Annotated in this window: 54 protein-coding genes and 1 tRNA gene (1 of these 55 only partly in view); 40 read left to right on the forward strand and 15 right to left on the reverse strand. The window is 66.9% G+C overall.

Annotation, left to right across the window (positions count from 1 at the left end):
• Positions 1-126: 126 nt before the first annotated feature.
• Entirely contained in the window at positions 127-378 is a 252-nt protein-coding gene (locus C5F75_RS06420; RefSeq protein WP_146075171.1) for a Rap1a/Tai family immunity protein, read from the reverse strand.
• A gap of 604 nt (positions 379-982) precedes the next feature.
• On the opposite strand from C5F75_RS06420, the gene C5F75_RS06425 reads away from it, so the two are divergent.
• The 14 genes from C5F75_RS06425 (at position 983) to C5F75_RS06490 (ending at position 16,820) form a co-directional block, all read left to right on the forward strand.
• The gene (locus C5F75_RS06425; protein ID WP_104011996.1) at positions 983-1,957 is read left to right on the forward strand and encodes a quinone oxidoreductase family protein; all 975 of its coding nucleotides are present in this window, start codon (positions 983-985) and stop codon (positions 1,955-1,957) included.
• A gap of 306 nt (positions 1,958-2,263) precedes the next feature.
• On the forward strand, positions 2,264-2,356 hold the full coding sequence (gene kdpF, locus C5F75_RS06430) for a K(+)-transporting ATPase subunit F (RefSeq protein WP_006752209.1): 93 nt from the start codon (positions 2,264-2,266) through the stop codon (positions 2,354-2,356).
• Entirely contained in the window at positions 2,353-4,158 is a 1,806-nt protein-coding gene (gene kdpA / locus C5F75_RS06435) for a potassium-transporting ATPase subunit KdpA (RefSeq protein WP_059646545.1), read from the forward strand. Before kdpF ends, kdpA begins: the two co-directional genes overlap by 4 nt.
• A gap of 61 nt (positions 4,159-4,219) precedes the next feature.
• Positions 4,220-6,304, forward strand: coding sequence for a potassium-transporting ATPase subunit KdpB (gene kdpB / locus C5F75_RS06440; RefSeq protein ID WP_060312065.1), 2,085 nt, complete (start codon positions 4,220-4,222; stop codon positions 6,302-6,304).
• Between the two features lie 25 nt (positions 6,305-6,329).
• The gene (gene kdpC, locus C5F75_RS06445) at positions 6,330-6,911 is read left to right on the forward strand and encodes a potassium-transporting ATPase subunit KdpC (protein WP_104011997.1); all 582 of its coding nucleotides are present in this window, start codon (positions 6,330-6,332) and stop codon (positions 6,909-6,911) included.
• Between the two features lie 152 nt (positions 6,912-7,063).
• Positions 7,064-9,907 (forward strand): DUF4118 domain-containing protein, encoded by a 2,844-nt coding sequence (locus C5F75_RS06450; RefSeq protein WP_089465013.1) that lies wholly within the window; start codon positions 7,064-7,066, stop codon positions 9,905-9,907.
• Positions 9,900-10,598 (forward strand): two-component system response regulator KdpE, encoded by a 699-nt coding sequence (kdpE, locus tag C5F75_RS06455; protein ID WP_059583654.1) that lies wholly within the window; start codon positions 9,900-9,902, stop codon positions 10,596-10,598. Before C5F75_RS06450 ends, kdpE begins: the two co-directional genes overlap by 8 nt.
• A 132-nt stretch (positions 10,599-10,730) precedes the next feature.
• A complete protein-coding gene (locus tag C5F75_RS06460; RefSeq protein WP_059583653.1) occupies positions 10,731-11,012 on the forward strand; it encodes a putative hemolysin in 282 nt (93 codons plus the stop codon).
• A gap of 136 nt (positions 11,013-11,148) precedes the next feature.
• Positions 11,149-11,469, forward strand: a complete 321-nt coding sequence (gene sugE, locus C5F75_RS06465) for a quaternary ammonium compound efflux SMR transporter SugE (protein ID WP_034190777.1) — start codon at positions 11,149-11,151, stop codon at positions 11,467-11,469.
• A gap of 217 nt (positions 11,470-11,686) precedes the next feature.
• Positions 11,687-12,304: a DUF4126 domain-containing protein gene (locus C5F75_RS06470; RefSeq protein ID WP_059583651.1), complete on the forward strand. Its 618-nt coding sequence runs from the start codon at positions 11,687-11,689 to the stop codon at positions 12,302-12,304.
• Positions 12,301-14,916: an ABC transporter permease gene (locus C5F75_RS06475; RefSeq protein WP_059583650.1), complete on the forward strand. Its 2,616-nt coding sequence runs from the start codon at positions 12,301-12,303 to the stop codon at positions 14,914-14,916. The genes C5F75_RS06470 and C5F75_RS06475 overlap by 4 nt, the downstream gene beginning before the upstream one ends.
• Positions 14,917-14,959: 43 nt before the next feature.
• Positions 14,960-15,370 carry a group II truncated hemoglobin gene (locus tag C5F75_RS06480; RefSeq protein WP_059583648.1) on the forward strand — a complete coding sequence of 137 codons (411 nt, stop codon included), beginning with the start codon at positions 14,960-14,962 and terminating at the stop codon, positions 15,368-15,370.
• A 104-nt stretch (positions 15,371-15,474) separates the two neighbouring features.
• Positions 15,475-16,206, forward strand: a complete 732-nt coding sequence (locus C5F75_RS06485) for an alanyl-tRNA editing protein (RefSeq protein ID WP_059583647.1) — start codon at positions 15,475-15,477, stop codon at positions 16,204-16,206.
• A complete protein-coding gene (locus C5F75_RS06490) occupies positions 16,203-16,820 on the forward strand; it encodes a DUF924 family protein (RefSeq protein ID WP_059583645.1) in 618 nt (205 codons plus the stop codon). The genes C5F75_RS06485 and C5F75_RS06490 overlap by 4 nt, the downstream gene beginning before the upstream one ends.
• 171 nt (positions 16,821-16,991) lie before the next feature.
• Here C5F75_RS06490 and C5F75_RS06495 read toward each other — a convergent pair whose 3' ends face one another.
• The 11 genes from C5F75_RS06495 to C5F75_RS06545 form a co-directional block, all read right to left on the reverse strand.
• A complete protein-coding gene (locus tag C5F75_RS06495) occupies positions 16,992-18,884 on the reverse strand; it encodes an ArnT family glycosyltransferase (protein ID WP_059583643.1) in 1,893 nt (630 codons plus the stop codon).
• A 227-nt stretch (positions 18,885-19,111) separates the two neighbouring features.
• Positions 19,112-19,873 carry an SDR family oxidoreductase gene (locus C5F75_RS06500; protein ID WP_059583641.1) on the reverse strand — a complete coding sequence of 254 codons (762 nt, stop codon included), beginning with the start codon at positions 19,871-19,873 and terminating at the stop codon, positions 19,112-19,114.
• Between the two features lie 22 nt (positions 19,874-19,895).
• Positions 19,896-20,477, reverse strand: a complete 582-nt coding sequence (locus tag C5F75_RS06505; RefSeq protein ID WP_059583640.1) for an LOG family protein — start codon at positions 20,475-20,477, stop codon at positions 19,896-19,898.
• Positions 20,474-21,232 carry a TetR/AcrR family transcriptional regulator gene (locus C5F75_RS06510; protein ID WP_059583638.1) on the reverse strand — a complete coding sequence of 253 codons (759 nt, stop codon included), beginning with the start codon at positions 21,230-21,232 and terminating at the stop codon, positions 20,474-20,476. Before C5F75_RS06510 ends, C5F75_RS06505 begins: the two co-directional genes overlap by 4 nt.
• Before the next feature lie 486 nt (positions 21,233-21,718).
• Positions 21,719-22,255, reverse strand: coding sequence for a diacylglycerol kinase (locus C5F75_RS06515; protein WP_059583636.1), 537 nt, complete (start codon positions 22,253-22,255; stop codon positions 21,719-21,721).
• A complete protein-coding gene (locus C5F75_RS06520; protein WP_059583634.1) occupies positions 22,252-23,286 on the reverse strand; it encodes a glycosyltransferase family 4 protein in 1,035 nt (344 codons plus the stop codon). The genes C5F75_RS06515 and C5F75_RS06520 overlap by 4 nt, the downstream gene beginning before the upstream one ends.
• Positions 23,287-23,314: 28 nt before the next feature.
• Entirely contained in the window at positions 23,315-24,253 is a 939-nt protein-coding gene (locus C5F75_RS06525) for a UDP-2,3-diacylglucosamine diphosphatase (protein WP_059583633.1), read from the reverse strand.
• A 226-nt stretch (positions 24,254-24,479) separates the two neighbouring features.
• Positions 24,480-24,986: an RDD family protein gene (locus C5F75_RS06530; RefSeq protein ID WP_059583631.1), complete on the reverse strand. Its 507-nt coding sequence runs from the start codon at positions 24,984-24,986 to the stop codon at positions 24,480-24,482.
• 6 nt (positions 24,987-24,992) lie between these two features.
• Entirely contained in the window at positions 24,993-25,754 is a 762-nt protein-coding gene (locus tag C5F75_RS06535) for a DUF3106 domain-containing protein (protein ID WP_059583629.1), read from the reverse strand.
• A 26-nt stretch (positions 25,755-25,780) separates the two neighbouring features.
• Entirely contained in the window at positions 25,781-26,215 is a 435-nt protein-coding gene (locus C5F75_RS06540; RefSeq protein WP_059583627.1) for a DUF3619 family protein, read from the reverse strand.
• Positions 26,212-26,775, reverse strand: a complete 564-nt coding sequence (locus C5F75_RS06545) for an RNA polymerase sigma factor (protein WP_059583625.1) — start codon at positions 26,773-26,775, stop codon at positions 26,212-26,214. Before C5F75_RS06545 ends, C5F75_RS06540 begins: the two co-directional genes overlap by 4 nt.
• A gap of 355 nt (positions 26,776-27,130) precedes the next feature.
• On the opposite strand from C5F75_RS06545, the gene C5F75_RS06550 reads away from it, so the two are divergent.
• The 6 genes from C5F75_RS06550 (at position 27,131) to C5F75_RS06580 (ending at position 34,127) form a co-directional block, all read left to right on the forward strand.
• Entirely contained in the window at positions 27,131-28,894 is a 1,764-nt protein-coding gene (locus C5F75_RS06550) for an acetolactate synthase 3 catalytic subunit (protein ID WP_059583623.1), read from the forward strand.
• A 111-nt stretch (positions 28,895-29,005) separates the two neighbouring features.
• The gene (gene ilvN / locus C5F75_RS06555; protein WP_006398781.1) at positions 29,006-29,497 is read left to right on the forward strand and encodes an acetolactate synthase small subunit; all 492 of its coding nucleotides are present in this window, start codon (positions 29,006-29,008) and stop codon (positions 29,495-29,497) included.
• An 88-nt stretch (positions 29,498-29,585) separates the two neighbouring features.
• Positions 29,586-30,602 (forward strand): ketol-acid reductoisomerase, encoded by a 1,017-nt coding sequence (ilvC, locus tag C5F75_RS06560; protein WP_006478252.1) that lies wholly within the window; start codon positions 29,586-29,588, stop codon positions 30,600-30,602.
• A 127-nt stretch (positions 30,603-30,729) separates the two neighbouring features.
• A complete protein-coding gene (locus C5F75_RS06565) occupies positions 30,730-31,374 on the forward strand; it encodes a phosphatidylserine decarboxylase (protein ID WP_006491035.1) in 645 nt (214 codons plus the stop codon).
• Between the two features lie 15 nt (positions 31,375-31,389).
• The gene (gene pssA / locus C5F75_RS06570) at positions 31,390-32,262 is read left to right on the forward strand and encodes a CDP-diacylglycerol--serine O-phosphatidyltransferase (RefSeq protein ID WP_059583621.1); all 873 of its coding nucleotides are present in this window, start codon (positions 31,390-31,392) and stop codon (positions 32,260-32,262) included.
• Positions 32,263-32,582: 320 nt separating this feature from the next.
• Positions 32,583-34,127, forward strand: coding sequence for a 2-isopropylmalate synthase (locus tag C5F75_RS06580; protein WP_059583619.1), 1,545 nt, complete (start codon positions 32,583-32,585; stop codon positions 34,125-34,127).
• A 74-nt stretch (positions 34,128-34,201) separates the two neighbouring features.
• On the opposite strand, the gene C5F75_RS06585 is transcribed toward C5F75_RS06580, so the two are convergent.
• The 3 genes from C5F75_RS06585 to C5F75_RS06595 all read right to left on the reverse strand — a co-directional run bounded on the left by C5F75_RS06585 (position 34,202) and on the right by C5F75_RS06595 (position 37,335).
• Entirely contained in the window at positions 34,202-35,752 is a 1,551-nt protein-coding gene (locus tag C5F75_RS06585; protein WP_059583618.1) for a SulP family inorganic anion transporter, read from the reverse strand.
• 40 nt (positions 35,753-35,792) lie between these two features.
• Entirely contained in the window at positions 35,793-36,440 is a 648-nt protein-coding gene (locus C5F75_RS06590; RefSeq protein ID WP_059583616.1) for a carbonic anhydrase, read from the reverse strand.
• Positions 36,441-36,822: 382 nt separating this feature from the next.
• Positions 36,823-37,335 carry a hypothetical protein gene (locus C5F75_RS06595; RefSeq protein ID WP_059583614.1) on the reverse strand — a complete coding sequence of 171 codons (513 nt, stop codon included), beginning with the start codon at positions 37,333-37,335 and terminating at the stop codon, positions 36,823-36,825.
• A gap of 164 nt (positions 37,336-37,499) precedes the next feature.
• On the opposite strand from C5F75_RS06595, the gene C5F75_RS06600 reads away from it, so the two are divergent.
• The 20 genes from C5F75_RS06600 to C5F75_RS06700 form a co-directional block, all read left to right on the forward strand.
• Positions 37,500-38,759, forward strand: coding sequence for a branched-chain amino acid ABC transporter substrate-binding protein (locus C5F75_RS06600; protein ID WP_059583613.1), 1,260 nt, complete (start codon positions 37,500-37,502; stop codon positions 38,757-38,759).
• A 107-nt stretch (positions 38,760-38,866) separates the two neighbouring features.
• On the forward strand, positions 38,867-39,136 hold the full coding sequence (gene rpsO / locus C5F75_RS06605) for a 30S ribosomal protein S15 (protein WP_006398792.1): 270 nt from the start codon (positions 38,867-38,869) through the stop codon (positions 39,134-39,136).
• A gap of 291 nt (positions 39,137-39,427) precedes the next feature.
• Positions 39,428-41,575 carry a polyribonucleotide nucleotidyltransferase gene (gene pnp / locus C5F75_RS06615; protein ID WP_059583611.1) on the forward strand — a complete coding sequence of 716 codons (2,148 nt, stop codon included), beginning with the start codon at positions 39,428-39,430 and terminating at the stop codon, positions 41,573-41,575.
• 146 nt (positions 41,576-41,721) lie between these two features.
• A complete protein-coding gene (locus C5F75_RS06620; RefSeq protein ID WP_059583610.1) occupies positions 41,722-42,741 on the forward strand; it encodes an NAD(P)H-quinone oxidoreductase in 1,020 nt (339 codons plus the stop codon).
• Between the two features lie 140 nt (positions 42,742-42,881).
• Positions 42,882-43,637 carry a triose-phosphate isomerase gene (tpiA, locus tag C5F75_RS06625; protein WP_059583608.1) on the forward strand — a complete coding sequence of 252 codons (756 nt, stop codon included), beginning with the start codon at positions 42,882-42,884 and terminating at the stop codon, positions 43,635-43,637.
• A gap of 72 nt (positions 43,638-43,709) precedes the next feature.
• A complete protein-coding gene (secG, locus tag C5F75_RS06630) occupies positions 43,710-44,087 on the forward strand; it encodes a preprotein translocase subunit SecG (protein WP_059533209.1) in 378 nt (125 codons plus the stop codon).
• A 110-nt stretch (positions 44,088-44,197) separates the two neighbouring features.
• Positions 44,198-44,282: transfer RNA gene (locus C5F75_RS06635), tRNA-Leu, on the forward strand.
• A gap of 153 nt (positions 44,283-44,435) precedes the next feature.
• Positions 44,436-44,795 carry an NADH-quinone oxidoreductase subunit A gene (locus C5F75_RS06640; protein ID WP_006398798.1) on the forward strand — a complete coding sequence of 120 codons (360 nt, stop codon included), beginning with the start codon at positions 44,436-44,438 and terminating at the stop codon, positions 44,793-44,795.
• Between the two features lie 62 nt (positions 44,796-44,857).
• The gene (locus tag C5F75_RS06645; RefSeq protein ID WP_006398799.1) at positions 44,858-45,337 is read left to right on the forward strand and encodes a NuoB/complex I 20 kDa subunit family protein; all 480 of its coding nucleotides are present in this window, start codon (positions 44,858-44,860) and stop codon (positions 45,335-45,337) included.
• 21 nt (positions 45,338-45,358) lie between these two features.
• A complete protein-coding gene (locus C5F75_RS06650) occupies positions 45,359-45,961 on the forward strand; it encodes an NADH-quinone oxidoreductase subunit C (RefSeq protein WP_059583606.1) in 603 nt (200 codons plus the stop codon).
• Positions 45,962-45,970: 9 nt separating this feature from the next.
• A complete protein-coding gene (locus tag C5F75_RS06655; RefSeq protein ID WP_059646605.1) occupies positions 45,971-47,224 on the forward strand; it encodes an NADH-quinone oxidoreductase subunit D in 1,254 nt (417 codons plus the stop codon).
• 184 nt (positions 47,225-47,408) lie between these two features.
• Positions 47,409-47,894, forward strand: coding sequence for an NADH-quinone oxidoreductase subunit NuoE (nuoE, locus tag C5F75_RS06660; RefSeq protein WP_006478266.1), 486 nt, complete (start codon positions 47,409-47,411; stop codon positions 47,892-47,894).
• On the forward strand, positions 47,891-49,201 hold the full coding sequence (gene nuoF / locus C5F75_RS06665) for an NADH-quinone oxidoreductase subunit NuoF (RefSeq protein WP_006478267.1): 1,311 nt from the start codon (positions 47,891-47,893) through the stop codon (positions 49,199-49,201). Before nuoE ends, nuoF begins: the two co-directional genes overlap by 4 nt.
• 81 nt (positions 49,202-49,282) lie before the next feature.
• Entirely contained in the window at positions 49,283-51,613 is a 2,331-nt protein-coding gene (nuoG, locus tag C5F75_RS06670; RefSeq protein ID WP_104011998.1) for an NADH-quinone oxidoreductase subunit NuoG, read from the forward strand.
• Complete coding sequence (nuoH, locus tag C5F75_RS06675) at positions 51,614-52,681, forward strand: NADH-quinone oxidoreductase subunit NuoH (protein WP_034207963.1); 1,068 nt, start codon at positions 51,614-51,616, stop codon at positions 52,679-52,681.
• A 15-nt stretch (positions 52,682-52,696) separates the two neighbouring features.
• Complete coding sequence (gene nuoI / locus C5F75_RS06680) at positions 52,697-53,185, forward strand: NADH-quinone oxidoreductase subunit NuoI (protein WP_006478270.1); 489 nt, start codon at positions 52,697-52,699, stop codon at positions 53,183-53,185.
• 112 nt (positions 53,186-53,297) lie between these two features.
• Positions 53,298-53,948, forward strand: coding sequence for an NADH-quinone oxidoreductase subunit J (locus C5F75_RS06685; RefSeq protein ID WP_011545812.1), 651 nt, complete (start codon positions 53,298-53,300; stop codon positions 53,946-53,948).
• Between the two features lie 18 nt (positions 53,949-53,966).
• A complete protein-coding gene (gene nuoK / locus C5F75_RS06690) occupies positions 53,967-54,272 on the forward strand; it encodes an NADH-quinone oxidoreductase subunit NuoK (protein ID WP_006478272.1) in 306 nt (101 codons plus the stop codon).
• 17 nt (positions 54,273-54,289) lie between these two features.
• Entirely contained in the window at positions 54,290-56,344 is a 2,055-nt protein-coding gene (nuoL, locus tag C5F75_RS06695) for an NADH-quinone oxidoreductase subunit L (protein WP_059583601.1), read from the forward strand.
• 18 nt (positions 56,345-56,362) lie between these two features.
• Positions 56,363-56,922, forward strand: partial view of an NADH-quinone oxidoreductase subunit M gene (locus C5F75_RS06700; protein ID WP_104011999.1) — the 5' end (the start) only. It continues 931 nt past the right edge of the window; 560 of the gene's 1,491 nt are visible here — the first part of the coding sequence; its start codon is at positions 56,363-56,365; its stop codon lies off the right edge, out of view.

The following is a 56,922-nucleotide window of genomic DNA, read 5'->3' on the forward strand; positions in this document are numbered from 1 at the left end:
TCTGGACCGCGTCAGCCGATTCCATCCTCGAAAAGCTGCATCGACTTTGCTCGCGAATCAGCGGAACAGGACACTAGCCGTTCGTTTCGTTCCGGTGAGAGGCAATGTTTGGTATTTCAGGCGCTGCTAACGGCACGGGTATTTTTGTCGCAAGACGTATGTGACCAGGACTGCCGCATTCGCCTTCAGCGCATCTCTTGGCCGTTTCCCGAGATCGTGGAGCACTTCCGAATCGATTTCCCCCGGTTTGACACGCCCGTTGTCGCACCAGTCCTTGCCTTCGGTCGCATCGGCGACGCCCGCCAGATACCCGGCCATCGCGTGGCGCTCGGCGCCGCCATACGGCGTGTTGTCGAAACGGCTCAGGCCGTCGAGCAAACGGACGCCGTCCGCACGCGGTACCGGGGCCGCGGTTGCGCTGCCGATACTTGCGGACAACGACGCGAAAACAAACACGTTCCGGGCAAGAGCGAGCTTCATGGCGTGGACTGGGCGAATTGGGCAGCAGGCAAATTAGCACGGTCGTCATCTCGTAAACGACCTTGGCGACAACCGGTTTCCCGCCCGATCGACGTCGGCATTCGCCGGTGCGGGAAAAGCGCGTCGACGCCGCGCGGCAGATCCTTTGCGCGCGGGGCGCGAGGCGAGAAATGGCCGACCGGCCGGGTCCGGCCATCGCGGCGCGAGCGACGTGACGTCAACGTTACGAAGTGTGCCGAACATCATTGACTGCGCAAGCAGGGGAAACGAACGGCAGCGACCGGTCTCATACCGCGCCGTTTTCCGCACGCGCGGCTCGTGCGATCCGTTTTCCGCGAAAACCCTACCGATATGAAGGATTTGCGACGACGCACTGCACGACCGCGCACGACGCGCGAGAATCGTCCGCCATGACCCGCGTTCACACGCATCGCCGTTGGGACGACGTCGATGCATTCGCCGAACCGGATTTCCAGATCCCAGACAAACGAGGAGCGAAACGATGCCGAAAGCAATCCGATACGACCAGCCGGGCGGCCCGGACGTGATGAAGTGGGTCGACGTCGAGGTCGGCGCGCCGAAGGCGGGCGAAGTCCGCATCCGGCAGCACGCGGTCGGGCTCAACTACATCGACGTGTATTTCCGCACGGGCCTGTATCCGCAGCCGCTGCCCGGCGGCCTCGGGATGGAGGCGGCGGGCGAGGTGACGGCCGTCGGCGATGGCGTGACCGCGTTCAAGACCGGCGACCGCGTCGCCTATGTCGGGCAGCCGCCCGGCGCATACGCGCAAGAGCGCGTGATGCCGGCCGAGCGGCTCGTGAAGCTGCCCGACGGGATCAGCTACGACGACGCGGCGTCGGTGATGCTGCAGGGGCTGACCGCCCACTACCTGCTGCGCCGCACGTACCCGGTGAAGGCCGGCGACACGATCCTGATCCACGCGGCGGCCGGCGGCGTCGGCCTGCTCGTGTGCCAGTGGGCGAAGGCGCTCGGCGCGACCGTGATCGGCACGGTCGGCTCCGACGAGAAGGCCGAACTCGCGAAGGCGCACGGTTGCGATCATCCGATCGTCTATACGCGCGAGAACTTCACGCAGCGCGTGAAGGAGATCACGAGCGGCGCGGGCGTTCCGGTCGTCTACGATTCGATCGGCAAGGACACCTACGTCGGCTCGCTCGACTGCCTCGCGCCGCTCGGCTACTTCGTCAGCTTCGGCAATGCATCGGGCCCGCTGCCGGCGATCGACTCGAAGGAGTTTTCGTCGCGCGGCTCGCTGTTCTTCACGCGGCCGACGCTGTTCTCGTACATCGCGAAGCGCGCCGATCTCGAAGCCGCGGCCGCCGAGCTGTTCGACGTGATCCTGTCGGGCAAGGTGAAGACGAGCATCAACCAGCGCTATCCGCTCGCCGAAGTCGGTCGCGCGCATGCCGATCTGGAAGCACGCAAGACCACCGGTTCGACGATCCTCGTTCCCTGATCCGCTCCCGCGTGCCGGCGCCGCGCCGGTACGCGCCTGTCGCGGGCGGCGCCGCCGCGCCGTCCGTCCCGCCTCGATTCGCTCCGGTCCCGCCCCGCGCGTTTACGCGTTTTTTACACCCGCCCCGATAGCTTTGACCCGCCCTTTACGCGCGTTCCCATAAGGTTCTAGTCGTCCGATTTCGACGACGGAGAACATAAAAATGGATGGGGTTTTCATCGGCGCACTGGTGCTCTTCACCGCGCTGATCCTCGGTTTGCTTGCCGGTTGCGACAAGCTCGTGCAATACGGTCGCGGGGGGCGCGCATGACCTGGATGCTTTGGCTGGCGGGCGCCTCGACGGCCCTGCTGTTCGCGTATCTCGTCTTTGCGCTGCTGCGCGCGGAGGACATCGAATGAACGCGAACAACCTGTTGCAGACGCTGCTGTTCATCGTCGTGCTGCTGGCGGCGGCCGTGCCGGTCGCGCGCTACCTGAGCGCCGTGATGGACGGCAGTTCGCGGGTCGTGCGTGTGTTCGCGCCGCTCGAACGCGTGCTGTACCGCATCGCCGGCGTCGATGCGGGCACCGAAATGAACTGGAAGCAGTACACGATCGCGACGATCGCGTTCAACGCGCTCGGCGTGCTGTTCCTTTACGCGCTGCTGCGCCTGCAGGGCTTCCTGCCCGGCAACCCGCAGCAGTTCGGCGCGATGACGCCCGACGGCGCGTTCAACACGGCCGTCAGCTTCGTCGCCAACACGAACTGGCAGGACTACGCGCCCGAGCAGACCGTCAGCTATCTGTCGCAGATGCTCGGCCTGACCGTGCAGAACTTCCTGTCGGCGGCGACCGGCATCGTCGTCGTGATCGCGCTGATCCGCGGCTTCGCGCGCCACACCGCGCAGACGATCGGCAACTTCTGGGTTGACCTCACGCGCGTGACGCTGTACGTGCTCGTGCCGATGGCGGCGCTCGTCGCCGCGCTGCTGATGAGCCAGGGTGTGCTGCAGAACATGAAGGCGTACCAGGACGTGCCGGTGTTGCAGGCGAGCACCTACGCGGCGCCGAAGCTCGACGCGCAGGGCAACCCGGTGAAGGACGACAAGGGCAACCCGGTCACGGTGACGACGCCGCTCACGAAGCAGACGCTCGCGATGGGCCCGGTTGCCTCGCAGGAAGCGATCAAGATGCTCGGCACCAACGGCGGCGGCTTCTTCAACGCGAACTCCGCGCACCCGTTCGAGAACCCGACGCCGTTCGCGAACTTTCTGCAGATCTTCTCGATCCTGATCATCCCGGCCGCGCTGTGTCTCGTGTTCGGCCGCATGATCGGCGACCGCCGGCAGGGCGTCGCGGTGCTCGCGGCGATGACGGTCGCGTTCGTCATCGCGATCGGCGTCGAGGTGAGCGCCGAGCAGGCCGGCAACCCGACGCTCGCCGCGCTGCGCGTCGACCAGTCGGCCGGCGCGCTGCAGCCGGGCGGCAACATGGAAGGCAAGGAAACGCGCTTCGGGATCGCGCAGACCGGCATCTTCACGGTCGCGACCACGGCCGCGTCGTGCGGCGCGGTCGACGCGATGCACGATTCACTGACCCCGCTCGGCGGCCTCGTGCCGATGCTGCTGATGCAACTCGGCGAGGTGGTCTACGGCGGGGTCGGCTCGGGCCTCTACGGGATGCTCGTGTTCGCGCTGCTCGCGGTGTTCGTCGCCGGCCTGATGATCGGCCGCACGCCGGAATACGTCGGCAAGAAGATCGAGTCGTACGAGATGAAGATGGTGTCGATCGTCGTGCTGCTCACGCCGCTGCTCGTGCTGGTCGGCACGTCGATCGCCGTGCTCGCCGACGCGGGCAAGGCCGGCATCGCGAACCCCGGCCCGCACGGCTTCTCGGAAATCCTCTATGCGTTCAGCTCCGCCGCGAACAACAACGGCAGCGCGTTCGCGGGCCTGACGGTCGGCACGCCGTTCTACAACTGGATGACCGCGATCGCGATGTGGTTCGGCCGTTTCGGCACGATCGTGCCGGTGCTGGCGATCGCAGGTTCCCTCGCCGCGAAGAAGCGCATCGCGGTGACGAGCGGCACGCTGCCGACCCACGGCCCGTTGTTCGTCGTGCTGCTGCTCGGCACGGTGATGCTGGTGGGCGCGCTGACCTACGTGCCGGCGCTCGCGCTGGGCCCGGGCGTCGAGCACCTGATGATGTGGCTGGGCGCGTGATCCACCCGTGACGCGCCCGCATGGCGACACATAAAAGACTGAAGAGCTTGAAGAGATCGCAATGACTCAACATTCCGCAACACGGTCCATGTTCGATCCGGCGCTGCTGCGCCCAGCGATCGTGGATTCGTTCAAGAAACTCACGCCGCGCACGCAGTTCCGCAACCCGGTGATGTTCTGCGTGTACGTCGGCAGCATCCTCACCACGATCCTGTGGATCGCGGCGCTCGCCGGCCAGGCCGAGGCGCCCGCGGGCTTCATCCTCGCGATCGCGCTGTGGCTGTGGTTCACGGTGCTGTTCGCGAACTTCGCCGAAGCGCTCGCCGAAGGGCGCTCGAAGGCGCAGGCCGCGTCGCTGCGCAGCGCGAAGAAGGACGTGATGGCGAAGAAGCTGAACGAGCCGCATCCGAAGTCGCCGATCCGCATCACGACCGCGTCCGATCTGCGCAAAGGCGACGTCGTGCTGGTCGAGACCGGCGACGTGATCCCGGCCGACGGCGAGGTCGTCGACGGCGTCGCGTCGGTCGACGAGTCGGCGATCACCGGCGAATCCGCGCCGGTGATCCGCGAATCGGGCGGCGACTTTTCGTCGGTGACGGGCGGCACGCGCGTGCTGTCCGACTGGATCGTCGTCAAGGTCACCGCGAACCCCGGCGAGGCGTTCCTCGACCGGATGATCGCGATGGTCGAAGGCGCGAAGCGCAAGAAAACGCCGAACGAGGTCGCGCTGACGATCCTGCTCGTCGCATTGACGATCGTGATGCTGCTCGCGACCGCGACGCTGCTGCCGTTCTCGATGTTCTCGGTCGAAGCGATGAAGGCCGGCCACGTGGTGACGATCACCGCGCTCGTCGCGCTGCTCGTGTGCCTGATCCCGACGACGATCGGCGGCTTGCTGTCCGCGATCGGCGTGGCCGGGATGAGCCGGATGATGCAGGCGAACGTGATCGCGACGTCGGGCCGCGCGGTGGAAGCGGCCGGCGACGTCGACGTGCTGCTGCTCGACAAGACCGGCACGATCACGCTCGGCAACCGCCAGGCGTCCGCGTTCGTGCCGGCGCCGGGCGTGACCGAGGAAGCGCTGGCCGATGCCGCGCAATTGTCGTCGCTCGCCGACGAAACGCCGGAAGGCCGCAGCATCGTCGTGCTCGCGAAGGAGCGCTTCAACATTCGCCAGCGCGACATGGCGCAACTGCACGCGACGTTCCTCGGCTTTTCCGCGCAGACGCGGATGAGCGGCGTCGACCTGCCGGGCCGCGAGATCCGCAAGGGCGCGGCCGACGCGATCCGCCGCTACGTCGAGACGCACGGCAGCCGCTTTCCGGACGAAGTGCGCCGCGCGGTGGACGACGTCGCGCGCCGCGGCAGCACGCCGCTCGTCGTGGCCGACCTGCAGGACGGGGTGGCGCGCGTGCTCGGCGTGATCGAGCTGAAGGACATCGTGAAGGGCGGCATCAAGGAGCGCTTCGCGGAGCTGCGCAAGATGGGCATCAAGACCGTGATGGTGACGGGCGACAACCGGCTGACGGCCGCGGCGATCGCGGCGGAAGCGGGCGTCGACGATTTCCTCGCGGAAGCGACGCCGGAAACCAAGCTCGCGACGATTCGCGAGCATCAGGCGGCCGGGCGTCTCGTCGCGATGACGGGCGACGGCACCAACGACGCGCCGGCGCTCGCGCAGGCCGACGTCGCAGTGGCGATGAACACCGGCACGCAGGCGGCGAAGGAAGCCGGCAACATGGTCGACCTCGACTCGAACCCGACGAAGCTGATCGAGATCGTCGAGATCGGCAAGCAGATGCTGATGACGCGCGGCTCGCTGACGACGTTCTCGATCGCGAACGACATCGCGAAGTACTTCGCGATCATCCCGGCCGCGTTCGTGACGACCTACCCGCAACTGCGCGTGCTCGACATCATGCACCTGACGTCGCCGGCGTCCGCGATCCTGTCCGCGGTGATCTTCAACGCACTGATCATCGTCGCGCTGATTCCGCTCGCGCTGAAGGGCGTGACCTACCGGCCGCTCGGCGCCGCGTCGCTCTTGCGGCGCAACCTGCTGGTCTATGGCCTCGGCGGCGTGCTGCTGCCGTTCCCGTTCATCAAGCTGATCGACATGACGCTCGCCGCGCTCGGCTGGGCCTGAGCCCGCCGCACTTGAAGGAACCATCATGAAATCGTTGATTCGCCCGCTCGTCGTGCTGTTCGTGGTCCTGACCGCCGTGACGGGGCTCGCTTACCCGGCCGTGATGACCGTGTTCGGTCAGGCCGTGTTTCCGTCGCAGGCCAACGGCAGCCTGATCGAGCAGAACGGCAAGGTCGTCGGCTCCGCGCTGATCGGCCAGCCGTTCGACGCGCCGAAGTATTTCTGGGGCCGGCTGTCGGCCACCGCGCCGATGCCGTACAACGCAGCCGGCTCCGGCGGCTCGAACCTCGGCCCGCTGAACCCGTCGCTCGCCGATCAGGTGAAGGCGCGCATCGCCGCGCTGCGCGATGCGGGCACCGACCTGTCGAAGCCGGTGCCGGTGGACCTCGTGACGGCGTCCGCCAGCGGCCTCGATCCGGAGATCACGCCGGCCGCCGCCGCGTACCAGGTCGAGCGCGTCGCGAAGGCGCGCGGCCTGGCGCCGGACGCGGTCGCGCAACTCGTCGCCGCGAACACGACGGGCCGCCAGTTCGGCGTGCTCGGCGAGCCGCGCGTGAACGTGCTGAAGCTGAACCTCGCGCTCGACGCGGCGCAGGCCGCGCACTGATCGGTCGCGCGGGCTGACCGGCATCCGGCGCGGCCTGAACCGTGCCGGATGCGCTTTTCCCGACGGCGCGCGCGCCGTCTTTGCCTTTTGCGGCGATTTGGAACCACAATGCTCGTACCCGCGCGCATCCGGGCGCTCCGCTTTCCTCACGCATGAATCGTCCCGATCCCGACCAACTCCTCGACAAGCTGCAGCGAGACGAAGAAAAGCAGCGGCGCGGCCAGCTCAAGATCTTCTTCGGCGCGTCCGCCGGCGTCGGCAAGACCTACGCGATGCTGCAGGCCGCGCGTCAGCGCGTGCAGGAAGGCGTCGACGTCGTCGTCGGCATCGTCGAGACCCACGGCCGCGCCGAGACGGCCGCGCTGCTCGACGGCCTCGACGTGCTGCCGTCCGCCCGCATCGACTATCGCGGCCGCACGCTCGCCGAATTCGATCTCGACGGCGCGCTCGCGCGGGCGCCGCAACTGATCCTCGTCGACGAGCTCGCGCATTCGAACGTGCAGGGCGCGCGGCACCTGAAGCGCTGGCAGGACGTCTACGAGCTGCTCGACGCGGGCATCGACGTATATACGACCGTCAACGTCCAGCACCTCGAAAGCCTGAACGACGTGGTCGGCGCGATCACCGGCATCCGCGTGTGGGAGACCGTGCCCGATCGCGTGTTCGACGCGGCCGACGAAGTCACGCTCGTCGACCTGCCGGCCGAGGAACTGCTCGAGCGGATGCGCGACGGCAAGGTCTATCTCGCGCAGCAGGCCGAGCGCGCGGTGCGCAACTTCTTCCGCAAGGGCAACCTGATCGCGCTGCGCGAGCTGGCGCTGCGGCGCACGGCCGATCGCGTCGACGCGCAGATGCGCGAGTACCGCGCCGACCGTTCGATCCAGCGCATCTGGCAGGCGCGCGAGCGGCTGCTCGTGTGCGTCGGCCCGGGCGCCGAGGCGCCGACGCTCGTGCGTGCGGCCGCGCGCCTCGCCGCGAGCCTGAAGGCCGACTGGATCGCCGTGTACGTCGAGACGCCGCGCCTGCAGCGGCTGCCCGACGCGCGGCGGCAGCGCACGCTCGACGCGCTGAAGCTCGCGGCCGAGCTCGGCGCGGAGACGGCCACGCTCGCCGGCGCCGACGCGGTCGCCGCGCTGATCGGCTATGCGAAGGTCCGCAACGTGTCGAAGCTCGTCGCGGGCGGCTCGCCGAAGGTCGGGCTCGCGCGCCGCTTCGCGCGGCCGTTCGGCGAGCAACTGGCGGAACGCGCGGGCGACGTCGACCTGATGCTGATTCGCGCGTCCGCGAGCGACGAGGCGCGCGCCGCGCCGCTCGACGCGCGGGCGCGCGACTGGCGCGATGCGTTCGCGCAGTTCGGCACGCACCGCTCGCCGCCGCGCCACTACGCGTATGCGGCCGCGATCTGCGCGGCGATCACCGTCGTCGCGAGCGTCGTGTCCGCGCGGCTCGACCTCACGAACCTCGTGATGCTGTACCTGCTCGGCGTGGTGTTCTCGGCCGTCCGGCTCGGGCGCGGCCCGGGCGTGCTGCAGTCGTTCCTGTCGGTGGCCGCGTTCGATTTCTTCTTCGTGCCGCCGCGCATGTCGTTCTCGGTCAGCGACACGCAATACCTGCTGACCTTCTTCGGGATGCTGCTGACGTCGCTCGTGATCAGCCACCTGACGTCGACGCTCACGCGCCAGGCGAGCGTCGCGCAGCGCCGCGAGCGCCGCACCGGCGCGATCTACGCGATGGCGCGCGAGCTCGGCGCGGCGCTGACGACCGAGCAGATCGTCGAAATCGGCAGCCGCCACGTCGGCGAGGTGTTCCGCGCGCGCGTCGCGATCCTGCTGCCCGACAGTGCCGACCAGGTGCGCCAGAAGATCGAGGAGCCCGATGCGGCCGTCACGCTGACGGGCGCGGAGCTCGACAGCGACGTCGGCCAGTGGGTGTACGACCAACAGAAGCCGGCCGGGCGCGGCACCGATACCTTGCCGGCGACGGCCGCGCTGTACCTGCCGCTGAAGGCGCCGATGCGCACGCGCGGCGTGCTTGCGGTCGCATCGCGCGAGCCGCGCGAACTCGAGGTGCCCGAGCAGCAGCGGATGCTCGACGCATTCGCCGCGCAGATCGCGCTCGCGCTGGAGCGCGTGCACTACGTCGAGATCGCGCGCGACGCGCTCGTCAACATGGAATCCGAGCGGCTTCGCAACTCGCTGCTGTCGGCGATCTCGCACGACCTGCGCACGCCGCTCACGACGATCGTCGGCTTCTCGTCGATGCTCGCGAACGGGCGCGCGGCCGCGCAGGCCGGCGACGGCGCGGCGGCCGCGCGCCTCGCGCAGCGCGAGGGCGAGCTCGTCGACGCGATTCACGACGAGGCGCTGCGCATGACGGGCATCGTCACGAACCTGCTCGACATGGCGCGGCTGCAGGCCGGCAGCCTGCAGCTCAAGCGCCAGTGGTCGCTGCTCGAGGAAACCGTCGGCGCCGCGCTTGCCGCCTGCCGGCGCGTGCTCGCGCGCCATCCCGTGCGCGTCGCGTTGCCGGCCGACCTGCCGTTGCTGCAGATGGACGCGGTGCTGATGGAGCGGCTGTTCACCAACCTGTTCGAGAACGCGGCGAAGTACACGCCGCCCGATACGTCGCTCGACATCGGCGCGGAGCGCGTGACCGACGACGGGAGCCCGTTCGTGCGCGTGCACGTCGACGATCACGGCCCGGGCCTTCCGGCCGGCATGGAGGCGCGGATCTTCGACAAGTTCACGCGCGGCGAGAAGGAATCGGCGACGCCGGGCATCGGGCTCGGCCTCGCGATCTGCCGTGCGATCGTCGAGGCGCACGGCGGTAAAATCGGCGCACTCAACCGCACCGCGCCCGACGGCCGCGTGACGGGCGCGCGCTTCTGGTTCACGCTGCCGGTCGACACGCCGCCGGCCGCACCGGCCGTGCCCGACGACGAATCCGACCTGCCGGACGCATCGCCCCCATCCGAGTCATTGCCCGACCATGAGTGAACCCACCCTGACCGTCGTCCTGATCGAGGACGAAAAGCAGATCCGCCGCTTCGTGCGCGCCGCGCTCGAAGAGGAGGACATCGCGGTGTTCGAAGCCGAGACGGGCAAGCAGGGGTTGATCGACGCGGCGACGCGCAAGCCCGACCTCGTGATCGTCGACCTCGGGCTACCGGACACCGACGGCCTCGACGTGATCCGCGAGCTGCGCGGCTGGTCCGAGGTGCCGGTGATCGTGCTGTCGGCCCGCACGCAGGAAGAGGAGAAGGTCGCGGCGCTCGATGCGGGCGCCGACGATTACCTGACCAAGCCGTTCGGCGTGTCCGAACTGCGCGCGCGGATTCGCGCGCAACTGCGCCGGCGCAACCAGGGCGGCGCGAACGAGTCGCCGAAGGTGACCTTCGGCGCCGTGAGCGTCGATCTCGCGCTGCGCCAGGTGTGGCGCGACGACGCGATCGTGCACCTGACGCCGCTCGAATACCGGCTGCTCGCGACGCTCGTGCGCCACGCGGGGCGCGTGCTCACGCATCGCCAGCTGCTGCGCGACGTGTGGGGGCCGTCGCACGTCGAGAGCCATCACTACCTGCGCATCTACATGGCGCACCTGCGCCAGAAGCTCGAGGCCGATCCCGCGCAGCCCGAGCACATCGTCACCGAGACGGGCGTCGGCTACCGGCTCGTCGGCGCCGTGTGACGGGCGGTGCGGGGCCGCGCGCCGGCAGGGTTGCGCCGGCGCGACAGTTTCGCGACCGCGGCCGGCCTTGCACACCGGCCGCGCAATCCCCGCTATCCTGACCGTTCCCCGAACGAAAACGAGGAGCGTGCAATGTCCGTCCGTCTGGTCGTCATCTGTGCGCTGGCGCTGGCTGCGCCCGGCGCGTTCGCCCAGCCGCTGCCGCCCGGGCAGCAGCCGCCCGCGCGGGCGGCGCTGGCCAATCCCGCGTCGGTCAACTGCGAGAAGCTCGGCGGTCGCCATGTGATCCGTAACCTGTCGAGCGGGCAGGTCGGCATGTGCGTGTTCAAGGACGGCCGCGTGTGCGAGGAGTGGGCGCTGTACCGCGACGACCGCTGCGTCGGCGGGGGCGCGCCCAAGCGCGTGGCGAACTGACCGCGCGGCCCGCTGCGCCCCCGCACCGGCCGCCGGCAGGCCTGTAAGCCGCTTGTTATACTCGGCGCCGCCCGGGGACGACCCCGGGTCATTCGCTTTAACGGGGACGGCCCCATCCGATACGGAGTACGTCGAGATGGCGTGGGTATGGTTGTTGATCGCCGGTTTGCTGGAAGTGGCCTGGGCGGCCGGCTTGAAATCGTCGGACGGCTTCACGAAGCTCGGTCCGTCGGTGTTCACGATCGTGACGGCGCTGGCCAGCTTCGGGCTGCTCGCGGTCGCGATGCGCCAGTTGCCGCTCGGCACCGCGTACGCGGTGTGGACGGGCATCGGCGCGGTCGGCGCGTTCGTGTTCGGCATCGTGATGATGGGCGAGGCGCTGACCGCCGCGCGCGTCGCGAGCGCGGCGCTGATCGTCGCGGGGCTGGTCGGCCTGAAGCTGTCGTCGGCCGCCTGACGACGGTATCCCGGGCGCGCGTGCGCCCGGGCGCCGCGCCGCCTCGCGCAATTGCGCCGGTTGCCCGGCCAGCCTGTCTATAATGGAACGTATTCGGGCCTGAATACCGTCGTGCCTGTCGCGGCACGCGGTGCCGGTCGCCACGCGCCGCGCGGCCAGTCTGTCCGACCCGATGCGGTCAATCGGCAAAACGCACGGAAAGTGCAAGGAGAGGGCCATGATCGAAGCCATTTCCCTCGGCGCGGGGCTCGCGTGGGCGAGCGGCCTGCGCCTGTACCTGACGGTGCTGATCGCCGGCGTGCTGGCGCGGTTCGGCTGGCTCCATCTGCCCGACACGCTGGCCGTGCTGATGTCGCCGTGGGTCATCGGCGCCGCTGCCGTGCTCGCCGTGACCGAATTCCTTGCCGACAAGATCCCCGCGTTCGACTCGCTGTGGGATGCCGTGCATACCTTCATTCGCATTCCGGCCGGCGCCGTGCTCGCGGCCGGCGCGCTCGGCCATGCCGATCCGACCATGCTGGCGGTCGCGGGGCTGGCCGGCGGCTCGCTCGCCGGCGCCGCGCACGTGGCGAAGGCCGGCACGCGTGCGCTGATCAACCTGTCTCCCGAACCGATTTCGAACTGGTTCGCGTCGTCGACCGAGGACGGTCTCGTGGTCGGCGGGCTCGCGCTCGCCTTCTTCGTTCCACTCGCGTTCCTCGTGCTGCTTGCCGCGTTCATCGCGGCGTCGGCGTGGGCGCTGCCGCGCCTGTGGCGCGGCGTGTCCGGCGGCTTCCGCGGAATGGCGAACCACATGGTGTCGCGGCTCAATTCGATCGGAGGGAAACGCGATTGAAGGGGCCGCAACACGCGGCGCAGCCGCCGGCCGGGCCCTCCGGCCATGACGGGCGCGTGCATGGCGGCCGTTTCGGCCTGCGCGACCTGATCCACCAGGCTGCCCGGATGACCGCGCGCGACTGGCGCGCGGGCGAACTGACGCTGCTGGTCCTCGCGCTGGTGCTCGCGGTCGCGGCACTGACGAGCGTCGGCTTTCTCGCCGACCGCCTGCGCCAGGGGCTCGAGCGCGACGCGCGCCAGATGCTCGGCGCCGATTTCGTCGTGCGCGCCGATCGTCCCGTCGATCCGTCGTTCGACCGGCAGGCCCGCGCGCTCGGCCTGCGTACCGCGACGACCGCCATCTTCCCGAGCATGATCGCGTCCGCCGCGGGCGGGCAGGCCGCCGATGCGGCGCCGTCGCGCCTTGCGGCCGTGAAGGCCGTGTCGCCCGGCTATCCGCTGCGCGGCGCGGTCGAGATCCTGCCGGCCGGCGCGGCCGTCGCGCACAAGGCGGCCGCGATTCCCGCGCCCGGCACCGTATGGGCCGATCCGGCGCTGCTCGACGCGCTGCACCTGAAGGCGGGCGATACGGTGCGCGTCGGGCTGCGCACGTTCACGGTCGCCGCGGCGATCACCCGCGAGCTCGATCGCGGCTTTTCGTTCGTCAATTTTTCGCCGCGGCTGATGATGCGCGCGGACGAGCTCGCCGCGACGGGGCTCACGGGCTACGGCAGCCGCGTCACGTACCGGCTGCTGGTCGCCGGCGACGCACCGGCCGTCGCGCGCTTCGAGTCGTATGCGCATGCGCGCGTCGACGGCGGGAAGCTGCGCGGCGTCGGGCTCGAATCGTTGCGGGAAGGGCAGCCGCAGGTGCGGCAGACGCTGGATCGCGCGCGTCATTTCCTGACGCTCGTCGCGTTGCTGACCGCGCTGCTCGCGGCGGTCGCGATCGCGATGGCCGCGCAGCGCTACATGCGGCGCCATCTCGACGGATGCGCGACGATGCGCTGCCTCGGCGTGAGCCGCCGCACGCTCGGCGCGCTGTTCGCGCTCGAATTCGCGGGCGTCGGCATCGTGTCGGGCGCCGCGGGCGCGGTGCTCGGCTATGGCGGGCACTGGGCGTTGCTGGCCGCGCTCGGCAGCCTGATCGACGTCGTGCTGCCGCCGCCGACCTTGTGGCCGGCGCTGATCGGCATGGGTGCGGCGCTCGTGCTGTTGCTCGGTTTCGCGCTGCCGCCGCTCGTGCCGCTCACGCGCGTGCCGCCGGTGCGCGTGCTGCGGCGCGAGTGGGGCGACGCGTCGCGCGCCGCGTGGGCCGCGTATGCGGTCGGCGTCGTGCTGTTCGCGGCGCTGCTGATCGTGGCCGCCGGCAACCTGAAGCTCGGCCTGATCGTCGCGGGCGGCTTTGCCGGCGCGCTGGTCGGGTTCGCGCTGATCGCCCGGCTCGTGCTGTTCGCCGCCGCGCGCGCGGTGCGTAACGCGCGGGTGGCCGCGGGCGTTGGCTGGCGTTACGCGCTGGCGTCGCTGCACCGGCGCGGCACGGCCAGCGCGCTGCAGATCACCGCGCTCGCGCTCGGCCTGATGTGCCTGCTGCTGATCGCGATCACGCGCAACGACCTCGTGGCGGGCTGGCGGCAGTCGACGCCGCCCGATGCGCCGAACCAGTTCCTGATCGACATCCAGCCCGACCAGCGCGCCGATGTCGCCGCCTATCTGGCCGCGCACGGCGTGCGCGACGCCGTGCCCGCGCCGATGGTGCGCGGCCGCCTCGTCGCGATCAACGGCAAGCCGGTGAATCCGGACGCGTACCCGTCCGAAGAGGCGCGCCGGCTCGTCGATCGCGAATTCAACCTGTCGTACACGACCGAGTTGCCGTCCGACAACCGGATCGTCGAAGGCGACTGGTTCGGCACCGCGGCCACGCCGCAGATCTCGATCGAAGCCGGCCTCGCGAAGACGCTGAACGTGAAACCGGGCGACACGCTGCGCTTCGACGTGACGGGGCTGACGGTCGACGCACCGATCACGAGCGTGCGCAAGCTCGACTGGGGCTCGTTCCGCGTCAACTTCTTCGTGCTGATGCCGCCGCCGGTGCTGAAGGATTTCCCGGCCGTCTACCTGACGAGCTTCCATCTGCCCGCATCGAATGCCGCGCTGCTCGATCCGTTGATCGCGCGCTACCCGAACCTGACCGCGATCGACGTCGCGCCAATCCTCGCGCAGTTGCAGCGCATGATGCTGCAGGTGGTCGGCGCGGTGCAGTTCCTGTTCGCGTTCACGCTCGCGGCCGGCGTACTGGTGCTGTACACGGCGCTTGCCGGCTCGCGCGACGAGCGCGTGCGCGAGGCCGCGCTGCTGCGCGCGCTCGGCGCGTCGCGCGCGCAGGTCAATGCGGTGCAGCGCGCCGAATTCGTCGTGGTCGGCACGCTGGCCGGCGCACTCGCGTCGGCGGGCGCGATCGCGGTCGGCTGGGTGCTCGCGTCGCGCGTGTTCGACTTCCAGCTCGCCGTCGATCCATGGCTCGTGCCGGCCGGCGTCGCGGCCGGTGTCGTCTGCGCGGCTGCGGCCGGCTGGCTGAGCCTGCATAATGTGTTGCGGCGCCCCGCGCTGCAGTCGCTGCGCGACGCCTGAGCGTCGTCCGCGGCCCCGAAGATTCCGTTTCCCGACTATCCGTATGACCGATGTGAATGACGACGCGCCGTCGCAGCCGACGGCGTTCGAGCTCGTGGGCGGCGAAGCCCGCGTGCGCGAAATGGTGGACCGCTTCTACGACCTGATGGACCTCGAGCCCGAGTTCGCGCAGATTCGCGCGCTGCACCCGCCGTCGCTCGATGGGTCGCGCGACAAGCTGTTCTGGTTCCTGTGCGGCTGGCTCGGCGGCCCCGACCACTACATCGGCCGGTTCGGCCATCCGCGGCTGCGCGCGCGGCACCTGCCGTTCCCGATCGCATCGGTCGAGCGCGACCAGTGGCTGCGCTGCATGGCGTGGGCGATGGAGGACGTCGGGCTGGCGGAGCCGCTGCGCGAGCGGCTCATGCACTCGTTCTACGACACGGCGGACTGGATGCGCAACCGGCCCGGTTGATCGACCGGTACGCCGCTGCCCGCGCGCGGGACGATCTGCGTCTGGGCGCCCGTGCGGCCCGGCGCGACACTGGCCGTTTCCCCCATCGATTCGAGGCTCGCCCGATGACGACACAAGCGCTGTTTCGCGAAGACGCGTACCTCACGCAATGCGAGGCGATCGTCCAGGCCGTCGGCGACGACGGCATCCGGCTCGACCGCACGGTGTTCTATCCGCTCGGCGGCGGCCAGGCCGGCGACGCCGGTACGCTCACGCTGCCCGACGGCAGCACGATCGCGATCGCCGACACGCGCAAGGCGAAGTTCGACGGCGCGACGCCCGACGACGCCGTCCATGTGCCGGCGCCGGGCCAGGCGGCGAGCGTCGCGACGCTCGCTCCCGGCACGCGCGTGGTCGCGCAGATCGACTGGCTGCGCCGCTATCGGCACATGCGCCTGCATACGGCCGCGCATCTGATGTGCGCGGTGCTGCCGTACGCGGTCGACGGCTGCAGCGTGACGGCCGACTACGTGCGGCTCGATTTCGCGACGTCCGAGTCGATCGACCGCGACGACGTCGAGCGGCGCCTCGCGGGCTTCGTCGCCGGTGCGCATCCGGTCACGACCGAATGGATCACCGACGACGAGATGGCCCAACGGCCCGAACTCGTGCGCACGATGAGCGTGAAGCCGCCGATGGGCCTCGGCCGCGTGCGGCTGCTGCGCATCGAAAACGTCGACTTGCAGCCGTGCGGCGGCACGCACGTGCGCAACACGTCCGAAATCGGCGGCCTGCGGGTCGCGAAACTGGAAAAGAAGAGCGCGCGCACACGGCGCCTCGTACTGGAGTTTGCATGACGATCGATACCGGGAAAGCGGGCGCGGCAGCGCTCGATCCGCAGGCACGGGAGATTCTCGATTTCTGGTTCGGCGAGCCGGGCTCGGCCGAATTCGGGCAGAACCGCAAGATCTGGTTCAACGGCGGCGCGGCGTTCGACGACGTGCTGCGCACGCGTTACGGCGCGCTGCTCGACGCCGCGTGCGACGGCGCCTGCGATCACTGGGCCGATTCGCCGTCGGGCGCGCTGGCGTTGATCGTCGTGCTCGACCAGTTCTCGCGCAACATCCATCGCGGCACGCCGCGCGCGTTTGCCGCCGATCCGAAGGCGCTCGCGCTCGCCCGCCGCGTCGTCGCGGCCGGCTGGGACGCGCGGTTGCCGAGCGGGCATCACCGTGCGTTCGCATATCTGCCGTTCGAGCACGACGAGTCGCTCGAGAGCCAGCGCGAGGCCGTGCGCCTGTGCGCGGGCATCCGCGACGAGGCCGGGTGCGAGAGCTATCACCGCTTCGCGTTGCTGCATGCGGCCGTCGTCGAGCGCTTCGGCCGCTTTCCGCACCGGAACGCGATTCTCGGTCGCGCGTCGACCGACGAGGAAACGGCGTTTCTGCGGGAGCCCGGCTCGTCGTTTTGATGATTCGGAGGTTGGCGGGATGAGGAGAGGGCGCGGCGAACCCTGGGACGCATGCGGGTTCGTGCCGGCGCCGGTGTCGCAAAAGGCTGCGCACCGGCCGGACGGCTGAGCGCGGCGCGCGCCGAAGAGGAAAGTGAAGGCGGGCAGGACGGCGCATCGCGCCGCCCTGTGTCACTGCGGATGCTGTTCGGGCGTGCGCACGTAGACGCGCAGCAGCTCCTCGTTGTCGCCCGGGCGGGCGCCGGCCCAGAACAGCTTCCATTCATTGCCGGGCGCCGGATCGACGGCCCGCACGCCCTGCACGATCATCCACGTGCAGCGCGTCGTCTTCGCGTCGTCGATCGGCGTGTGCTGGATGCCGGAGAAGTAGTACAGCATCGGCGCTTCCGATTCGCCGAGCCCGTGCAGGCTCGCCATGCAGTCGCCGTCGTTCCATTCGAGCGCGAGATGCGCGTTCAGGTCGTCGAACACCGAGCGGTAGCTCTTCGCGACGTCGAGCCACGGCAGCAGCAGCGTATAGACGAGCCCCCACGCGACGAGCGCGCCGGCGCCCCACGACAGCGCGCCGCGCCACAGGCCCGTCGTGCGCAGCTTCGGCAGCAGCGTCAGCCAGCCGACCGTCAGCGCGAGCGCGCCGGTCACGAGCGCGGGCTGGATCGGCATCGTCCAGTCGAGCGGCAGCCAGCGGCCGAGCAGCGCGAGATCGGCGCGCGACGCGGCCGGATCGGCCATCACCGCCCAGATCGCCCATGCCAGCGCGACGACCGTGCCGAACAGGATGCGGCTCAGGTAGTCCCACGCGAAATGCACGCGGCGCGGCAGGCGGTCGATCGCCTGCGCGGCGACCAGCGCGAGCGGCGCGAAGAACGGCAGGATGTAAAGCTGGCGCGACGTCGCGGACACTTGCAGCACGACGAGCCCGATGCCGGCGAACAGCACGGGCAGCGCGATGCGCGGCGCACGCCAGTCGCGCCATGCGCCGCGCGCGAGCGCGACGATCGCGAGCGGTGCGACCGGGAAGCCGACCAGCAGGAACGCGCGCAGGATGAACAACGGCTTGTCGTTTTCCGCGCCGAGTTCGGGGACGGAGAAACCGAAGAAGCGCCCGACGTTGTTGTCCCAGAACCACGTCATGAACAGCGTTTCCGAGCGCAGGAACAGCGCGGTCGGCCAGATCAGCGCGAACGGCGCGAACACGAGCGCGGCGACGCCGAGCGCGCGCGCGAACGCGCGGGTGCGACAGGCCGGGTAGAGCGCCAGCGTGCAGACGAGCGTGGCCGCGAACACGAGCGGGACGAACAGCCCTTTCGCCATCAGCGCGATGCCGACGCCCGCGCCGAAGAGCGGCGCGGCCCAGCGGCCGGCCGGATGCGGCGGCAGCCCGTGCCGCATCTGCTGCGCGCGCGCGACGTGCTGCATCACGAGTTCGAGCAGCCCGCAGAATCCCATCGCCGTGCCGGCAAACAGCGCGACGTCCGTCATCATGTCGTGCACGTGCTTGATGACGACGAGCGTGCTCGCGCTCAGCACGACCGGGCCGAGCACGCGCAGGTCGAACCACGTGTCCGACCGGCTGGCCACGCGCGCCGCGCGCGCGATGAAGCCGAACGCGAGCGCGGCGAACAGGGCGCTCGCCAGGCGTGCCGCGTCGTGCAGCGGCATCACGCGCTGCAGCAGCCACGCGAGGCTGGTCGCGACCCATGCGTAGAGCGGCGGCTTTTCCATGAACGGCAGGCCGGCATTGGTCGGCACGACGAAGTCGCCGGTCTCGAGCATGTGCTGGATGATGCCGAACGTGTAGGTTTCATCCTGTTTCCACGGATCGTGCCCGAGCACGCCGGGCAGCGTGTACGCGCACACCAGGGCGGCGACGAACAGCCACGCGCGCCAGCCGAGCGGCAGCGAACGCTCGCGTGGGGGGCTGATCGCGGCGGTCGAGGCGGCGACGGGCGTGCCGGCGGCGTCCAGCGTCGCGATGGCGTCGGTATCGGCGGTCGAGCGGGTGTGCGCGGCCGAGGCGGGCACGGGCGTGCGTCGCCGGCCGGGCGCTGCGGTTCCAGGCATGGAAAAGATCTCGGGTCGAGTCGAGCCGGTCCGGCGACATGGGCTGGACCGATTAGCGGCTACATTCGGGTAACGGACAGCGTGTTCGGGACACCTGTCTGGATGTCCGCTAGTAGAGCACGGAATTGTTACGAATGTTTACTGAAACTGTCACGGAATTGTGGAGATTTGTGGCGCCGTGACGAAGGGGCGTTTGTGACCGCCGTATTGTTGCGCCGCGCGTCAGCTCAGCGGCCGCCGCCGACGTCGAGCAGCGCGCCCGTCGTGTAGGACGCCGCATCGCCGAGCAGCCAGACGATCGCCTCGGCGATCTCCTGCGCTTCGCCGGCGCGGCCGAGCGGCGTCTGCGCGCCGAGGCGGGCCGCACGGCCCGGCTGGCCGCCGCTGGCGTGAATGTCGGTCTCGATCAGGCCGGGGCGCACCGCGTTGACGCGTACGCCGTGCGGGCCCAGTTCCTTGGCCAGGCCGATCGTCAGCGAATCGACCGCGCCTTTCGAGCCCGCGTAGTCGACGTACTCGTTCGGCGAGCCGAGCCGCGACGCGATCGACGACACGTTGACGATCGCGCCGCCGCGCCCGCCGCGGTCGGTGGACAGCCGGCGCGCGGCTTCGCGGGCGCACAGGTACGCGCCGAGCACGTTGGTATCGAACATCCGCCGCAGCCGGTCGACCGGCATGTCGGCGAGCGGCATCGACGGCGCGACGATGCCCGCATTGTTGACGAGCGCGTCGAGCCGCCCGAACGCCTCCGCGACGGTATCGAACATCGCGACGACGTCCGCCTCGTTCGCGACATCGCCCGCGACGATGCACGCGCGGCCGCCCGCGTCGCGCACGGCCTGCGCGGTCAGTTCGGCGGCCGCCGCGTCGCGCGCGTAGTTGATGCCGACGTCCCAGCCGCGCTCGGCGGCGAGCACGGCGGTCGCGCGGCCGATGCCGCGGCTCGCGCCGGTGATGAGGACGGCCTTGCGGTCGGACGGTGCGGTCATCGCGTGCGGTTTCCGGTGAAGGTTACTTCGCTGTGTCAGGCGCCCACTTGTCGCGGGCGGGCGGCTGGTAGCGGCGCAGCCGCTCGATCAGCGCGACGGGCTCCGATTCGACGCACAGTGCGTCGAAATAGGCCGGCCGCATGAAGCCTTCGTCGACCGTATGGCGCAGCAGCGCGATCAGCGGATCGTAGAACGAATCGATGTTGTAGAGCGCGACGGGCTTGCGGTGATAGCCGAGCTGCGCCCACGTGTAGACCTCGAAGAGCTCCTCGAGCGTGCCGGCGCCGCCGGGCATCGCGACGAACGCGTCGGAGAGGTCGGCCATCATTTTCTTGCGATGATGCATGTCGGGCACGACGTGCAGCTCCGACAGCCCCGTATGGCCGACTTCCTTGTCGACGAGCAGCTCGGGGATCACGCCGACCGCACGGCCGCCGGCCGCCATCACTTCGTCGGCGATCACACCCATCAGGCCGACGCGCCCGCCGCCGTATACGAGCGTGAGACCTGCGCCGACGAGCGCGCGGCCGAACGCGCGCGCGGCATCGGCGTAGACGGGCCGCACGCCGGACGACGAGCCGCAGTAAACGCAGACTGCCTTCATTGCTTCGCGTCCTTGGCGGGGGCCGGGCCGGTGGCGACGGGGCTGCCGGCCGGGCGCGGCGAACCGTCGCGCGGGGGCAGGTAGTCGGTGAACTGGCGCTTGGGCAGCTTGCCGGAGACGAGATCGTCGAACAGCTGGCGCGAACGGCCGCGCAGGTACGGCGCCATGATCGAGATCACGTGCATGCTCACCTGGTGCAGCTCTTCGCGGATCGCGTCCTGGTCGTTGTACTTGCGCGGATGCATCACGTACTGGTACGACAGCCAGTACGTCGAGATCACCGCCATGTTGGTGGCGATGACTTCGATCTCGGCGGGCGTCGCGACCATTTCGGCATCGGAGACGAGCAGTTCGCACATGTCGTGCGCGAAGCGCACCTTGTGGCTGATGATCTGCTTGAAGTGCGTCTCGAGCGTGCGGTTGCGGGCGAGCAGGTCGTTGAGGTCGCGATACAGGAACCGGTAGGTCCACATGAAATCGGCCATGTACTGCAGGTACGACCAGGTTTCGTCGATCGTCGGACGGTGATCTTCGGGGAAGCGCAGCCGCCGTTCGATCTGCTGCTCGAACTGCGCGAAGATGCTGTTGATGATGTCGTCCTTGTTGCGGAAATGGTAGTACAGGTTGCCTGGACTGATTTCCATTTCCTCGGCGATCGTCGTGGTGGTGACGTTCGGTTCGCCGATCTCGTTGAAGAGTTTCAACGACAACTCGAGAATCCGTTCGCGGGTGCGGCGGGGAGGTTTCGCTTCCATGTCGTCCGGCCCTGTGTATGCCGGACTGGCGGGCGCTGCAATCGATGCTGCGTGATTCGTCCGGCGCGGGTTGCTGTTCTATGTCTGGCCGACGATTATAAACCGGGGTTTCGCCCCATCGGGGCATTTCGTGAGCGCGGCCGCCGCGCGGCGCATGGTGCAGCGCCGCACGCGGGCGGCGGGAAAGAGGCCCGCCGGTTGCTAGGGTCTGTTTACATACGGAACGCACATGCGTTGCCACGAGAACGGCCGCTCGCGAGGCGTGCGACGCCGCGAATACTGGACGTATTCGCAAGGAGCACAACGCGGCGAGCGGCCGTTCTCGTGGCAACCCCAAATTAAAAAATCATTCCAGGGGAATGCGCGAAATCGCCCGCATGGCGGCGTCGCGCGTCACTTGTTTGGCTCGGCCAAACGGCGCTCCTTCCTCCTTGCCCTGCGAGCGATTTCGCGCATTCGCATGTGCGTTCCGTATGTAAACAGACCCTAGAAGCCGAGCCAGCGTGCGACGACCGGGCCGAGCACGAAGCCCCAGGTCGTCACGCATGCGAACAGCGCGACCGTTACGGCCGCGCTGCCGAGGTCCTTCGCGCGCTTCGAGAGTTCGTGACGCTCGAGCGAGATGCGGTCGATCGCGGCTTCGACGCTCGAGTTCAGCAGCTCGACGATCAGCACCAGCAGCACCGAGCCGATCAGCAGCGCGCGCGACGCGGCCGGCACCGGCGCGAACGCGCCGATCGGCAGCATCAGCGCGGCGAGCGTGAGCTCCTGGCGAAACGCGCTCTCCTCGCGGATCGCGACGCGAAAGCCGTTCAGCGAATGCTTGAGCGCGAACCACGCGCGCGTGATGCCGCGGTGGCGCTTGTACGGGTTCGGCGGCAGCGGCGCGAGCCGATCGTCGGGGCCGAGCGGCTCGTGCGTGTGCGCGTCGGCGTCGGCGTGCGGCTCTTCCTCGTCGAACGGGCGGTGCCGTGGCGGCGTCGCAGCGGGGGGCGGAATCTTGTCGTTCAGGTCTCGTTTCAAACGGCGGCACCTTCGGCTGGCGAGTACGCGGTCTTCGGCAGCGGCTTCAGATGCGACGCGAACTGCTCGGATGCCGCGCGCCACGAGAAGCGTTCTGCCCACGCGCGCGCAGTCGTGCGTTCGATCTTCAGCGCCTCGAGGCAGGCTTCCTGCAGGTCCTCGTGCATCGCGCCGGCATGGCCTTCGCCGAGCACGTCGATCGGGCCCGTGACGGGATACGCGGCCACCGGCGTGCCGCAGGCGAGGGCTTCGAGCAGCACGAGGCCGAACGTGTCGGTGCGACTCGGAAACACGAACACGTCGGCCGCAGCATACACCTTCGCGAGCTCCGTCTGTGACAGCACGCCGAGATAGTTCGCTTCCGGGTAGCGCGACTTGAGCTCCGCGAGCGCGGGGCCTTCGCCCGCGACCCACTTCGAGCCGGGCAGGTCGAGGCGCAGGAACGCCTCGACGTTCTTCTCGATCGCGACGCGGCCCACGTACAGGAAGATCGGTCGCGCGGTATTGAGCACCTTCGACTCCATCGGCCGGAAGATGTCGAGATCGACGCCGCGGGTCCACAGCACCACGTTCGTGAAGCCGAATTTCTCGAGGTCCTGCTTGACGACCGGCGTCGGCGCCATCACCGCGAGCGACGGGCCGTGGAACCAGTGCAGGAAGCGGTAGGTCGCGGCGAGCGGAATGCCGAAGCGCGCCTGCACGTATTCCGGAAAGCGCGTGTGGTACGCGGTCGTATACGGCAGCTTGCGGGCGCGCGCATAGCGCCGTGCGGCGAGGCCGAGCGGGCCTTCGGTCGCGATGTGCAGCGCGTCGGGTGCGAACGCATCGATCCGTGCGCGCAGCTTGCGGTACGGCAGGATCGACAGGCGGATCTCGGGGTAGGTCGGGCAGGGCACCGTGCGGAATTCCAGCGGCGTGAGCAGTTCGACGCGGTGGCCGAGCGCCGTGAGTTCGCGCGACGTGCTCTTCAGCGTGCGCACGACGCCGTTGACCTGCGGTTCCCACGCGTCGGTGACGATCATGATCTTCATCGCGGCATGTCCTGTAAGTTGGGTTGTGTCAGGCAGCGGCCTTGGCCTTGCGCGACGTGGCTTCCGACGGCGCGGTGCGCATCACCGTCCAGTAGACGATCTTCAGTTCGCCTTCCATCGTTTCGACGAGCGCGGACAGGCTTTCGACCCAGTCGCCGTCGTTGCAGTACAGCACGCCGTCGATGTCGCGGATCTCCGCCTTGTGGATATGGCCGCACACGACGCCGTCGCAGCCGCGGCGGCGCGCCTCGTCGGTCATCACGGTCTCGAACTGCGAGATGAAGTTGACCGCGTTCTTGACCTGATGCTTCAGGTACTGCGACAGCGACCAGTACTGGAAGCCGAGCCGGCTGCGGATCCGGTTGAACCAGCGGTTCAGCACGAGGATCAGCGTGTAGAGCGTGTCGCCGAGGTAGGCGAGCCATTTCGCGTGCTGGATCACGCCGTCGAACAGGTCGCCGTGCACGATCCACAAACGTTTGCCCGCGAGCGTCGTGTGGAACGCCTCGCCGCGCACCTGGATGTCGCCGAACGCGAGATCGCAGAACTGCCGCGCGCCTTCGTCGTGGTTGCCGGGGATGTAGACGACCTGCGTGCCCTTGCGCGCCTTGCGCAGGATCTTCTGCACGACGTCGTTGTGCGCCTGCGGCCAGTACCAGCCTTTCTTCAACTGCCAGCCGTCGATGATGTCGCCGACGAGGTACAGGTATTCCGAGTCGTTGTGACGCAGGAAATCCAGCAGGTAGGGCGCCTGGCAGCCGCTCGAGCCGAGGTGGATGTCGGACAGCCAGATGGTGCGGTAGCGGTGGGCGGACGGCTCGGGATCCTCGTGTTGCGTTGTGTGCGCGACGGGCGGCTGTTGGGACGCCACGCCGTCGGTTGCCCCCGTGCCGGACAGGAACGCAGTGGCGGCGCGGGCGCCGATGGGGTGGCGAAACAGTGAGGTCGCGGACGTTTTCTGGCCCATGCATGACTCGCGCCGGTTGACATTACCGGCATTCCGCCATGCGGGCGTGACTGTGCCGTGACAGTCACGAGACGTTCTTATTACGACCGTCGAAGGGTGTTTAGCCGTGAATGAACGGACGTTGCGTAATCTGCCGCACTGAACGGCTGAGACTTGTCCGGTCAGGCCAACCCGGCTGGATGAAGCGGCGCCGGACGAACGGCTTTCGTCTGCCGAATGCGGCGCGTCAGCGCGGCAGGGCGACGACGCGCGTGCGGGCGATGCGGTCGTGCGGGAACTGGCGGCCAGCGTGCAGCCGCGCGGCGCCGGCCCACACGACGATCCACGCGGCGGTGAGCGCGAGCGTGACGGGTACCGACAGGCCGAGGAGCGGGTGCAGCGCGAGCGGCGGCAGGAACCACAGCCAGCCGAGCACGTAGCGGACGAGCGCGTGGCCGGCGCTCAGCGGCCGGCCGCTCGACGATTCGAGCCGCAGCCGCCAGGTTTTCATCGGCAGCGTCTGGCCGCCGTGCGTCCAGAACCACACGAAATACGCGCCGACGACGAGCGCGATCCACGCGGCAAGCAGGTTGTGATGGACGAGGCCGTTGCGTTGCTGCGTCGCGAGGCTGAACGCGAGCCCGGCGAAGAATACGACGCCGAACAGCAGCACGCCTTCGTAGAGCAGCGCGGCGAGGCGCCGCCGTACGGACGGCGCGGCGGCCGGGGGCTCGGGCGCGCGGACCTTCGCCACGGCCGCTCAGGAGCCCTTGAACAGCGACGGCGCGTCGGCCGGCGACACCGGCGCCACGGCAGGCGGTGCGGATGCGGCGCCGGCCGTCGACGATGCAGGCGCCGGCAGCGCGGCTGCGCTGGCCGAGGCGGGCGCCGGGGCGGCGGCCGCGCCGCTGGCCGGATGTTCGTGCGCATTGACGAGGCGGCGGACGTCGCGGTCGGCGACGGTCGGCGGCGCGCTGACGACACTCGGCCTGCGGCGGCGCTCGGCGGCGGCCAGCCGTTCCTTCTGCTCCTCGGGGAGCTGCTGGTAGGCCTTCCATGCGCGCTCGCGCGCCTGCGCCGACAACTCCTTCGCGCTCTGGTAGTTCTCGCGCGCGACGCGGCGTTGCTCGGGCGTCATCTTCGCCCATTCGGTCATCCGTTCCTGCAGGCGCTTCTGGTCATCCGGCGACAACTTCGCGAAACGTGATGCGATCTTCAGCCATTTTCGTTTGCGGGCGTCGCTGAAGCCGTCCCACTGGTCGGCGAACGGGGCGAGGGCCGCGTGCTGGGCCGGCGTGAGGCGCGCCCACGACAGCGGGCCGGTGGCGGCCGGCAGCGGCAGGGGCAGCGGGGGGAGGTCGGTGGTCAGCCCGGTCGCGGCCGACGCCGGCGCGGCGGGGCTGGTGGTCGCGACGGGCGCCGTCGCCGGGGCCGGGTGGAATCGGGAATACGTGGCGACGTAGGAAACGGCGATCGCGATCACGCATCCGAAAAATACGGCCAGGCCGCGCTTCTGACTCACCCGTGCGATCCCCTCGTTATTGTCTGTCAGTGAGCGCGCGACAGATACGCGTTGAATCCGTGGTCGAGATACGCGTTGAGCGGCAGGTCGTCGCTGAGCATCGCCGCGTCGATGTCGGCGAGCTCGGCGGTGCGCTGCATGTCTTCCCAGTACGCGATGCCGACGAGCCCCGCCAGCAGCAGCGCGAGCGGCCATGCGCGCAGCAGGCGACGGGCGAACGACGCGGACGGGCGGCCGGCCGGCGGGCGGTTCGCGGGCGTCGAGCCGTAGGCGCCGGCCGCGCCGGCGAAGGCCGGCACGAACACCGGCGCGCTCGCGGCTTCGGGCTTCTTGCGCGCGAGCGCCGCCCGACGGGCGACGGCCAGCCGATCGGTGGTCGCGGCAGGCAGCGCGGCCGCGCGCTCGTCCAGCGCGCGGCGCACCTTCAGCGCGAATTCGTGTTCTCGGTTTGCGGAGCTCATAGCGTGATTCCTTTGGCCTTGAGCGCTTGCGCCAGCGTGTGAGTGGCCCGCGAGCAGTGCGTCTTGACGCTGCCCTCGGAGCACCCCATTGCGGCGGCAGTCTCGGCGACATCCATATCTTCCCAATAACGCATCAGGAACGCTTCCCGTTGACGCGCCGGAAGCTTCTGGATTTCTTCGTCGATCAGGGCCAGAACCTGCTCTCGTTCGAGGCGGTGCTCGCTGCTCTCGACGCCCGCGTTGTCGTCCGCGGATTCGAGCGTTTCGAGCGGGTCGAAGTCTTCGTCGTCGGTGCTGTTCAGCGACGAGAACAGCGTGACCCACGTGTTGCGGACCTTCTGCCGCCGGAACCAGTCGTGGATCGCGTTCTGCAGGATCCGCTGAAAGAGCAGCGGCAGCTCGGCCGCCGGCCGGTCGCCGTACTTTTCCGCGAGCTTGATCATCGCGTCCTGCACGATGTCGAGCGATGCATCGTCGTCACGCACGGCGTACGCAGCCTGCTTGAACGCGCGCCTTTCGACGCCCGCCAGAAAGTCGGCGAGTTCCTTGTCTGATGCCATTCCGTGAAGGTATGCGCTGCGGCCCGCTGCGTGGTGAAAAAGGTCGAAAAATTTCGTAAAACCCGCGGATGCTATCAAATTTTCATGCGACTTGGCACCGGATCGGGCGCCGCACGTTGCGCGCCAACCGCGCCGGTCGGGCGCCGGGCGGCGCGCATGATGCGCTGCGGGATATTTTTCTTGACGAGCCAATCACGACCCGCTATCGTCAGCGATTCGCAACATGAAGTGATGGTCTCATTTGAGGCTGGCCCAAGAAGCCCGCCCTTCAAACTGGACGCGCCGCTTGAACCCGAGCCACAAGCCCGGCAGAGAGCACCCGATCAATTTTTTGCCGAAAATTCGAAAGGTCGAAATGAACATGCCCAGCGCGGAATTCTCCACGTCGGAACCCCTTTCCCCTCCCGATAGCGACTCCATCGGCGGCACCGTGCTCATGAAGGCACTGGCCGACGAAAACGTCGAATTCATCTGGGGCTACCCCGGCGGCTCGGTTCTCTATATCTACGACGAGCTGTACAAGCAGGACAAGATTCAGCACGTGCTGGTGCGCCATGAACAGGCGGCCGTGCACGCAGCCGATGCGTATGCGCGCTCCACCGGCAATGTCGGCGTCTGTCTCGTGACGTCGGGCCCCGGTGTCACCAACGCGGTGACCGGCATCGCGACGGCCTACATGGATTCGATCCCGATGGTCGTGATCAGCGGCCAGGTGCCGACGGCCGCGATCGGCCAGGATGCCTTCCAGGAATGCGACACCGTCGGCATCACGCGTCCGTGCGTGAAGCACAACTTCCTCGTGAAGGACGTGCGCGACCTCGCGGAAACCGTCAAGAAGGCGTTCTATATCGCCCGCACCGGCCGTCCAGGCCCCGTGCTGATCGACATCCCGAAGGACATCTCGAAGACGCCGTGCCAGTACGAGCCGATCAAGAGCGTGTCGCTGCGTTCGTACAACCCCGTCACGAAGGGCCATTCGGGCCAGATCCGCAAGGCCGTGTCGCTGCTGCTGTCGGCCAAGCGTCCGTACATCTACACGGGTGGCGGCATCATCCTCGCCGACGCGTCGCGTGAGCTGAACCAGTTCGCGGACCTGCTCGGCTACCCGGTCACGAACACGCTGATGGGCCTCGGCGGCTATCGCGCGTCGGACAGGAAATTCCTCGGCATGCTCGGCATGCACGGCACCTACGAAGCGAACATGGCGATGCAGCATTGCGACGTGCTGATCGCGATCGGCGCCCGCTTCGACGACCGCGTGATCGGCGACCCGGCGCACTTCGCGTCGCGCCCGCGCAAGATCATTCACATCGACATCGACCCGTCGTCGATCTCGAAGCGCGTGAAGGTCGACATCCCGATCGTCGGCGACGTGAAGGAAGTGCTGAAGGAACTGATCGAGCAACTGCAGACGGCCGAGCACGGCCCCGACACCGAGGCGCTCGCGCAATGGTGGAAGGACATCGAGGGCTGGCGCGCGAAGGACTGCCTGAAGTACGACCGCGAAAGCGAGATCATCAAGCCGCAGTACGTGGTCGAGAAGGCGTGGGAGCTGACGGACGGCAATGCGTTCGTGTGCTCGGACGTCGGCCAGCACCAGATGTGGGCCGCGCAGTTCTACCGTTTCAACAAGCCGCGTCGCTGGATCAACTCCGGCGGCCTCGGCACGATGGGCTTCGGCCTGCCGGCGGCGATGGGCGTGAAGATGGCCCATCCGGACGACGACGTGCTGTGCATCACGGGCGAAGGCTCGATCCAGATGTGCATCCAGGAACTGTCGACCTGCCTGCAGTACGACACGCCCGTGAAGATCATTTCGCTGAACAACCGCTATCTCGGCATGGTCCGCCAGTGGCAGCAGATCGAATACAGCAAGCGCTATTCGCATTCGTACATGGATGCGCTGCCTGACTTCGTGAAGCTCGCCGAAGCGTACGGCCACGTCGGCATGCGGATCGAAAAGACTTCGGATGTGGAGCCGGCGCTGAAGGAAGCGCTGCGCCTGAAGGACCGCACCGTGTTTCTCGACTTCCAGACCGATCCGACCGAAAACGTCTGGCCGATGGTACAGGCCGGCAAGGGCATCACCGAGATGCTGCTCGGATCGGAAGATCTGTAACGGCGCGACGCGCGCTCGGGCCCGATGCGGCCGCCTTCACGAAGGGCGGTGCGGCACGCGGCGGCGCGCGGCGCGAGTGAATCGACACGGCACATTCTGGAAGAAGCGAACATGAGACACATCATTTCCGTCCTGCTGGAGAACGAACCGGGCGCGCTGTCGCGCGTGGTCGGCCTGTTTTCCGCACGCGGCTACAACATTGAAACCTTGACGGTGGCGCCGACCGAAGACCAATCGCTGTCGCGGCTCACCATCGTTTCCATCGGCTCCGACGACGTGATCGAACAGATCACGAAGCATCTGAACCGCCTGATCGAGGTGGTGAAAGTGGTGGACCTGACCGACGGTGCACACATCGAACGCGAGCTGATGCTGATCAAGGTACGTGCAGTGGGCAAGGAGCGCGAAGAAATGAAGCGGATGTCGGATATTTTCCGCGGCCGCATCATCGACGTGACCGAGAAGACCTACACGATCGAATTGACGGGCGCGAGCGACAAGCTCGACGCATTCATCCAGGGGCTGGACGCGGGCGCGATCCTCGAGACCGTGCGCACCGGCAGCTCAGGCATCGGGCGCGGCGAGCGCATCCTCAAGGTGTGATGCCGACGCCGGGTGCGCCGTCATGTCCCGGCCCGCAGTACTCCATCCGAACGAATTGTTGAATTTTTGAATTAGCGAAGGAACCATCATGAACGTTTTCTACGACAAAGACGCCGACCTCTCCCTCATCAAGGGCAAGCAAGTCACGATCATCGGCTACGGCTCGCAAGGCCATGCACACGCGCTGAACCTGAAGGACAGCGGCGTGAACGTGACGGTCGGCCTGCGCAAGGGCGGCGCGTCGTGGAGCAAGGCCGAGAACGCCGGCCTGTCGGTCAAGGAAGTCGCCGAAGCGGTGAAGGGCGCGGACGTCGTCATGATGCTGCTGCCGGACGAGCAGATCGCCGACGTGTACGCGAAGGAAGTGCACGCGAACATCAAGCAGGGCGCGGCGCTCGCGTTCGCGCACGGCTTCAACGTCCACTACGGCCAGGTGATCCCGCGCGCCGACCTCGACGTGATCATGATCGCGCCGAAGGCGCCGGGCCACACCGTGCGCGGCACGTACTCGCAAGGTGGCGGCGTGCCGCACCTGATCGCGGTGGCGCAGAACAAGTCGGGCGCGGCGCGCGACATCGCGCTGTCGTATGCGGCGGCGAACGGCGGCGGCCGTGCCGGCATCATCGAGACGAACTTCCGTGAAGAAACCGAAACCGACCTGTTCGGCGAGCAGGCCGTGCTGTGCGGCGGTACCGTCGAGCTGATCAAGGCCGGTTTCGAGACGCTGGTCGAAGCCGGCTACGCGCCGGAAATGGCGTACTTCGAGTGCCTGCACGAACTGAAGCTGATCGTCGACCTGATCTACGAAGGCGGCATCGCGAACATGAACTACTCGATCTCGAACAACGCCGAATACGGCGAGTACGTGACGGGCCCGCGCGTCGTCACGGAAGAGACGAAGAAGGCGATGAAGCAGTGCCTGACCGACATCCAGACGGGCGAGTACGCGAAGAGCTTCATTCTCGAGAACAAGGCGGGCGCCCCGACGCTGCAGTCGCGCCGCCGCCTGACGGCCGAGCACCAGATCGAGCAGGTCGGTGCGAAGCTGCGCGCGATGATGCCGTGGATCGCGAAGAACAAGCTCGTCGACCAGACGAAGAACTAAGCGCGCCGTGCCGTTCCGGCCCTTCGAATGGAGGGTCGGCATCAAAAAGCCGTCCGAAGGCAGCAGTGCCCCGGGCGGCTTTTGCTATGCTACATGCTTTGCAATTCACCGAACACAGAACGAATCCATGAACTATCCTCATCCGATCATCGCGCGCGAAGGCTGGCCGTTCATCGCGATTGCAGCCGTCATCGCGCTGTTGATCCATGCCGTCGGGGGCTTCGGCTTCGCGTGGCCGTTCTGGCTGCTGCTCGTCTTCGTCGTCCAGTTCTTCCGCGATCCGCAGCGCCCGATCCCGGCGCAGCCGAACGCGGTGCTGTGTCCGGCGGACGGCCGCATCGTCGCGGTCGAGACCGCGCAGGATCCGTACGCGAACCGCGAAGCGCTGAAGATCAGCGTGTTCATGAATGTCTTCAATGTTCATTCGCAGCGTTCGCCGGTCGATGGCGCGATCAGCAAGGTCGAATACTTCCCCGGCGCGTTCCTGAACGCGGCGATCGACAAGGCGTCGACCGAGAACGAGCGCAATGCGGTCGTGATCCAGACGGCGAGCGGCAAGACGGTCACCTCGGTGCAGATCGCCGGCCTGATCGCCCGCCGGATTCTCTGCTACGTCCGTGCCGGCGAGCCGCTGTCGCGCGGCCAGCGCTACGGGTTCATCCGCTTCGGTTCGCGCGTCGACGTGTACCTGCCGCTCGGCAGCCGCGCGAAGGTGTCGATCGGCGAGAAGGTCTACGCGTCGTCGACGATCCTCGCCGAGCTCGAACAGTAAGCGGCGGGGCGCACGATGGCCGCATTCAAACCGCGTCGGCCGCGCAACGGCGCCGGCCAGACGCCACGCCCGTTCCGCCGCAACAAGGTGATGGCGCCGGATTCGGCGCCCATCGAGAGCCGCCGCGCCGCGCGCCAGCGGTTCCTGAAGACGCGCGGCATCTACCTGCTGCCGAATGCATTCACGACCGCCGCGCTGTTCTGCGGCTTCTTCGCGGTCGTGCAGGCAATGAACGTGCGCTTCGAGATCGCCGCGATCGCGATTTTCGTCGCGATGGTGCTCGACGGGATGGACGGGCGCGTCGCGCGCATGACGCATACGCAGAGTGCGTTCGGCGAGCAATTCGACAGCCTGTCGGACATGGTGTCGTTCGGCGTCGCGCCCGCGCTCGTGATGTACGAGTGGGTGCTGAAGGATCTCGGCCGCTGGGGCTGGCTCGCCGCGTTCGTCTATTGCTCGGGCGCCGCGCTGCGCCTTGCGCGCTTCAACACGAACATCGGCGTGGTCGACAAGCGCTTCTTCCAGGGGCTGCCGAGCCCGGCCGCGGCCGCGCTGATCGCGGGCTTCGTGTGGCTCGCGACAGACAACCGCGTGCCGATGAAGCTCGGCTGGCTGCCGTGGGTCGCGTTCGTGCTGACGATCTACGCGGGTGTGACGATGGTGTCAAACGCGCCGTTCTACAGCGGCAAGGCGCTCGACGTGCGCCACCGCGTGCCGTTCGCGGCGATCCTGCTGGTCGTCGTCGCGTTCGTGCTGGTGTCGTCCGATCCGCCGCTGATGCTGTTCTGCCTGTTCGTGCTGTACGGGCTGTCCGGCTACGTGTTCTGGGCCTACATGGCCGTGCGCGGGCGGGCGAACCCGGCGCGCTCGTCGCAGCGCGAGCACTGACGCCGACACGCGATTTGCCCGGAAACGGCGGCCTCGGGGCCGCCGTTTTCATTTGCCCCTTTTTTCGGGCCGGCCGTGTCGATTCCCGGGTGCCGTCCGATTGCGCGGTCAACGGAATGTCGCTATAGTCTTTGGCATGACTGTATTTCCCCGCCTCTCCCTCCTTCTAGCCGGTGCGCCGCTACGCGCGCTAGCTTTGGCGCGCCTGCCGCGCTGACCGTTCTCGCCCCCCGTCAAGCCTCGTCTGTTGTTGAGCGTCGCCAGCGGTGGCGCGATCTCGTTACGTTTGACTTCCGTATAAAAGAGCCCTGGAGCCCCCCATGACAGACAAGCTGATCATTTTCGATACGACGTTGCGTGACGGCGAGCAATCGCCCGGCGCGTCGATGACGAAAGAAGAGAAAATCCGCATCGCGAAGCACCTCGAGCGGATGAAGGTCGACGTGATCGAGGCCGGCTTCGCCGCGAGCTCGAACGGCGATTTCGACGCGATCCACACGATCGCCGGGCTCGTGAAGGACAGCACGATCTGCTCGCTGGCGCGCGCCAACGACAAGGACATCCAGCGCGCGGCCGACGCGCTGAAGCCCGCCAACAGCTTCCGGATCCACACGTTCATCGCGACGTCGCCGCTGCACATGGAGAAGAAGCTGCGGATGACGCCGGATCAAGTGTTCGAGCAGGCGCGCCTCGCCGTGCGTTTCGCGCGCAAGTTCACCGACAACGTCGAGTTCTCGCCGGAAGACGGCAGCCGCTCGGACATGGATTTCCTGTGCCGCGTGCTGGAAGCCGTGATCGCCGAAGGCGCGACGACGATCAATATCGCCGACACGGTCGGCTACGGCGTGCCGGAGCTCTACGGCAACCTCGTGAAGACGCTGCGCGAACGCATTCCGAACTCGGACAAGGCGATCTTCTCGGTGCACTGCCATAACGACCTCGGGATGGCGGTCGCGAACTCGCTCGCCGGCGTGAAGATCGGCGGCGCGCGTCAGGTCGAATGCACGATCAACGGTCTGGGCGAGCGCGCGGGCAACACGTCGCTCGAAGAAATCGTGATGGCCGTGAAGACCCGCAAGGACTACTTCGGTCTCGACGTCGGCATCGACACGACGCAGATCGTGCCGACGTCGAAGCTCGTGTCGCAGATCACCGGCTTCGTCGTGCAGCCGAACAAGGCGGTGGTCGGCGCGAACGCGTTCGCGCACGCGTCGGGCATTCACCAGGACGGCGTGCTGAAGGCGCGCGACACCTACGAGATCATGCGCGCGGAAGACGTGGGCTGGACCGCGAACAAGATCGTGCTCGGCAAGCTGTCGGGCCGCAACGCGTTCAAGCAGCGGCTGCAGGAGCTCGGCGTATCGCTCGACAGCGAAGCCGAACTGAATGCCGCGTTCATGCGCTTCAAGGATCTGGCCGACCGCAAGGCGGAGATCTTCGATGAGGACATCATCGCGATCGTGTCCGAGGAATCGGCGCTCGCGCAGGAGCAGGAGCACTTCAAGTTCGTGTCGCTGTCGCAGCGTTCGGAAACGGGCGAGCAGCCGCAGGCGAAGGTCGTGTTCGCGGTCGAGGGCAAGGAAGTGACCGGCGAGGCGCGCGGCAACGGCCCGGTCGATGCGACGTTCAATGCGATCGAAGGTGAAGTCGGCAGCGGCTCCGAGCTGCTGCTGTACTCGGTGAACGCGATCACGACCGGCACGCAGGCGCAGGGCGAAGTGACGGTTCGGCTGTCGAAGAGCGGGCGGATCGTCAACGGCGTCGGCACCGATCCGGATATCGTCGCCGCGTCCGCGAAGGCGTACATTTCCGCGCTGAACAAGCTGCACTCGAAGGACGACAAGGTCAATCCGCAGCGCTCGTAAGCGCCGCGCAGGACGCAGCCTCGAAACGCCCCGTGCGGCCCTGCGCCGCCGGGGCGTTTGTTTTCATTGGCCGCTCATTCGGCGGCCGGCGCGCGGAACAGCCAGCGGCGGGCGGCCGCGCGCGGCGCGGGGTTGCGCCGGCGGAACTCGACCGCGATCCCGCGCCGCGGCGCATCGGCGACGAACGCGTCGAGCAGCTCGAGCACGTCGTGGTCGATGTAGTCTGCGCGGGTTGCGTCGATGATCACGGCCGCCCGGTCCGGAATGTGTCGCAGGTGGTGCTTGACCTGCACCTTGCCCAGAAACGACACGTCCTTGCGGAACGACAGCAGGAAGTGGTCGTCGTGCTGCGCGAGCGTGACGGGGCTCTTCAGGTTCGCGACGGCGACGGCCAGCACGCTGCACGCGAGGCCGAGCGCGATGCCGAACAGCAGGTCGACCGCCAGCACGCCGACGATCGTCGCCGCGAACGGCGCGAACGCGGCCGGGCCTTGCTTCATGACCGAGCGGAACAGCGCCGGTTTCGCGAGCTTCATGCCGGTGTGGATCAGGATCGCGGCCAGGCTCGCGAGCGGGATCAGGTTGATCAGGCCGGTGAGCGCAAACACGCTCGCGAGCAGCAGGATCCCGTGCACGATCGCGGACATCCGGCTTTGCGCGCCGGCGTTGACGTTGGCCGAACTACGCACGATCACCGACGTGATCGGCAGGCCGCCGACGGCGCCCGCGACAAGGTTGCCGACGCCCTGTGCCTTCAGCTCGCGATCGGGCTGCGTCGGACGTCGCTTCGGATCGATCTGTTCGACCGCCTCGAGGCACAGCAGCGTCTCGAGGCTCGCGACGACCGCAAGCGTGATCGCCACGCGCCATACGTCCGGATTCAGCAGTTGCGCGAAGTTCGGGCCGAGTTCCGCATGCTTGAGCGATGCCGCGAGCGCCGCAAACGAGTCGAACTCGGGCAGCGTGACGCGATGGGCGGCGCCCGGTGCGGCTGCCGGAGCGACCATGCCGAGCACGAGCGTCGCGCCGATGCCGAGCACGACGACCGCGAGCGGGGCGGGTACCGAGCGTACCCACGCGAAGCGCTTGAGCGCCGGCGTGTCCCACGCGATCAGCAGCGCCAGCGACACGAGTGCGATCGCCGTGGCGGCCCATGCGGTCGGCAAATGCAGCCAATTCGCAAACGATTGCGCGGCCGGGCCGCCGATGCCAAATGCGAACGGAAGCTGCTTCACGATCAGCAGCAGGCCGATCGCGGCGAGCATGCCCTTGATGACGGGCGACGGCACGTAGGCGGCGAAGCGGCCGGCGCGCAGCATGCCGAACCCGAACTGCAGCACGCCGGACAGCAGCACCGCGAGCAGGAACGCGGAGAAGCTGCCCAGTTGCGCGATCCCTTCGACGACGATCACGACGAGGCCGGCGGCCGGCCCGCTGACGGACAGGGACGAGCCGCTCAGCAGCGCGACGACGATGCCGCCGACGATGCCCGATACGAGCCCGGCGAACGGTTCGACGCCGGAGGCGTTGGCGATGCCGAGGCAGAGCGGCAGCGCGACGAGAAAAACGACGATGCCGGCGACGATGTCGCGCGGCAAGGTGGACAGGCGCTCGTTCAGTTTCATGATTGGGGTGATTTCGTTGACATGGAGGGCGGGGCGCGGGTCAACCGAGCGCGACGGCGGTCGCGGCAGGCTCGGGCTCGGCTTCGGCTTCGGCCGGCGATGGCGCATAGCCGGAATCGAGTTCCTTCAGGTGGCCGTCGGCGAGCGAGAAGATCCAGCCGTGCACGAGCGGCGGCCGTTCGCGCCCGCGCACGATCGGCGACGCACGCAGCAGCCGCACCTGTTCGAGCACGTTCAGCTCGGCGAGGCGATCGGCGGCAGCCATGTCGTCGAGCCCGTCGAGCGTATCGCGATGGCGCCGCGCGAGCGCGCAGAGCGGCGCGATGCGGCGCGCGACGTGCGGCAGGTCGGCAGGCGGCGGCAGCAGCGATGCGCGCACGCCGCCGCACCCGTAGTGCCCGCACACGATCACGTGGTCGACCTTCAACACCCGCACCGCGTACTCGAGCACGCTGGCGGAATTGTCGTCGTCCGGGTGGAACAGGTTCGCGATGTTGCGATGGACGAACAGCTCGCCGGGCGCGCAGTGCGTGATGGTCTCGGCCGGCACGCGGCTGTCGGCGCAGCCGATCCACAGTACGCGCGGATTCTGGCCGCGTGCGAGCGCGTCGAAGAAGCCGGGCGTGTGTTCGCGCGTCTCGCGGGCCCAGGCAATGTTGGCAACCAGCATGCTCTTGGGGCGGTTCATGAGGACTCCTTTTTGATCAAGACAAATAAATATCGAGCGAAATGGCGCAGTCGCATTCTTTCTAAATTGAAAGGTTCGATTTCGACTGATATTAGGGGTATGCCCTAGCACTCGGGGTGGGTTGAAACAAATTGTTTCAAATTGATTGGGCGTAGTGCATTGCCTGCACCAGTGCGACGCATGACATGCACTGGCTATGCCTATTTAGGCTCAAGCGCCCGCATGACGGGGCGTTCAGCGTATTGCCATCGGAATATTAACGATCGGAAAAGTTTTCCGTCTTATTCCTGAAATTAAATAAGGCAGCGGAAAAAATGAAATGGCCATTCGGCAATCATTCGTGAATGGCCATTGCGACAATTGCGTGTCGATGCGCAATCGGTCAGAACAGGGTGCGGCGATCGGGATCGTGCAGCGGGTCCGGCGTTTTCTGCGTGGTGCGCAGGATGCCCTGCGGATCGAAGTAGAAGCTGTACATCATGTACCAGACGTTGTCCTCGAGATACCGGTACGTCCATACCTCGCGCTTCATCAGCGGGAAGTAGGAGGTCTCGACCGGGCGCCCGAAATTGACGAGGACGTCGGTTTTCGTCCACTTGCCGATCTCCGCGCGATAGAACTCGCTCGGCTGCAGCACCTGGCGCACGTTGACGATCCGGTGGGCGGCATCGACGTCGGCCGCGATCGTGATCTCGCCCATCGGCTGGGTCGGCCACATCAGGCGCTTGCCGCCGCCGGGCAGGTCGTAGATCTCACGCGGCGGGCCCATGCGCGCGACGATCGCCGACTCGTCCTGGCCGGCCTGGTATTGCTGCCACGGTTGCGCGCAACCGGCCAGCAGCGCGGCGGCGCAGGCGGCGAGCACCGGCAGGCGCGCGGGAATGCGAATGCGCATCGGATTCTCCAGAACACGGAAACAGGTCCCGTTTTATCACGGACGGCGCGCGATCGCGCATCGGCAGGAAAAAATCGATGCGGATCGGGCCCGCGCGCTTGCGGGCGGCCGGCGCACCGGCCTATGATCCGCGCTTCTCGGGCAGATTGAAGGGCAGGTGGCCGATGCAGGGATGGAAGCGGTGGGCGCTCGCGTGGAGCGCGGGGTGGATGCTGGTGTCGTCCGCGTGTGCCGGCGGCGAGCCGGTGCGGATCGCGCTGATCGAAGGGATGTCGGGCCCGTTCGCGAACGCGGGCGCGGCGGTCGAGCGCAACCTGCGCTTCGGCGTCGAGCAGGTCAATGCGGCGGGCGGCGTGAAACTGCGCGACGGCGCGCACCCGCTCGAACTCGTCGTGCTCGACAGCAAGGGCAGCCCGGAAGAGGCGCTCGTGCAGTTGCGCGCGGCGGCCGATCGGCATATCGGCTTCGTCGCGCAGGGCAACAGCTCGGCCGTCGCCGCCGCGCTCGTCGCGGCGCTCGACAAGCTGAACGCGCGCGATCCGGACAACCGGATGCTGTTCCTGAACTACTCGGCGGACGATCCGGCGCTGACCGGCGCGCGCTGCAGTTTCTGGCATTTCCGCTTCGATGCGCACGCCGGCATGCGAATGGCCGCCCTCGCGGACGTGATGGCGCGCGATCGCGCGCTGCGCAAGGTCTATCTGCTGAATCAGGACTACAGCTTCGGCCATGACGTCAGCACCCTCGCGCGGCAGGCGCTGGCCGCGCGGCGCCCGGACGTGACGATCGCCGGCGACGAATTCCACCCGATCGGCCGGATCAAGGATTTCTCGCCGTATATCGCGAAGATCCGGGCGAGCGGCGCGGACGCCGTCGTGACCGGCAACTGGGGCAACGACCTCACGCTGCTCGTGAAGGCGGCGCGCGAACAGGGGCTGAACGCGAAGTTCTATACGTTCTACGGCAACAGCCTCGGCGCGCCGGCGGCCCTGGGCGACGCGGGCGTCGGCCGCGTCGTGGCGGTGGCCGACTGGCATCCGAACGCCGGCGGCGCCAGATCCGACGCGTTCTACCGCGCGTTCCGCACCCGTTTCCCGGCCGCGCAGGACGACTATCCGGTGCGGCGGATGAGCCAGATGATCGAGATGCTGGCCGCCGCGATGACCCGCGCGGGTTCGGCCGACCCCGTCGCGGTCGCGCGTGCGCTCGAGGGCCTGCCGTTCGACGACGGCTTCCACGCGTCGCGGATGCGCGCGCAGGATCACCAACTGATCCAGCCCCTTTACGTGATGGAAATGGACAAGGTCGGCACGCCGGGCGTGCGCTTCGACAACGAGGGATCGGGCTACGGCTTCCGGACGGTCCTGGCGGTGCCGGCGCAGCGCACGGAGATGCCGTCGACGTGCTCGATGACGCGCCCGTGACGGGAGGCGGCAAGAACGGCACCGAGTTGTGCTACAATGCGCGCCGGTTGTAAGTCACGGCACGGCCATTCTTCCGTGTCCGCCTGTTCAGTTAGAAAGGAAATCACATGTCTGTTGCAGATATCAAGAAGTCGGAAGTCGTTGCTCAGTTCGCCCGCGGTACCAACGACACGGGGTCGCCCGAAGTCCAGGTCGCACTGCTGACCGCACGTATCGTCGAACTGACGGGTCACTTCAAGACCCACGCGAAGGATCACCACAGCCGCCGCGGCCTGCTGCGCATGGTGAGCCGCCGCCGCAAGCTGCTCGACTACCTCAAGGGCAAGGATGCCGATCGTTACCGCGCACTGATCGAGAAGCTGGGTCTGCGTAAGTAATCGAGGCGATTGCCGCCAGCAAGATGCCTGTGTCAGTCCGCTGATACAGGCATTTTGTTTTTGCGCGGTGCGTAGCGTCACACGCATCGCAGGCTGTCCGGCACGTTCGTGCGGGGCCGCCGCCACGACCGATACCGGGGCAGGATTTGTGTCATTCCAGCGCGTCGCTGCGTGAGCGCCGCGCTGGAATGGCATAAAAAACACACCTTGCTCCGGGTGATTCGGTCGGGACGCCGCCGCGCGGGGGTCGCCGGCGCGGCGAATGAAATGCATGAATACAAAGGAGCAACCATGTCCATGTTCAACAAGGTCGTGAAGGAATTCCAGTGGGGCCAGCACAAGGTGCGCCTCGAAACCGGTGAAGTCGCTCGCCAGGCAAGCGGCGCCGTGATCGTCGACGTCGAGGATACCGTCGTGCTGGCAACCGTCGTCGGCGCGAAGTCGGCGAAGCCGGGCCAGGATTTCTTCCCGCTGACCGTCGACTACCTCGAGAAGACCTACTCGGCCGGCAAGATCCCGGGCGGCTTCTTCCGTCGCGAAGGCCGTCCGTCGGAGCACGAGACGCTGACGTCGCGCCTGATCGACCGCCCGCTGCGCCCGCTGTTCCCGGAAGGCTTCTACAACGAAGTCCAGGTCGTGATCCACGTGCTGTCCGTGAACCCGGAAATCCCGGCGGACATCCCCGCGCTGATCGGCGCATCGGCCGCGCTCGCCGTGTCGGGCCTGCCGTTCAACGGCCCGGTCGGTGCCGCGCGCGTGGCGTACATCGACAACGCGTACGTGTTGAACCCGACGCGTGACCAGCTCAAGGCATCGAGCCTCGACCTCGTCGTCGCGGGTACGGAGCGCGCCGTGCTGATGGTCGAGTCGGAAGCCGATCAGCTGTCGGAAGAAGTGATGCTGGGCGCCGTGGTGTTCGGCCACGAGCAGATGCAGGTCGCGATCGACGCGATCCACGAACTGGTGCGCGATGGCGGCAAGCCCGAGTGGGACTGGCAGCCGGCGCCGAAGAACGAGGCGCTGATCGCACGCGTGACCGAGCTCGCGCAGAACGATCTGCTCGCCGCTTACCAGCTCCGCGACAAGCAGGCGCGCTCGGCGAAGCTGAAGGAAGTCTACGCGGCGACCTCGGCGAAGCTCGAGGAAGACGCGCTGGCGGCCGGCACGGTCGCGGCCGACAAGGCCACGGTCGGCAATATCCTGTTCGACATCGAAGCGAAGATCGTCCGTTCGCAGATCCTGAACGGCGAGCCGCGCATCGACGGTCGCGACACGCGCACCGTGCGCCCGATCGAGATCCGCACCGGCGTGCTGCCGCGCACCCACGGCTCGGCGCTGTTCACGCGCGGCGAAACGCAGGCGCTGGTCGTCGCGACGCTCGGCACGAAGGGTGACGAGCAGATCATCGACGCGCTCGAAGGCGAATACCGCGAGCGCTTCATGCTCCACTACAACATGCCCCCGTTCGCGACCGGCGAAACGGGCCGCGTCGGCTCGCCGAAGCGCCGCGAAATCGGCCACGGCCGCCTCGCGAAACGCGCGCTGGTCAAGTGCCTGCCGAGCGCCGACGAATTCGGCTACTCGATCCGCGTCGTGTCGGAAATCACCGAGTCGAACGGTTCGTCGTCGATGGCGTCGGTGTGCGGCGGCTGCCTCGCGCTGATGGACGCCGGCGTGCCGATGAAGGCGCACGTCGCCGGTATCGCGATGGGCCTGATCCTCGAAGGCAACAAGTTCGCGGTGCTGACCGACATCCTCGGCGACGAAGATCACCTCGGCGACATGGACTTCAAGGTGGCCGGCACGGAGCAAGGCGTGACGGCGCTGCAGATGGACATCAAGATCCAGGGCATCACGAAGGAAATCATGCAGGTCGCGCTCGCGCAGGCGAAGGAAGGCCGCCTGCACATCCTCGGCAAGATGACGTCGGCGGTGTCGGGTGCGAACACGCAACTGTCGGAATTCGCGCCGCGCATGATCACGATCAAGATCAACCCGGAAAAGATCCGCGACGTGATCGGCAAGGGCGGTTCGGTGATCCGCGCGCTGACGGAAGAAACGGGCACGACCATCGACATCTCGGACGACGGCGTCGTGACGATCGCGAGCACGAGCAGCGAAGGCATGGCCGAAGCGAAGAAGCGCATCGAGCAAATCACGGCCGAGATCGAAGTCGGCCAGGTGTACGAAGGCACGGTGCTCAAGCTGCTCGATTTCGGTGCGATCGTGAACCTGCTGCCCGGCAAGGACGGCCTGCTGCACATCTCGGAAATCGTCAACGAGCGCGTGAAGGACATCAACGACTACCTGAAGGAAGGTCAGCAGGTGAAGGTCAAGGTGATCCAGACGGACGAGAAGGGTCGCGTGCGTCTGTCGGCCAAGGCGCTGCTGAATGAAGCAGCGGCGGCAGCGCAGTCGGATACGCCGCCGCAGCAGTAAGCGGACAGGCGGATCAACGGCCGGCAGTGCGAAAGCGTGCCGGCCGTTTTTTCTGTAGCATCGTTGCGCGGCGCAGCAGCGCCGGCGAGGCGCTCGCGCCGTGCGCGCGCGTGCCATCCGATTCCGATCCTGGAGCGATTCTCACCATGAAAGCCATCGAAATCACCGAATTCGGCGCGCCCGACGTGCTGAAGCTCGCGGAGCGTCCGCGCCCCGAACCGAAGCGCGGCGAGGTGCTGATCAAGGTGGCGGCTTCCGGCGTGAACCGGCCCGACGTGTTCCAGCGCAAGGGCGCCTATGCGCCGCCGCCGGGTGCGTCGGATCTGCCGGGCCTCGAGGTCGCGGGCGAGATCGTCGGCGGCGATGTGTCCGATGCGGCACTGAACCCGTTCGGCCTGAAGCTCGGCGATCGCGTGTGCGCGTTGCTCGCGGGCGGCGGCTATGCCGAATATGCGGTCGCGCCGCTGCCGCAGTGTCTGCCGGTGCCGGACGGTCTCACCGATATCGAAGCCGCGTCGCTGCCCGAGACGTTCTTCACCGTGTGGAGCAACGTGTTCGACCGCGCGCGGCTCGGCGCGGGCGAGGGCGGCGAACAGGAGACGCTGCTCGTGCAGGGCGGCTCGAGCGGCATCGGCGTGACGGCGATCCAGATCGCGCATGCGCTCGGCTTTCGCGTGTTCGCGACGGCCGGCACCGCCGACAAGTGCCGTGCGTGCGAGGCGCTCGGCGCCGAGCGCGCGATCGACTACAAGACCGAAGACTTCGTCGAAGTCGTGAAGTCGCTGACGCACGATCGCGGCGTCGACGTGATCCTCGACATGGTGGCGGGCGCGTACGTGCCGCGCGAGTTGTCCGCGCTCGCGGACGGCGGCCGCCTCGTGCTGATCGCGCTGCTCGGCGGTGCGAAGGCCGAGGTCAACCTCAACGAGATCCTGCGCCGCCGGCTGACGGTGACGGGCTCGACGCTGCGCCCGCGTCCGGTCGAGTTCAAGGCGCGCATCGCCGCGCAGTTGAAGGCGCGCGTGTGGCCGCTGCTGGCCGACGGTCGCATCAAGCCCGTGATCTATCGTGTGCTGCCGGCCGGCGAGGCCGCGCAGGCGCATGCGCTGATGGAGGGCGGCGAGCACATCGGCAAGATCGTGCTTGATTGGGGCGCGAACGCGTGACGGCCCGTGCGGCGGGCTTGACATGCGCGGTTTGACCGGTTCAAGCCGCGCGCAGTAAAATCGCGGGTTTGCTTCGCCAGATCCAACCTGACGGCCGGGTTCCGGCACGTTAATGACAAGATAGTGACGAGACAGACACGATGTCGAAACAACGAACAAAGCGAGTGATCGGCAACTGGAAGATGCACGGCCGGCTGGCCGGCAACCAGGCGCTGCTGAACGAAGTGGTGCAGGGTGCGGGCTTGGTGGCGGCTGAAACGTCGATCGGCGTGTGCGTGCCGTTCCCGTATCTCGCGCAGGTTCAGGCCCAGCTCGGCGGTGGCCGTGTCGCGTTCGGTGCGCAGGACGTGTCCGCGCACGAGCAAGGCGCGTTCACCGGTGAGGTGGCGGCCGCGATGGTGGCGGAGTTCGGCGCGCAGTATGCGATCGTCGGTCATTCGGAGCGTCGCGCGTATCACGGCGAAAGCAACGAGACGGTCGCGGCGAAGACGCAGCGCGCACTCGCGGCCGGCCTCACGCCGGTCGTGTGCGTCGGCGAGACGCTCGACGAGCGCGAGTCGGGTGCGACCGAGCAGGTCGTCGGTGCGCAGCTCGACGCGGTGCTGGCCGTGCTGACGGCTGACGAGGCCGCGCACATCGTCGTCGCGTACGAGCCGGTCTGGGCGATCGGCACCGGCAAGAGCGCGACGTCGGCGCAGGCGCAGGACGTACACGCGTTCCTCCGTGCGCGCCTGGCGGCAAAGGGTGCGGCGGACGTGTCCGTGCTGTACGGCGGCAGCGTGAAGCCGGACAACGCGGAAGAGTTGTTCGCGCAGCCGGACATCGACGGCGGCCTGATCGGCGGCGCGTCGCTGAAGGCGGAAGATTTCCTGGCGATCTGCCGGGCCGCGCGTTGAGCGGTCCGGGATCGAATTGAACCATGACGGCGGCCGGTCGGTCCGGTCGCCCGATCCAATCGGGTGGGTGTGATGCTGTTATTCAAGACGCTGATTATTGTGGTGCAGGTGCTGTCGGCACTCGGTGTGATTGGGCTCGTGCTGCTGCAGCACGGCAAGGGTGCCGACATGGGCGCCGCCTTCGGCAGCGGCGCGTCGGGCAGCCTGTTCGGCGCGACGGGCTCGGCGAACTTCCTGTCGCGCACGACGGGCATTCTCGCGACGATCTTCTTCGTCGCGACGCTCGCGCTGACTTACCTCGGTTCGTACAAGTCGACGCCGTCGGCGGGCGTGCTCGGCACGGCCGCGACGGCGCCGGCATCGGCCCCTGCGGCATCGGCGCCGGCTGTCGCGGCGTCCGCCGCCGCCGGTTCGGCCGCGAGCGCGCCGGGCCAGGATGTCCCGAAATAAAAAGTTAATTTTTTTGCGGTTGTGCGTTGAACAAATCCAGGACTCGGGTTAGAATTTAATTCTTGAAGCGATTCGCGGGAACCAGCAGCACAACCCGAGTTGCATGCAGTGCCGACGTGGTGAAATTGGTAGACACGCTATCTTGAGGGGGTAGTGGCGAAAGCTGTGCGAGTTCGAGTCTCGCCGTCGGCACCAAAGTTACTCAATGCCAGCCGCTTCTAGTGGCTGGCATTTTTCATTTCTGGGGTGTGCTTGCGGTTGTCTTGCGATCGCCTGTACTCCGAAATGATTCCTTCCGCCGGAAGTGGTATTCTCCGGACGCTCAGAACCAACCGATAGAGGATTGCCTTGAACCTCGCAGCCTATTACCCCGTCTTGTTGTTCCTCCTCGTGGGCACTGGTTTAGGTATAGCGCTGGTCAGCATCGGCAAGCTCCTTGGTCCCAACAAGCCGGACGTCGAGAAGAACGCACCGTACGAGTGCGGCTTCGAAGCCTTTGAAGACGCCCGGATGAAATTCGACGTCCGGTACTACCTCGTCGCCATCCTGTTCATCATCTTCGATCTCGAAACCGCATTCCTGTTCCCGTGGGGCGTCGCGCTCCGGGACATCGGCTGGCCGGGTTTCATCGCAATGATGATTTTTCTGCTCGAATTCCTGCTGGGCTTTGCCTATATCTGGAAGAAAGGCGGGCTCGACTGGGAGTGATGGGTTAATCGCCGGTTTGCATGGGCGGCCGCGCTCGGTCGCTCGTCTGGAGTGGAAAGCAAATGAGTATCGAAGGGGTCTTGAAGGAAGGGTTTGTCACCACGACGGCTGACAAGCTGATCAACTGGACGCGTACCGGCTCGCTGTGGCCGATGACGTTCGGGCTCGCGTGTTGCGCCGTCGAGATGATGCATGCGGGCGCGGCCCGTTACGATCTGGACCGGTTCGGCGTCGTGTTCCGCCCGAGCCCGCGTCAGTCGGACGTGATGATCGTCGCCGGCACGCTGTGCAACAAGATGGCGCCCGCGCTGCGCCGCGTGTACGACCAGATGGCTGAGCCGCGCTGGGTGATCTCGATGGGGTCGTGCGCGAACGGCGGTGGTTACTACCACTACTCGTACTCGGTGGTCCGCGGCTGCGACCGGATCGTGCCGGTCGACGTCTACGTGCCGGGCTGCCCGCCCACGGCCGAGGCGCTGGTCTACGGCGTGATCCAGTTGCAGGCGAAGATCCGCCGCACCAATACCATCGCCCGTCAATAAAGCCCCGAGCGTCCCCTCAATATGGCAAGCAAAATCGAGACCCTGAAGGCGAACCTCGAAGCCGCGCTCGGCGCGCGCGTGGTGAGCCTCACCGAAGCGATCGGTGAATTGACGCTCGTCGTGAAGGCGAGCGATTACCTCGAAGTCGCAAAGACGCTGCGCGACGATCCGAAGCTCCGTTTCGAGCAACTGATCGACCTCTGCGGCGTCGACTACCAGACCTTCGGCGACGGCGCCTACGACGGCCCGCGCTTCGCGGCCGTGTCGCACCTGCTGTCGGTCACGAACAACTGGCGCCTGCGCCTGCGCGTGTTCGCGCCGGACGACGATCTGCCGATCGTGGCGTCGCTGGTCGACATCTGGGCTTCCGCGAACTGGTACGAGCGCGAAGCGTTCGACCTGTACGGCATCGTGTTCGAAGGCCACCCCGACCTGCGCCGCATCCTCACCGACTACGGCTTCATCGGTCACCCGTTCCGCAAGGACTTCCCGGTGTCGGGCTACGTCGAAATGCGTTACGACCCGGAAGAGAAGCGGGTCGTGTACCAGCCGGTGACGATCGAGCCGCGCGAAATCACGCCGCGCGTGATCCGCGAGGATCGCTATGGCGGTCTGAAACATTAAGGGGGCGTCATGGCAGAAATCAAGAACTACACGCTCAACTTCGGCCCGCAGCACCCGGCAGCGCACGGCGTGCTGCGCCTCGTGCTCGAGCTCGACGGCGAAGTCATCCAGCGTGCCGATCCGCACATCGGCCTGCTGCATCGCGCGACGGAAAAGCTCGCCGAATCCAAAACCTTCATCCAGTCCGTGCCGTACATGGACCGTCTCGACTACGTGTCGATGATGGTCAACGAGCACGGCTACGTGCTCGCGATCGAAAAGCTGCTCGGCATCGACGTGCCGGAGCGCGCGCAGTACATCCGCGTGCTGTTCGACGAAATCACGCGCGTGCTGAACCACCTGATGTGGATCGGCGCGCACGCGCTCGACGTCGGCGCGATGGCCGTGTTCCTGTACGCATTCCGTGAACGCGAAGACCTGATGGACGTGTACGAAGCGGTGTCCGGCGCCCGGATGCACGCGGCCTACTATCGTCCGGGCGGCGTCTACCGCGATCTGCCTGACGCAATGCCGCAATACAAGGCGTCGAAGATTCGCAACGAGAAGGCGCTCGCGAAGATGAACGAGGCGCGCAGCGGCTCGGTGCTCGACTTCATCGACGATTTCTTCACGCGCTTCCCGAAGTGCGTCGACGAATACGAAACGCTGCTGACCGACAACCGGATCTGGAAACAGCGTCTGGTCGGGATCGGCGTGGTGAGCCCGGAACGTGCGCTGCAGATGGGCCTGACGGGCCCGATGCTGCGCGGCTCGGGCATCGCGTGGGACCTGCGCAAGAAGCAGCCCTACGAAGTGTACGATCGCATGGATTTCGACGTGCCGGTCGGCGTGAACGGCGATTGCTACGACCGCTATCTGGTGCGCGTCGAAGAAATGCGCCAGTCGGTCCGCATCGCGAAACAGTGTATTGATTGGCTCCGCAAGAATCCGGGGCCGGTGATGACGGACAATCACAAGGTTGCCCCGCCGTCGCGCGTCGGCATGAAGACCAACATGGAAGACTTGATTCACCACTTCAAGCTCTTCACCGAAGGTTTCCATGTGCCGGAAGGCGAAGCGTACGCGGCGGTCGAGCATCCGAAGGGTGAATTCGGCATCTACCTCGTGTCGGACGGCGCCAACAAGCCGTATCGCCTCAAGATTCGCGCGCCGGGTTTCGCGCACCTGGCGTCGCTCGACGAAATGGCGCGCGGTCACATGATCGCCGACGCCGTCACGATCATCGGTACGCAGGACATCGTGTTCGGCGAAATCGATCGCTAATGGTTGCGCCGCCCGCGAGCGCGGGCGGCGAGCAGTCAGTCACACGCGAAGCACCATGCGGTATGCGCCGAACCGGCGCGGCTTCGCAAGCTGTCAACAGAGTGAGCGCCAGGTCTGCCGTCCATGCACCCCAGTGTGCGGCAGGTTGTTCGTTCGGTAGGAATTGAAAGAGTCGTGTCTGAAAATGATCTCAGCTGAAGGCCTGAAGGAAATCGATCGAGCGTTGACGAAGTATCCCGCCGATCAGAAACAGTCCGCCGTGATGTCGGCGTTGGCCGTGGCTCAGGAAGAGCATGGCTGGCTGTCGCCCGAACTGATGCAGTTCGTCGCGGACTATCTCGGCATGCCGGCCGTCGCCGTGCAGGAAGTCGCGACGTTCTACACGATGTACGAGCTCAAACCGGTCGGCAAGCACAAGATCACGCTCTGCACGAACCTGCCGTGCCAGCTCGGCCCGCACGGCGGCGCGGAAGCGACTGCCGACTACCTGAAACAGAAGCTGGGCATCGGCTTCGGCGAGACCACGCCCGACGGCAAGTTCACGCTGAAGGAAGGCGAATGCATGGGCTCGTGCGGCGATGCGCCGGTGCTGCTGGTGAACAATCACAGAATGTGCAGCTTCATGAGCCGCGAGAAGATCGACCAGCTGCTTGAGGAGCTCTCGAAATGACGTCCCTCCACGACCGTCACATCAAACCGCTGATCCTCGCTGGTCTGAACGGCGAGAACTGGCACCTCGAAGATTACGTTGCGCGCGGCGGCTACAAGCAGCTGCGCCGCATTCTCGAAGAAAAGATTCCGCCCGAGCAGGTGATCGCCGACGTGAAGGCGTCGGGCCTGCGCGGCCGCGGCGGTGCGGGCTTCCCGACCGGCCTGAAGTGGAGCTTCATGCCGCGCCAGTTCCCGGGGCAGAAGTACCTCGTCTGCAACTCGGACGAAGGCGAGCCGGGCACGTTCAAAGATCGCGACATCCTGCGCTGGAACCCGCACGCGCTGATCGAAGGCATGGCCATCGGCGCGTATGCGATGGGCATCACCGTCGGCTACAACTACATCCACGGCGAAATCTTCGAAGTGTATCGACGCTTCGAAGCCGCGCTCGATGAAGCGCGCGCGGCCGGGTTCCTCGGCGACAACATCATGGGCTCGGAATTCTCGTTCCAGCTGCACGCGCACCACGGCTACGGCGCGTACATCTGCGGCGAGGAAACGGCGCTGCTCGAGTCGCTCGAAGGCAAGAAGGGCCAGCCGCGCTTCAAGCCGCCGTTCCCGGCGAGCTTCGGCGTGTACGGCAAGCCGACCACGATCAACAACACCGAGACGTTCGCCGCGGTGCCGTTCCTGCTGTCCATCGGGCCGCAGAATTATCTCGAGATCGGCAAGCCGAACAACGGCGGCACGAAGATTTTCTCGGTGTCGGGCGACGTCGAGCGCCCGGGCAACTACGAAGTGCCGCTCGGCACGCCGTTCGCGACGCTGATGGAGCTCGCCGGCGGGATGCGCGGCGGCAAGAAGATCAAGGCCGTGATTCCGGGCGGTTCGTCGGCGCCGGTGATCCCGGGCGACATCATGATGCAGACCGATCTCGACTACGACTCGATCGCGAAGGCGGGCTCGATGCTCGGTTCCGGCGCGGTGATCGTGATGGATGAGACGCGCTGCATGGTGCGCTCGCTGCTGCGCCTGTCGTACTTCTACTACGAGGAATCGTGCGGCCAGTGCACGCCGTGCCGCGAAGGCACCGGCTGGCTGTATCGCGTCGTGAACCGTATCGAGCACGGCGAAGGCCGCCAGGAAGATCTGGACCTGCTGAACTCGGTGGCCGAGAACATCATGGGTCGCACGATCTGTGCACTCGGCGATGCGGCGGCGATGCCGGTACGCGGGATGCTCAAGCACTACTGGGACGAATTCGCGTACCACGTCGAGCACAAGCACTGCATGGTCGGCGGCCACGCGCACGCGGCGGCAGCCTGAGCGAACCCGGTTGCGGAATTTGAGCGCACGGTCGGGCGAACGCGCGAACGGGCGGAAATAGGTTAAGGACCATTCACCATCATGGTTGAACTTGAAATAGACGGCAAGAAGGTCGAGGTGCCCGAAGGCAGCATGGTGATCCAGGCTGCGCACAAGGCGGATACGTACATTCCTCACTTCTGCTATCACAAGAAACTGTCGGTCGCGGCCAATTGCCGGATGTGTCTCGTCGAAGTCGAGAAGATGCCGAAGGCCGTGCCTGCCTGCGCGACCCCCGTGTCGGCCGGCATGATCGTGCGCACGCAATCCGACAAGGCCGTGAAGGCGCAGCAGTCGGTGATGGAATTCCTCCTCATCAATCACCCGCTCGATTGCCCGATCTGCGATCAGGGCGGCGAATGTCAGCTGCAGGATCTGGCTGTCGGCTACGGCAAGTCGTCGTCGCGCTACTCGGAAGAAAAGCGCGTGGTGTTCCACAAGAACGTGGGCCCGCTGATCTCGATGGAAGAGATGTCGCGCTGCATCCACTGCACGCGCTGCGTCCGCTTCGGCCAGGAAATCGCCGGCGTGATGGAGTTCGGCATGCTGGGCCGCGGCGAGCACTCGGAAATCACGACGTTCGTCGGCAAGACGGTCGACTCCGAAATGTCGGGCAACATGATCGACCTGTGCCCGGTCGGCGCGCTGACCAGCAAGCCGTTCCGCTACAGCGCCCGTACGTGGGAACTGTCGCGCCGCAAGTCGGTGAGCCCGCACGATTCCGTCGGCGCGAACCTCGTCGTGCAGGTGAAGAACAACCGCGTGATGCGCGTGCTGCCGTTCGAGAACGAAGCGATCAACGAATGCTGGATCTCGGACAAGGACCGCTTCTCGTATGAAGCCCTCAACAGCGAAGAGCGCCTGACGAAGCCGATGCTGAAGCAGGGCGGCCGGTGGATCGAAACCGACTGGCAGACCGCGCTCGAATACGTCGCGAAGGGCCTGAAGGGCATCGCCGCGGATCACGGCGCGAACGCGCTGGCGATGCTCGCGAGCGCGCACAGCACCGCGGAAGAGCTGTTCCTCGTGAAGCAGCTCGCCAACGAACTGAACACGCCGAACGTCGACTTCCGTCTGCGTCAGCAGGATTTCTCGGCGCCGGTCCAGGGCGCGCCGTGGCTCGGCATGCCGATCGCCGATCTGTCGAACGTGGACGCCGCGTTCGTCGTCGGTTCGTTCCTGCGCCGCGACCACCCGCTGTTCGCATCGCGCCTGCGTCAGGCGGCGAAGAACGGCGCGAAGCTGCACTTCCTGCACGCGACCGCCGACGATTCGCTGATCCCGACCGCGCAACGCATCGTCGCCGCGCCGTCCGCGTGGCTCGACGAGCTGGCCGGCATCGCCGCGGCCGTCGCGCAGCTGCGCGGCGTCGCGCTGCCCGACGCGCTCGCAGGCGTGACGGCGTCGCCGGCGGCCCAGGCTGTCGCGCAGTCGCTCGCGAACGGCGAACGCCGCGCGGTGCTGCTCGGCAACGTCGCGGTCCGTCATCCGCAATTCGCGAAGCTGCACGCCGTCGCGCAGTGGATCGCCGACAACACCGGCGCCACGTTCGGTTTCCTGACGGAAGCGGCGAACACGGTCGGTGCGCACGTCGTCGGCGCGCTGCCGGGCGAAGGCGGCCTGAATGCACGCGAAGCATTCGCGCAGCCGCGCAAGGGCTACGTGCTGCTGAACGTCGAACCGGAATTCGACACCGCCGATCCGGCACAGGCATTGGCCGCGCTGAACCAGGCGGAGATGGTCGTCGTGATGTCGCCGTTCAAGCACGGCCTCGACTACGCCGACGTGCTGCTGCCCGTCGCACCGTTCACGGAAACGGCCGGTACGTTCGTCAACGCGGAAGGCACCGTGCAGAGCTTCAACGGCGTCGTGCGCCCGCTCGGCGACACACGCCCCGCCTGGAAGGTGCTGCGCGTGCTCGGCAGCCTGCTCGGCCTGCCGAACTTCGAATACGAGACCGCGGAAGAAGTGCGTGTCGCCGCGCTCGGCGACGCCGGCGTCGCGGGCCGCCTGTCGAACCAGACGTCGGTCGCGCCGGCCCGCGCCGCGGCGAATGCCGCGAGCGGCGGTTTCGAGCGCCTGGCCGACGTGCCGATCTATCATGCTGACGCGCTCGTGCGCCGCGCAGGTGCGCTGCATCTGACGGCCGCCGCGAAGGCGGCGCATGCCGCAGCCCTGCCGGCCGCGCTGTTCGACAAGCTGGGCTTGAAGGAAGGCGACGCCGTGCGCGTGCGCCAGGGCGAGCGTGCGGTGCAGTTGCCGGCTGTGCGCGACGCGAATCTTGCGGAGACGGTCGTTCGCGTGTCGGCGGCGACGCCTGCCGGCGCAGCGCTCGGCAGCCTGTCCGGTGAACTGGTGGTGGAGAAGGCGTAAATGAGCTTGTTCGATACGATCAACGCGGGCGGGGCCGAGCTTCTCGGCTTCGCGTGGCCGACGGTGTGGGCAGTCGTGCGCATCCTCGTCGTCTCCGTCGTCATCCTGCTGTGCGTCGCGTACCTGATTCTCTGGGAGCGCAAGCTGATCGGCTGGATGCACGTGCGTCTCGGCCCGAACCGCGTCGGCCCCGGCGGCCTGCTGCAGCCGATCGCCGACGTGCTGAAGCTGCTGCTGAAGGAAGTCATTCAGCCGAGCGCCGCCAGCCGCTGGCTGTACCTGATCGCGCCGGTGATGACCGTCGTGCCGGCGTTCGCCGTGTGGGCGGTGATCCCGTTCCAGGCGGAAGCCGTGCTCGCGAACGTGAACGCGGGCCTGCTGTACGCGATGGCGATCTCGTCGATCGGCGTGTACGCGGTGATTCTGGCCGGCTGGGCGTCGAACTCGAAGTACGCGTTCCTCGGCGCGATGCGCGCCGCGGCACAGATGGTGTCGTACGAAATCTCGATGGGCTTCGCGCTGGTGCTCGTGCTGATGACGGCCGGCAGCCTGAACCTGTCGGAAATCGTCGGTTCGCAGCAGCACGGCTTTTTCGCCGGCCACGGCGTGAACTTCCTGTCGTGGAACTGGCTGCCGCTGCTGCCGGCGTTCGTCGTCTACTTCATCTCGGGCATCGCCGAAACGAACCGTCACCCGTTCGACGTGGTGGAAGGGGAGTCGGAGATCGTCGCGGGTCACATGATCGATTACTCGGGCATGGCGTTCGCGCTGTTCTTCCTCGCCGAGTACATCAACATGATCGTGATCTCGGCACTGGCCGCGACGCTGTTCCTCGGCGGCTGGGACGCCCCGTTCGAATTCCTGTCGTTCATCCCGGGCATCTTCTGGCTGGTGCTGAAGGTCTTCGCGCTGCTGTCGGTGTTCATCTGGGTCCGCGCGACGTTCCCGCGCTTCCGTTACGACCAGATCATGCGTCTGGGCTGGAAGGTGTTCCTGCCCGTCACGGTGATCTGGGTGGTCGTGGTCGGCTTCTGGATGATGTCGCCGCTGAACATCTGGGTGAAGTAAAGATCGGACGAAATCATGACGGCAATCCAACACTTCTTTAAGACTTTCTTCCTGACCGAGCTGCTGAAGGGGCTCGCGCTGACCGGTCGTTACACGTTCAAGCGCAAGTTCACCGTGCAGTTCCCGGAAGAGAAGACCCCGATTTCGCCGCGTTTCCGCGGGCTGCACGCACTGCGCCGCTATGAAAACGGTGAAGAGCGCTGCATCGCGTGCAAGCTGTGCGAGGCCGTGTGCCCCGCGCTGGCGATCACGATCGAGTCGGAAACGCGCGCGGACAACACGCGCCGCACGACGCGCTACGACATCGACCTGACGAAGTGCATCTTCTGCGGTTTCTGCGAAGAGAGCTGCCCGGTCGATTCGATCGTCGAGACGCAGATTCTCGAGTACCACGGCGAAAAGCGCGGCGACCTGTATTTCACGAAGGAAATGCTGCTCGCGGTGGGCGACCGCTACGAGAAGGACATCGCCGCGGCGAAGGCTGCCGACGCGCCGTATCGTTGATTGTGTTTGCAGTGCCGGCCCGGCATGAACGATGAACGGGCCGAGCCGCCGCGACGGGTGCGGGCGTCCCGCAAGCCGCGCCTGACTATGGCCTAACGATGAACCGGTAATCATGGAATTCACGACCGTACTGTTCTACATCTTCGCGCTGCTCCTGGTGGTATCAGGGCTGAAGGTGATCACTTCGCGCAACCCGGTGGCGTCTGCGCTTTTCCTTGTGCTGGCGTTCTTCAACGCCGCCGCGATCTGGATGCTGCTGGAGGCCGAATTCCTCGCGATCCTGCTGGTTCTGGTCTACGTGGGCGCGGTGATGGTGCTGTTCCTGTTCGTCGTGATGATGCTGGACATCAACATCGACTACCTGCGCCGCGACTTCAAGCGCTTCGTCCCGATGGCAACCGTGGTCGGCGCGATCATCGTGATCGAAACCGCGCTGATCCTGTGGCGCGGCTACGGCGACACGCACACCGTGCATGCGATGGCGACGGGCGAGATGGCCAACTGGTCGAATACGCGCCTGATCGGCAAGGTGATCTACACCGACTACATCTTCGCGTTCGAAATCGCCGGCCTCGTGCTGCTGGTCGCGATCATTGCCGCGATCGGGCTGACCGAGCGCAAGGGCAAGGACAGCAAGCGCCAGCGCGTGTCGGATCAGGTCAAGGTGCGCCGCAACGACCGCGTGCGCCTCGTGAAGATGGAAGCGGACAAGCCGCAGCCGGAAACGGCGCAGAGCGAAGCCGGCTCGGGCACCAACGGCTAAGCGGAGGAAAAGAAAACCATGCTGACTCTTGCTCACTACCTTGTGCTCGGCGCGATCCTCTTTGCGATCGCGATCGTCGGGATCTTCCTGAACCGCCGCAATGTCATCATCATCCTGATGTCGATCGAACTGATGCTGCTGGCGGTGAACACCAACTTCGTCGCGTTCTCGCATTACCTCGGCGACGTACACGGCCAGATCTTCGTGTTCTTCGTGCTGACCGTCGCCGCAGCGGAAGCCGCGATCGGTCTCGCGATTCTGGTGACCCTGTTCCGTAAGCTCGACACGATCAATGTCGAGGATCTCGATCAGCTCAAAGGTTAATTTCAGGCAACGCTGTTATGTCAACGACACTCAATGAAAACCTGCTGCTGGCGATTCCGCTCGCTCCGCTGGCCGGCTCGCTGATTGCGGGGCTGTTCGGGAACGCAGTCGGGCGCAAGGGCGCACACCGGATCACGATCCTCGGCGTATTGATCGCGTTCCTCCTGTCGGCGAAAGTCTTCCTCGACGTGATGGGCGGCGCGAGTTTCAACGCGACCGTCTACGAATGGATGAACGTCGGCTCGCTGAAGCTCGAGGTCGGCTTCCTCGTCGATTCGCTGACCGCGATGATGATGGTCGTCGTGACCTTCGTCTCGCTGATGGTGCACGTATACACGATCGGCTACATGGCGGAAGAGGACGGCTACCAGCGCTTCTTCTCGTACATCTCGCTGTTCACGTTCTCGATGCTGATGCTCGTGATGAGCAACAACTTCCTGCAGCTGTTCTTCGGCTGGGAAGCGGTGGGTCTGGTGTCGTACCTGCTGATCGGCTTCTACTTCACGCGCGAAAGCGCGATCTACGCGAACATGAAGGCGTTCCTCGTGAACCGCGTGGGCGACTTCGGCTTCCTGCTCGGCATCGGCCTGCTGCTCGCGTTCGCCGGCTCGATGAACTACGGCGAAGTGTTCGCGAAGCGCGCGGAGCTCGCGAGCCTGCACTTCCCGGGCACCGACTGGGGCCTGCTGACCGTTGCCTGTATCTGCCTGTTCATCGGCGCGATGGGTAAATCGGCCCAGTTCCCGCTGCATGTGTGGCTGCCCGATTCGATGGAAGGCCCGACCCCGATCTCGGCGCTGATTCACGCGGCGACGATGGTGACGGCCGGCATCTTCATGGTGTCGCGCATGTCGCCGCTGTTCGAGCTGTCGGATACCGCGCTGTCGTTCATCACGGTGATCGGCGCGATCACGGCGCTCTTCATGGGCTTCCTCGGCATCGTCCAGAACGACATCAAGCGCGTGGTCGCGTACTCGACGCTGTCGCAGCTCGGCTACATGACCGTCGCGCTCGGCGTGTCCGCTTACCCGGTCGCCGTGTTCCACCTGATGACGCACGCGTTCTTCAAGGCGCTGCTGTTCCTCGGCGCCGGCTCGGTCATCATGGGCATGCACCACGACCAGGACATGCGCAACATGGGCGGCCTGCGCAAGTACATGCCGATCACGTGGATCACGTCGCTCGTCGGCTCGCTCGCGCTGATCGGCACGCCGTTCTTCTCGGGCTTCTACTCGAAGGACTCGATCATCGACGCGGTGAAGCTGTCGCACCTGCCGGGCTCGGGCTTCGCCTACTTCGCGGTCGTGGCGAGCGTGTTCGTCACCGCGCTGTACTCGTTCCGCATGTACTTCCTGGTGTTCCACGGCGAAGAGCGCTTCCGCAAGCCGAAGCATCCGGAGTCGCCGATGGGCATGGCAGCCGCGCACGGCCACGACGATCACGGTCATGGCCACGGTCATGACGACCACGCGCACGAGCCGCACGAGACCCCGTGGGTCGTGTGGGTGCCGCTGGTCCTGCTGGCGATCCCGTCGGTGATCATCGGCGCGATCGCGATCAGCCCGATGCTGTTCGGCGATTTCTTCCAGCACGGCGTCGCGTTCGACAAGGTGATCTTCATCGGCGAAAACCATCCGGCGCTGGCCGAGATGGCCGAGGAGTTCCACGGCTGGGTGGGCATGGGCCTGCACTCGGTGTCGGGCCTGCCGGTGTGGCTCGCGCTTGCCGGTGTCGTCGTCGCGTGGTTCCTGTACCTGAAGCGTCCGGAGCTGCCGGCGTCGATCCGCCGTGCGTTCGGCCCGATCTACACGCTGCTGGACAACAAGTACTACATGGACAAGATCAACGAAGTGGTGTTCGCCCGCGGTTCGGTGGCGATCGGCCGCGGCCTGTGGAAGGAGGGCGACGTCGTGGTGATCGACGGCCTCGTCAACGGCAGCGCCCGGTTCATCGGCTGGTTCGCCGGCGTGATCCGCTTCCTCCAATCCGGTTACATCTATCACTACGCGTTCGCCATGATCATCGGCATGCTGGGGCTCCTGACCCTGTTTGTAACGCTCGGCGGCAAATAAGGCGGGGAGACAACACTAATGCACGCTTTTCCGATTCTCAGTACCGCGATCTGGCTGCCGATCGTTTTCGGCCTCCTCGTGCTGGCGGTGGGTAACGACAAAAATCCGGGGACGGCTCGCTGGGTCGCGCTGATCGGCGCGCTGCTCGGCCTCGCGGTCACGATCCCGCTGATCACGGGCTTCGACTCCAGCACCGCTGCGCTGCAGTTCGTCGAGAAGTCGACGTGGATCCAGCGCTTCGACATCGCGTATCACCTCGGCGTCGACGGCATCTCGATGTGGTTCGTCGTGCTGACCGCGCTGATCACGGTGATCGTCGTGATCGCCGCCTGGGAAGTGATCACCGAGAACGTCGCGCAGTACCTCGCGGCGTTCCTGATCCTGTCCGGGATCATGATCGGCGTATTCTCGGCGGCCGACGGCCTGCTGTTCTACGTGTTCTTCGAGGCGACCCTGATCCCGATGTACATCATCATCGGCGTGTGGGGTGGCCCGAACCGCGTGTATGCGGCGTTCAAGTTCTTCCTGTACACGCTGGCCGGCTCGCTGCTGATGCTGGTCGCGCTGATTTACCTGTA

The organism is Burkholderia anthinoferrum, assembly GCF_002925705.1.
Classification (GTDB): Bacteria; Pseudomonadota; Gammaproteobacteria; order Burkholderiales; family Burkholderiaceae; genus Burkholderia; species Burkholderia semiarida.

What these genes read in the sequence shown, in the direction of transcription:
- C5F75_RS06425 (WP_104011996.1), top strand. Translation starts at nt 983, where the DNA reads ATGCCGAAAGCAATCCGATACGACCAGCCGGGCGGCCCGGACGTGATG.
- kdpF (WP_006752209.1), top strand. Translation starts at nt 2,264, where the DNA reads ATGACCTGGATGCTTTGGCTGGCGGGCGCCTCGACGGCCCTGCTGTTC.
- kdpA (WP_059646545.1), top strand. Translation starts at nt 2,353, where the DNA reads ATGAACGCGAACAACCTGTTGCAGACGCTGCTGTTCATCGTCGTGCTG.
- kdpB (WP_060312065.1), top strand. Translation starts at nt 4,220, where the DNA reads ATGACTCAACATTCCGCAACACGGTCCATGTTCGATCCGGCGCTGCTG.
- kdpC (WP_104011997.1), top strand. Translation starts at nt 6,330, where the DNA reads ATGAAATCGTTGATTCGCCCGCTCGTCGTGCTGTTCGTGGTCCTGACC.
- C5F75_RS06450 (WP_089465013.1), top strand. Translation starts at nt 7,064, where the DNA reads ATGAATCGTCCCGATCCCGACCAACTCCTCGACAAGCTGCAGCGAGAC.
- kdpE (WP_059583654.1), top strand. Translation starts at nt 9,900, where the DNA reads ATGAGTGAACCCACCCTGACCGTCGTCCTGATCGAGGACGAAAAGCAG.
- C5F75_RS06460 (WP_059583653.1), top strand. Translation starts at nt 10,731, where the DNA reads ATGTCCGTCCGTCTGGTCGTCATCTGTGCGCTGGCGCTGGCTGCGCCC.
- sugE (WP_034190777.1), top strand. Translation starts at nt 11,149, where the DNA reads ATGGCGTGGGTATGGTTGTTGATCGCCGGTTTGCTGGAAGTGGCCTGG.
- C5F75_RS06470 (WP_059583651.1), top strand. Translation starts at nt 11,687, where the DNA reads ATGATCGAAGCCATTTCCCTCGGCGCGGGGCTCGCGTGGGCGAGCGGC.
- C5F75_RS06480 (WP_059583648.1), top strand. Translation starts at nt 14,960, where the DNA reads ATGACCGATGTGAATGACGACGCGCCGTCGCAGCCGACGGCGTTCGAG.
- C5F75_RS06485 (WP_059583647.1), top strand. Translation starts at nt 15,475, where the DNA reads ATGACGACACAAGCGCTGTTTCGCGAAGACGCGTACCTCACGCAATGC.
- C5F75_RS06490 (WP_059583645.1), top strand. Translation starts at nt 16,203, where the DNA reads ATGACGATCGATACCGGGAAAGCGGGCGCGGCAGCGCTCGATCCGCAG.
- C5F75_RS06495 (WP_059583643.1), bottom strand. Translation starts at nt 18,884, where the DNA reads ATGCCTGGAACCGCAGCGCCCGGCCGGCGACGCACGCCCGTGCCCGCC.
- C5F75_RS06500 (WP_059583641.1), bottom strand. Translation starts at nt 19,873, where the DNA reads ATGACCGCACCGTCCGACCGCAAGGCCGTCCTCATCACCGGCGCGAGC.
- C5F75_RS06505 (WP_059583640.1), bottom strand. Translation starts at nt 20,477, where the DNA reads ATGAAGGCAGTCTGCGTTTACTGCGGCTCGTCGTCCGGCGTGCGGCCC.
- C5F75_RS06510 (WP_059583638.1), bottom strand. Translation starts at nt 21,232, where the DNA reads ATGGAAGCGAAACCTCCCCGCCGCACCCGCGAACGGATTCTCGAGTTG.
- C5F75_RS06520 (WP_059583634.1), bottom strand. Translation starts at nt 23,286, where the DNA reads ATGAAGATCATGATCGTCACCGACGCGTGGGAACCGCAGGTCAACGGC.
- C5F75_RS06525 (WP_059583633.1), bottom strand. Translation starts at nt 24,253, where the DNA reads ATGGGCCAGAAAACGTCCGCGACCTCACTGTTTCGCCACCCCATCGGC.
- C5F75_RS06540 (WP_059583627.1), bottom strand. Translation starts at nt 26,215, where the DNA reads ATGAGCTCCGCAAACCGAGAACACGAATTCGCGCTGAAGGTGCGCCGC.
- C5F75_RS06545 (WP_059583625.1), bottom strand. Translation starts at nt 26,775, where the DNA reads ATGGCATCAGACAAGGAACTCGCCGACTTTCTGGCGGGCGTCGAAAGG.
- C5F75_RS06550 (WP_059583623.1), top strand. Translation starts at nt 27,131, where the DNA reads ATGAACATGCCCAGCGCGGAATTCTCCACGTCGGAACCCCTTTCCCCT.
- ilvN (WP_006398781.1), top strand. Translation starts at nt 29,006, where the DNA reads ATGAGACACATCATTTCCGTCCTGCTGGAGAACGAACCGGGCGCGCTG.
- ilvC (WP_006478252.1), top strand. Translation starts at nt 29,586, where the DNA reads ATGAACGTTTTCTACGACAAAGACGCCGACCTCTCCCTCATCAAGGGC.
- C5F75_RS06565 (WP_006491035.1), top strand. Translation starts at nt 30,730, where the DNA reads ATGAACTATCCTCATCCGATCATCGCGCGCGAAGGCTGGCCGTTCATC.
- pssA (WP_059583621.1), top strand. Translation starts at nt 31,390, where the DNA reads ATGGCCGCATTCAAACCGCGTCGGCCGCGCAACGGCGCCGGCCAGACG.
- C5F75_RS06580 (WP_059583619.1), top strand. Translation starts at nt 32,583, where the DNA reads ATGACAGACAAGCTGATCATTTTCGATACGACGTTGCGTGACGGCGAG.
- C5F75_RS06585 (WP_059583618.1), bottom strand. Translation starts at nt 35,752, where the DNA reads ATGAAACTGAACGAGCGCCTGTCCACCTTGCCGCGCGACATCGTCGCC.
- C5F75_RS06590 (WP_059583616.1), bottom strand. Translation starts at nt 36,440, where the DNA reads ATGAACCGCCCCAAGAGCATGCTGGTTGCCAACATTGCCTGGGCCCGC.
- C5F75_RS06595 (WP_059583614.1), bottom strand. Translation starts at nt 37,335, where the DNA reads ATGCGCATTCGCATTCCCGCGCGCCTGCCGGTGCTCGCCGCCTGCGCC.
- C5F75_RS06600 (WP_059583613.1), top strand. Translation starts at nt 37,500, where the DNA reads ATGCAGGGATGGAAGCGGTGGGCGCTCGCGTGGAGCGCGGGGTGGATG.
- rpsO (WP_006398792.1), top strand. Translation starts at nt 38,867, where the DNA reads ATGTCTGTTGCAGATATCAAGAAGTCGGAAGTCGTTGCTCAGTTCGCC.
- pnp (WP_059583611.1), top strand. Translation starts at nt 39,428, where the DNA reads ATGTCCATGTTCAACAAGGTCGTGAAGGAATTCCAGTGGGGCCAGCAC.
- C5F75_RS06620 (WP_059583610.1), top strand. Translation starts at nt 41,722, where the DNA reads ATGAAAGCCATCGAAATCACCGAATTCGGCGCGCCCGACGTGCTGAAG.
- tpiA (WP_059583608.1), top strand. Translation starts at nt 42,882, where the DNA reads ATGTCGAAACAACGAACAAAGCGAGTGATCGGCAACTGGAAGATGCAC.
- secG (WP_059533209.1), top strand. Translation starts at nt 43,710, where the DNA reads ATGCTGTTATTCAAGACGCTGATTATTGTGGTGCAGGTGCTGTCGGCA.
- C5F75_RS06645 (WP_006398799.1), top strand. Translation starts at nt 44,858, where the DNA reads ATGAGTATCGAAGGGGTCTTGAAGGAAGGGTTTGTCACCACGACGGCT.
- C5F75_RS06650 (WP_059583606.1), top strand. Translation starts at nt 45,359, where the DNA reads ATGGCAAGCAAAATCGAGACCCTGAAGGCGAACCTCGAAGCCGCGCTC.
- C5F75_RS06655 (WP_059646605.1), top strand. Translation starts at nt 45,971, where the DNA reads ATGGCAGAAATCAAGAACTACACGCTCAACTTCGGCCCGCAGCACCCG.
- nuoE (WP_006478266.1), top strand. Translation starts at nt 47,409, where the DNA reads ATGATCTCAGCTGAAGGCCTGAAGGAAATCGATCGAGCGTTGACGAAG.
- nuoF (WP_006478267.1), top strand. Translation starts at nt 47,891, where the DNA reads ATGACGTCCCTCCACGACCGTCACATCAAACCGCTGATCCTCGCTGGT.
- nuoG (WP_104011998.1), top strand. Translation starts at nt 49,283, where the DNA reads ATGGTTGAACTTGAAATAGACGGCAAGAAGGTCGAGGTGCCCGAAGGC.
- nuoH (WP_034207963.1), top strand. Translation starts at nt 51,614, where the DNA reads ATGAGCTTGTTCGATACGATCAACGCGGGCGGGGCCGAGCTTCTCGGC.
- nuoI (WP_006478270.1), top strand. Translation starts at nt 52,697, where the DNA reads ATGACGGCAATCCAACACTTCTTTAAGACTTTCTTCCTGACCGAGCTG.
- C5F75_RS06685 (WP_011545812.1), top strand. Translation starts at nt 53,298, where the DNA reads ATGGAATTCACGACCGTACTGTTCTACATCTTCGCGCTGCTCCTGGTG.
- nuoK (WP_006478272.1), top strand. Translation starts at nt 53,967, where the DNA reads ATGCTGACTCTTGCTCACTACCTTGTGCTCGGCGCGATCCTCTTTGCG.
- nuoL (WP_059583601.1), top strand. Translation starts at nt 54,290, where the DNA reads ATGTCAACGACACTCAATGAAAACCTGCTGCTGGCGATTCCGCTCGCT.